At 60.2% G+C, this 52220-nt stretch carries 49 protein-coding genes (1 of these 49 running past the window's edge); 20 read left to right on the top strand and 29 right to left on the bottom strand.

The features are described 5' to 3' along the window. From RB2654_RS00325 to RB2654_RS00395, 15 genes are all read left to right on the top strand, one after another. A protein-coding gene (locus RB2654_RS00325; protein ID WP_008327370.1) for a lytic transglycosylase domain-containing protein crosses the window boundary here: on the top strand, window positions 1-44 show its 3' end. The gene continues 571 nt to the left of window position 1, outside the view; the window shows 44 of its 615 coding nt (coding positions 572-615); the start codon falls outside the window, past its left edge; the stop codon is at window positions 42-44. Beyond that, on the top strand, window positions 41-334 hold the full coding sequence (locus RB2654_RS00330) for a TrbC/VirB2 family protein (protein WP_008327371.1): 294 nt from the start codon (window positions 41-43) through the stop codon (window positions 332-334). Before RB2654_RS00325 ends, RB2654_RS00330 begins: the two co-directional genes overlap by 4 nt. Further along, window positions 327-605, top strand: coding sequence for a VirB3 family type IV secretion system protein (locus RB2654_RS00335; protein ID WP_008327373.1), 279 nt, complete (start codon window positions 327-329; stop codon window positions 603-605). Before RB2654_RS00330 ends, RB2654_RS00335 begins: the two co-directional genes overlap by 8 nt. Further along, window positions 595-2970 carry a VirB4 family type IV secretion/conjugal transfer ATPase gene (locus tag RB2654_RS00340; RefSeq protein WP_040884138.1) on the top strand — a complete coding sequence of 792 codons (2376 nt, stop codon included), beginning with the start codon at window positions 595-597 and terminating at the stop codon, window positions 2968-2970. The genes RB2654_RS00335 and RB2654_RS00340 overlap by 11 nt, the downstream gene beginning before the upstream one ends. Beyond that, entirely contained in the window at window positions 2967-3134 is a 168-nt protein-coding gene (locus RB2654_RS23630; RefSeq protein ID WP_008327378.1) for a hypothetical protein, read from the top strand. The genes RB2654_RS00340 and RB2654_RS23630 overlap by 4 nt, the downstream gene beginning before the upstream one ends. Continuing rightward, window positions 3124-4278, top strand: coding sequence for a lytic transglycosylase domain-containing protein (locus RB2654_RS00345; protein WP_187432410.1), 1155 nt, complete (start codon window positions 3124-3126; stop codon window positions 4276-4278). Before RB2654_RS23630 ends, RB2654_RS00345 begins: the two co-directional genes overlap by 11 nt. Further along, on the top strand, window positions 4278-5087 hold the full coding sequence (locus RB2654_RS00350; RefSeq protein WP_040884167.1) for a type IV secretion system protein: 810 nt from the start codon (window positions 4278-4280) through the stop codon (window positions 5085-5087). The genes RB2654_RS00345 and RB2654_RS00350 overlap by 1 nt, the downstream gene beginning before the upstream one ends. A gap of 15 nt (window positions 5088-5102) precedes the next feature. Then, window positions 5103-5756 (top strand): VirB8 family type IV secretion system protein, encoded by a 654-nt coding sequence (locus RB2654_RS00355; protein ID WP_008327383.1) that lies wholly within the window; start codon window positions 5103-5105, stop codon window positions 5754-5756. A 2-nt stretch (window positions 5757-5758) separates the two neighbouring features. Further along, a complete protein-coding gene (locus tag RB2654_RS00360; RefSeq protein WP_040884169.1) occupies window positions 5759-6454 on the top strand; it encodes a TrbG/VirB9 family P-type conjugative transfer protein in 696 nt (231 codons plus the stop codon). Next, window positions 6451-7830 (top strand): TraB/TrbI/VirB10 family type IV secretion system protein, encoded by a 1380-nt coding sequence (locus RB2654_RS00365; RefSeq protein WP_008327387.1) that lies wholly within the window; start codon window positions 6451-6453, stop codon window positions 7828-7830. Before RB2654_RS00360 ends, RB2654_RS00365 begins: the two co-directional genes overlap by 4 nt. A gap of 4 nt (window positions 7831-7834) precedes the next feature. Next, window positions 7835-8821: an ATPase, T2SS/T4P/T4SS family gene (locus RB2654_RS00370; protein WP_008327389.1), complete on the top strand. Its 987-nt coding sequence runs from the start codon at window positions 7835-7837 to the stop codon at window positions 8819-8821. Then, window positions 8818-9006, top strand: coding sequence for a hypothetical protein (locus RB2654_RS00375; RefSeq protein ID WP_008327391.1), 189 nt, complete (start codon window positions 8818-8820; stop codon window positions 9004-9006). The genes RB2654_RS00370 and RB2654_RS00375 overlap by 4 nt, the downstream gene beginning before the upstream one ends. Before the next feature lie 407 nt (window positions 9007-9413). Beyond that, window positions 9414-10493 carry a TrbL/VirB6 family protein gene (locus tag RB2654_RS00385; RefSeq protein WP_008327400.1) on the top strand — a complete coding sequence of 360 codons (1080 nt, stop codon included), beginning with the start codon at window positions 9414-9416 and terminating at the stop codon, window positions 10491-10493. 130 nt (window positions 10494-10623) lie between these two features. Continuing rightward, complete coding sequence (locus RB2654_RS00390) at window positions 10624-10980, top strand: hypothetical protein (protein WP_008327401.1); 357 nt, start codon at window positions 10624-10626, stop codon at window positions 10978-10980. Between the two features lie 29 nt (window positions 10981-11009). Continuing rightward, window positions 11010-12131 carry a DUF3800 domain-containing protein gene (locus RB2654_RS00395; RefSeq protein ID WP_040884141.1) on the top strand — a complete coding sequence of 374 codons (1122 nt, stop codon included), beginning with the start codon at window positions 11010-11012 and terminating at the stop codon, window positions 12129-12131. Between the two features lie 55 nt (window positions 12132-12186). On the opposite strand, the gene RB2654_RS22720 is transcribed toward RB2654_RS00395, so the two are convergent. The 28 genes from RB2654_RS22720 to RB2654_RS00525 form a co-directional block, all read right to left on the bottom strand. Next, window positions 12187-13695 (bottom strand): argonaute/piwi family protein, encoded by a 1509-nt coding sequence (locus RB2654_RS22720; RefSeq protein WP_202795867.1) that lies wholly within the window; start codon window positions 13693-13695, stop codon window positions 12187-12189. Further along, window positions 13679-16468, bottom strand: a complete 2790-nt coding sequence (locus RB2654_RS00400) for an SIR2 family protein (protein WP_050771919.1) — start codon at window positions 16466-16468, stop codon at window positions 13679-13681. The genes RB2654_RS22720 and RB2654_RS00400 overlap by 17 nt, the downstream gene beginning before the upstream one ends. A gap of 244 nt (window positions 16469-16712) precedes the next feature. Next, complete coding sequence (locus RB2654_RS00405; RefSeq protein WP_008327405.1) at window positions 16713-18713, bottom strand: type IV secretory system conjugative DNA transfer family protein; 2001 nt, start codon at window positions 18711-18713, stop codon at window positions 16713-16715. 8 nt (window positions 18714-18721) lie between these two features. Continuing rightward, window positions 18722-21055 carry a relaxase/mobilization nuclease domain-containing protein gene (locus RB2654_RS00410; RefSeq protein ID WP_008327407.1) on the bottom strand — a complete coding sequence of 778 codons (2334 nt, stop codon included), beginning with the start codon at window positions 21053-21055 and terminating at the stop codon, window positions 18722-18724. After that, window positions 21042-21623: a transposase gene (locus RB2654_RS00415; RefSeq protein ID WP_008327410.1), complete on the bottom strand. Its 582-nt coding sequence runs from the start codon at window positions 21621-21623 to the stop codon at window positions 21042-21044. Before RB2654_RS00415 ends, RB2654_RS00410 begins: the two co-directional genes overlap by 14 nt. Window positions 21624-22186: 563 nt before the next feature. Continuing rightward, window positions 22187-22393, bottom strand: coding sequence for a hypothetical protein (locus tag RB2654_RS00420; protein WP_008327411.1), 207 nt, complete (start codon window positions 22391-22393; stop codon window positions 22187-22189). Window positions 22394-22752: 359 nt separating this feature from the next. Then, entirely contained in the window at window positions 22753-23829 is a 1077-nt protein-coding gene (locus RB2654_RS24055; protein ID WP_085986913.1) for an SH3 domain-containing protein, read from the bottom strand. Window positions 23830-24061: 232 nt separating this feature from the next. Then, on the bottom strand, window positions 24062-24991 hold the full coding sequence (locus tag RB2654_RS00425) for a DUF2493 domain-containing protein (RefSeq protein WP_008327413.1): 930 nt from the start codon (window positions 24989-24991) through the stop codon (window positions 24062-24064). 529 nt (window positions 24992-25520) lie between these two features. Then, window positions 25521-26435 carry a NotI family restriction endonuclease gene (locus tag RB2654_RS00430; protein WP_008327415.1) on the bottom strand — a complete coding sequence of 305 codons (915 nt, stop codon included), beginning with the start codon at window positions 26433-26435 and terminating at the stop codon, window positions 25521-25523. Window positions 26436-26439: 4 nt separating this feature from the next. After that, window positions 26440-27651, bottom strand: a complete 1212-nt coding sequence (locus RB2654_RS22730; protein ID WP_083783316.1) for a DNA cytosine methyltransferase — start codon at window positions 27649-27651, stop codon at window positions 26440-26442. Window positions 27652-27962: 311 nt separating this feature from the next. Then, on the bottom strand, window positions 27963-28691 hold the full coding sequence (locus RB2654_RS00440) for a DUF736 family protein (RefSeq protein ID WP_040884147.1): 729 nt from the start codon (window positions 28689-28691) through the stop codon (window positions 27963-27965). A gap of 125 nt (window positions 28692-28816) precedes the next feature. Further along, window positions 28817-29119, bottom strand: coding sequence for a hypothetical protein (locus RB2654_RS00445; RefSeq protein WP_008327422.1), 303 nt, complete (start codon window positions 29117-29119; stop codon window positions 28817-28819). A gap of 99 nt (window positions 29120-29218) precedes the next feature. Beyond that, on the bottom strand, window positions 29219-29680 hold the full coding sequence (locus tag RB2654_RS00450) for a DUF6915 family protein (RefSeq protein ID WP_040884149.1): 462 nt from the start codon (window positions 29678-29680) through the stop codon (window positions 29219-29221). Window position 29681: 1 nt separating this feature from the next. Continuing rightward, window positions 29682-30068, bottom strand: a complete 387-nt coding sequence (locus tag RB2654_RS00455; RefSeq protein WP_008327427.1) for a DUF6878 family protein — start codon at window positions 30066-30068, stop codon at window positions 29682-29684. Window positions 30069-30188: 120 nt separating this feature from the next. Further along, a complete protein-coding gene (locus RB2654_RS00460; protein WP_008327435.1) occupies window positions 30189-34451 on the bottom strand; it encodes a strawberry notch-like NTP hydrolase domain-containing protein in 4263 nt (1420 codons plus the stop codon). 106 nt (window positions 34452-34557) lie between these two features. Beyond that, entirely contained in the window at window positions 34558-34833 is a 276-nt protein-coding gene (locus tag RB2654_RS00465) for a type II toxin-antitoxin system RelE/ParE family toxin (RefSeq protein WP_040884151.1), read from the bottom strand. Then, complete coding sequence (locus RB2654_RS00470; protein ID WP_008327444.1) at window positions 34820-35119, bottom strand: type II toxin-antitoxin system RelB/DinJ family antitoxin; 300 nt, start codon at window positions 35117-35119, stop codon at window positions 34820-34822. Before RB2654_RS00470 ends, RB2654_RS00465 begins: the two co-directional genes overlap by 14 nt. 104 nt (window positions 35120-35223) lie before the next feature. Continuing rightward, window positions 35224-35880 carry a DUF6927 domain-containing protein gene (locus RB2654_RS00475; protein ID WP_008327446.1) on the bottom strand — a complete coding sequence of 219 codons (657 nt, stop codon included), beginning with the start codon at window positions 35878-35880 and terminating at the stop codon, window positions 35224-35226. After that, window positions 35880-36473, bottom strand: a complete 594-nt coding sequence (locus RB2654_RS00480) for a hypothetical protein (protein ID WP_008327448.1) — start codon at window positions 36471-36473, stop codon at window positions 35880-35882. Before RB2654_RS00480 ends, RB2654_RS00475 begins: the two co-directional genes overlap by 1 nt. A gap of 75 nt (window positions 36474-36548) precedes the next feature. Continuing rightward, window positions 36549-38531, bottom strand: coding sequence for a ParB/RepB/Spo0J family partition protein (locus RB2654_RS00485; RefSeq protein WP_008327450.1), 1983 nt, complete (start codon window positions 38529-38531; stop codon window positions 36549-36551). 158 nt (window positions 38532-38689) lie between these two features. Beyond that, on the bottom strand, window positions 38690-39079 hold the full coding sequence (locus RB2654_RS00490; protein WP_008327451.1) for a DUF3768 domain-containing protein: 390 nt from the start codon (window positions 39077-39079) through the stop codon (window positions 38690-38692). An 88-nt stretch (window positions 39080-39167) separates the two neighbouring features. Next, on the bottom strand, window positions 39168-39377 hold the full coding sequence (locus RB2654_RS00495) for a DUF6330 family protein (protein ID WP_008327453.1): 210 nt from the start codon (window positions 39375-39377) through the stop codon (window positions 39168-39170). A gap of 23 nt (window positions 39378-39400) precedes the next feature. After that, window positions 39401-40339 (bottom strand): ArdC family protein, encoded by a 939-nt coding sequence (locus RB2654_RS00500; RefSeq protein ID WP_008327454.1) that lies wholly within the window; start codon window positions 40337-40339, stop codon window positions 39401-39403. Window positions 40340-40379: 40 nt separating this feature from the next. Beyond that, entirely contained in the window at window positions 40380-40865 is a 486-nt protein-coding gene (locus tag RB2654_RS00505) for a hypothetical protein (RefSeq protein ID WP_008327455.1), read from the bottom strand. A gap of 1205 nt (window positions 40866-42070) precedes the next feature. Next, window positions 42071-43282, bottom strand: a complete 1212-nt coding sequence (repC, locus tag RB2654_RS00510) for a plasmid replication protein RepC (protein ID WP_040884173.1) — start codon at window positions 43280-43282, stop codon at window positions 42071-42073. 213 nt (window positions 43283-43495) lie between these two features. After that, window positions 43496-44425 (bottom strand): plasmid partitioning protein RepB, encoded by a 930-nt coding sequence (repB, locus tag RB2654_RS22735; protein ID WP_083783317.1) that lies wholly within the window; start codon window positions 44423-44425, stop codon window positions 43496-43498. Next, complete coding sequence (repA, locus tag RB2654_RS00520; RefSeq protein WP_040884156.1) at window positions 44409-45602, bottom strand: plasmid partitioning protein RepA; 1194 nt, start codon at window positions 45600-45602, stop codon at window positions 44409-44411. The genes repB and repA overlap by 17 nt, the downstream gene beginning before the upstream one ends. A 134-nt stretch (window positions 45603-45736) precedes the next feature. Next, entirely contained in the window at window positions 45737-46618 is an 882-nt protein-coding gene (locus RB2654_RS00525; protein WP_040884175.1) for a recombinase family protein, read from the bottom strand. Window positions 46619-46844: 226 nt separating this feature from the next. On the opposite strand from RB2654_RS00525, the gene RB2654_RS00530 reads away from it, so the two are divergent. The 3 genes from RB2654_RS00530 (at window position 46845) to RB2654_RS00540 (ending at window position 49092) form a co-directional block, all read left to right on the top strand. Then, a complete protein-coding gene (locus tag RB2654_RS00530) occupies window positions 46845-47912 on the top strand; it encodes a helix-turn-helix domain-containing protein (RefSeq protein WP_007803223.1) in 1068 nt (355 codons plus the stop codon). 149 nt (window positions 47913-48061) lie between these two features. Then, the gene (locus RB2654_RS00535) at window positions 48062-48526 is read left to right on the top strand and encodes an excisionase family DNA-binding protein (RefSeq protein WP_007803221.1); all 465 of its coding nucleotides are present in this window, start codon (window positions 48062-48064) and stop codon (window positions 48524-48526) included. Then, window positions 48523-49092 (top strand): PIN domain-containing protein, encoded by a 570-nt coding sequence (locus tag RB2654_RS00540; RefSeq protein ID WP_007803220.1) that lies wholly within the window; start codon window positions 48523-48525, stop codon window positions 49090-49092. Before RB2654_RS00535 ends, RB2654_RS00540 begins: the two co-directional genes overlap by 4 nt. A gap of 58 nt (window positions 49093-49150) precedes the next feature. Here the strand turns inward: RB2654_RS00540 and RB2654_RS00545 are convergent, their stop codons facing one another. Next, the gene (locus tag RB2654_RS00545) at window positions 49151-49993 is read right to left on the bottom strand and encodes a hypothetical protein (RefSeq protein ID WP_007803218.1); all 843 of its coding nucleotides are present in this window, start codon (window positions 49991-49993) and stop codon (window positions 49151-49153) included. A gap of 251 nt (window positions 49994-50244) precedes the next feature. On the opposite strand from RB2654_RS00545, the gene RB2654_RS00550 reads away from it, so the two are divergent. Together RB2654_RS00550 and RB2654_RS00555 are read left to right on the top strand one after the other, a co-directional pair. Further along, a complete protein-coding gene (locus RB2654_RS00550; RefSeq protein WP_007803217.1) occupies window positions 50245-51177 on the top strand; it encodes an IS5-like element ISRhba5 family transposase in 933 nt (310 codons plus the stop codon). Window positions 51178-51267: 90 nt separating this feature from the next. Then, window positions 51268-52146 (top strand): TniB family NTP-binding protein, encoded by an 879-nt coding sequence (locus tag RB2654_RS00555; RefSeq protein ID WP_007803215.1) that lies wholly within the window; start codon window positions 51268-51270, stop codon window positions 52144-52146. Window positions 52147-52220: the final 74 nt, after the last annotated feature.

Below are 52220 nucleotides of genomic sequence, written 5' to 3' on the forward strand. Positions count from 1 at the left end.
GCGTCATGGCCGTCGTAGCCCGATTGGAAGGATCAAATTCATGAGACAGATTTCAAGCCTATTCGTCGCCTCGCTGGCGCTCTTCCTGGTCATTGCCGAACCCGCCCTTGCGCAAAGCATCGACCTCTCGCCGATCCAGAGCCTGTTGCAGGGGATCGTTGATGCGTTGACCGGCCCGCTTGGTGTTGTGATCGCGACGCTCGCCGTGCTGGGCGTCTTCCTCAGCTGGTTCTTCAACATTATCGATCTGCGCCAGGCACTCTGGGTTCTCGTCGGCATCGCAGGCGTCGCCGCTGCCCCCACCATCGTTGCCGCGGTTTTCGCCGGTGGCTGAGCGCTCGCCTCTCTTTCTCGGCCTCGTGCGCCCGCCGAAGCTTCTGGGCCTGCCGATCATGTACGCGATGGTCTGGCTCTTCGGCTCGGTTCTGCTCTTCGTATGGGTCCAGCACATCGCGGTGCTTGGCGTGGCCGCCCTGCTGTACCCGGTGCTTTGGAAGGCAGCGGATTGGGATCCACGCTTCATCGACGTGATGATGACGGCCCTGCAGGAGACACCGCCCACGCGCAACAGGTCCATCCATGGCGGGGACAGCTATGCCCCGTGATGACGCCCGTGGTGCTGCGCTCGATGCCCGCACAATGACGCCAGACTGGTATGCGCGCGAGACCCGCCTCGCGCATATGCTGCCCTATGTAAGCCTCGTCGACGACCAGACCGTGCGGACCCGGGTGAACGAACTCTTCCGCTGCATTCGGCTCGAGGGGATCAACAGCTACACGACCGACGATGCCTATCTCGACAAGGTGACGGCGCTTTTTGCCCGCATCGTCGCGCAGCTCGGGCCGGAATTCAGCTATTACGTCCACAAGGTCTCCAAGGCCATCAAACCTGATCTCGACCCGATCCGTGAGGACAGCTTCGCAGGCGAGGTGGACCGGCGCTGGCGCGCAAAACTCGAGACCAGCGGGCTGCGCGACAAGACGCTGACGCTCACCGTCATTCACCGTCCGCCCCCGAAAAGCCTCCTGCCGTTCCTGAGCCGCAGCGCGCCGGACCGACTGAAGGAGGAGACCCGCAAACGCCTGCAGCGCCTCGGTGAGGCCGTGAACGTCTTCCTCTCGGGGCTTACCGAGCTCAAGCCGCGCCTGCTGTCAGCAGGATCGGGAGAGTTGGTGGGATTTTTGGGCGCGCTGAACACGGGCACCGAGCTGCCGCTCTACCCGGCCAACACCTACGGCTTTCTGTCCTTCAACGTCGCCAATACCCGCGTGACGTTTCACGGCGACCATTTCGAGCTCTCCGAGGGCGTCGTGGGCCACCGCTACGGCAAGAGCTTCACCATCGGAGAATACTCGGAAGGCACCTCCTGCACCATGTTCGACATGCTGAACCTGCCAGTCGACATGATCGTGACGCACTCCTTCACGCCGATCAATTCGAACCTCATGGCGGGCCGCATCAAGCGGCAAAAGCGCCAGATGCAGGCGAGCCAGGACGCCGCCCTATCGCTTATGGAAGCGCTCGACATCGCCGCCGATGATCTGGAGGCCAAACGCCAGAGCTTCGGTGAGCACCACATGGTCGTGACGATCTTCTGCGAAACGCTCGAAGAGCTGCAGACGCTCAGCGCCGAGATCGTGAATGCCGCCGCGACCGAGGGCGTGAAAATGATCGGCGAGCGGGTCGCCGCAAAGGCCCATTACCTCAGCCAGCACCCCGGCAACCAGCCCAAGCGTGTCCGCGCGAGCGCCGTCACCAATCGCAACTTCGCGGATTTTGCGGCCTTCCACCGGACGCAGCTCGGCAAACCCGCAGCACTTACCCCTTGGGGCCGGGTCGTCACTTATTTGCCCACGCCGGAGCAGAGCGCCTACCGGTTTTACTACCACGAGCAGGGCAGCCCGGACAAAGAACCGACCAGCGGGCATACCCTGATCATGGGTCGGCCCGGGTCGGGCAAATCGGTGCTGTCCGCCTTTCTGATGACGCAAGCCCGTCGCGCAGGCGCGCGGATCTTCGTCTTCGATTACCGTCTTGGTATGGAGATGGCGGTCCGCGCCAATGGCGGGCGCTACGCGTCCCTGAACGCCGGTCAGCCCACGGGCCTCAACCCGCTCTGGACCGAGACCGATGCGCGCGGCACCGCCTGGCTCTCGGACTGGCTTGCCACCCTGCTCTACCGCGCCGACAAGCCGCTCACTCCTGCCCAGACCAATCGCATCCAGGAAGTCGTGCGCCAGAACGCGCAGGCCACAAACCCGGCCCTGCGGAACTGGCGGGATTTCGCATCGCTTTTTGTGTCCACCGACGATGGCGGCGATCTGCACCAGCGCCTGCTCGAATGGACCGAGGACGGCCGCTATGGCTGGATCTTCGGGCAGAGCCTCGAGGACACGTTCTCGCTCAAGGGCGATGTGGTGGGCTTCGATCTGACCGGCATTCTCGACAGCGAGGCCGACAAGGAACGGATGGCGGTCCTGTCCTATCTCTTCCGCCGGGTCGAGCGCGAAATCGAGGACCGCCGCCCCACCATCATCGTGATCGACGAGGCCTGGAAGGCCCTCGATAACGCGTATTTCGCCGAGCGGCTGTCGAACTGGCTGGTGACAGCGCGCAAACAGAACACGGTCGCGGTGATGATGACGCAATACGCAAGCCAGCTCGAGCGCACCCGGACCGGCAAGACCATCATCGAGGCGGTGCCGACGCAGATCCTGCTCCCCAATATCCGCGCGCAGCCAGCGGACTACGCCATGCTGAACCTCACGGAGAAGGAGCTCGATGTCCTTCTCAACACGGGCAGCAACAGCCGCTTGGCGCTGATCCGCGACGATCAGGGCTCGATCGTCGTCGATGCCGATCTGAGCGCGCTTGGACCCAATCTCACCATCCTTGGCGGCATGGAAAAGGGCGAAGCGCTTGTCGGCGCCGATTACCGCGACCGCCCTGATTTCTGGAGGCTTTCATGACCCGTATTTTGATGTTCGTTGCCGCGCTCGGTGCGTTGGCCTCCTGTGCCCAGTACCAGGAACCGCAGGCCAATTGCTTCACCTTCCTCGCCTCCACGACAGCCATCTCGCCTGATTGCACCTTCACGCCCCTTGGCGCACCGGAGGGCGACATTGAAGTCTAGCCTGCCTCATATCCTGGCCCTTTGCCTGCTGCCCGGTCTCGCTTTGTCTCAAGGCGTGCCGACCAATGACAGTGGGCTGACCGCGCGTGACATCGTCGAGACTGGCGATCGCGAGGCTGACTTGGCCGTTCAGGCCGACAAGCTTGCCGTGCGCGAACTCATTGCCGAGATCGAACGGGAGCAGCTGGAAACCCTGCAACGCATCCTCGATGCCCAGACCAGCTTCGGCGGTCAGGGCTTGCCGGCTATGGTCTCGGGGCTGGAAAGCGGCAGCGGGGATCCGGCCCGGTCAGTCGAGGCGGTCTATGGCAATGCCGACATCGACCCCAATCCCGGCGGTGCGCAGATGTTCGGGGATGCGGCGGAAAACATCGAGCAGCTCATTATCCGCGTGGCTCAGGAGACCAGCGGCTTTGCCGGCGTTGGCCGCGCGGGCCTCTCCCCGGTCCAATGGCGCGCACTCCTACAGGCGCTGATCTGGCAGGAAAGCCGTTTCACCATCGGTGCACGCTCTCCCGTCGGCGCCTTTGGCCTCACCCAGATCATGCCCGGTACCGCCAGCGATCTGGGCATCAATCCGGAATACTATGACAGCCCTTACCTGCAGGTGCATGGCGGTGCACGCTATCTCGCGACACAGCTCAACACCTTCGACGGCAATATCATCAATGCGCTCGCGGCCTATAACGCGGGACCCGGCCGGGTTTTCGAGTATGGCGGCGTGCCACCCTTTCGCGAGACCCAGCACTACGTCCAGGTGATCCCCGAACGCTATAACCTCTATTTGACCCGTATCGGCGGGATCGAAGCGCTTGGCACGATCGACCCCGCGCTTCTGGCCAATGCCAACCTCTCGCTCACTGGGCACGGCGCGACCTTTTATGGCAGCAACTCACCCGCCGCGATCAGGCAAGCCGCCCTACGTATTGCGGATATCGTCGAACGGATTTCCGAGACCGAGGATGTGCAGGAGAGCGTTGCGCTCAACACTTATGCCCGCGCCGAACTCGTGCGTCTCGTGGCCGCCCGCATCCGGCTTCAGGCCGCCCGCACCCGCGTGCTCTCCGCCGAAGAGCTGGCCCAGGCCAGCGCCCGCATGGCCGAAGGCGCGTTCATGGATTTTACGATCAGGGAGATTGAATGATGGGACATCTGCTCTTGAGGACAGCTTTGGCCACGACACTTGGGGTTGGTCTGCATCTTGGCGCCCTATCCCCCGTCCTCGCGCAAGGCGTGCCCGTCGTCGATACCCAGAACATCGCGCAAAACATCCAGCAGCTGCGGCAGATGATCGAGGACGAGATCTTGCAAAACGAGCAGCTGACGCAGCTCCGCGAACAGCTCGGCCTTCTCACGGACCAACTCGCGGAGCTGCAAAGAACCTACGAGGCCCTCACCCGCCTCGCCGAACTGCCGGAGATCATCCGGACGGAAATGGAAGACGAGTTGAATGGTCTGCTCGACCAGGAGTTCGGCGACATCCTCGCCACGATTGAGGCGATCAAGACTGGGGATTTCTCCGGCCTGTCCGGTTCTGGCGCAGGCGAGATCGAAACACAGATGGACCGGGTGCTGGCCGATCTCGGATTTGACGATGACACCCTCTCGGAAATGGCCACCAGCGGCAATCCCGGGGCCAACCGCGTGGCGACGCAGGCCACCACCGGTGCCCTTGTCTCGGCCGCCGCCCAGAACAGCTATGAGGATGCCGGCCAATCGCTCGAGCGGGTGGACCGCCTTGTCGGGCTCATCGACGACATGGATGAGCTGAAGGAAAGCGTCGATCTCAACACCCGCGTCACGGCGGAACTGGCCATCGCGCTGGTCGCCATGTGGCAGCTCGAAGCGGTGCAGACCGTGGGCGACGGCACAGGCGGCGTGATCGATGCCGCCACCATCGCCGAAGAGCAGCGCTTCATGGACTTTACGCTGCCGGACCTGCGCGCAGACTGATTTGAGGCATGACGCGTGGCGAGTGAACAGGAAATCATCGAAGAAGAGCTGGTCTATGGTGCTCTGCGCCGTGAACGCCTCTGGCAGCGCCTTGGGCTCTTCGGGCTCATCTTCGGCATTCTCGGATGCCTGAGCGCGGCGGCTGTCGCGATCCTCGATGTCGATCCGCCGCCTGTGGTCGTGCCCTATGATCCCGCCACCGGCTTTGCCCTGCCCGAGGCTTCGGTGGGCGCGACGTCTGTCACAGCCAACCAGGCTATCATCGAGGCAGAAGTCTTCCGCTATGTGACCGACCGGGAGGTCTACAACCAGCTCGACAACGACCTGCGCATACGCAGCGTTCTGCACCGCTCGGACGGGGCCGCCGAGAGCGGGCTGCGCCAAATCTGGAACAGCGCCAACGAGAATTACCCGCCGACCGTCTATGGCCCCAATGCCCGGCTCGACGTGGAAATCCTCAGCATCAACCGGATCGGCACCAACCGCGCCACGGTCCGCCTGCGCAAGCGCCTGACGTCTATCAATGGCGTTCAGACAGGCCTCTTCACTGCCACGCTTCTCTTCGAGTTCCGCCCCGAGACCCGCCGCTCCATCGATGAGGTCTGGACCAACCCCTTCGGCTTCACGGTCCTCGAATATTCCGTCCGCTCCGACAGATTGGAGAATTGAATTTGTTCCCTGCTCGACTTTTCATATTGCTGATTGCCCTGTTGCCCGGCCTTGCTTTCGCCGAAGCCATCCCGCGTGGCGGGCCCAATGACAATCGGGTGCGGCTGGCAACATATCAAGAAGGTCAGGTCTACCGCCTCAGCGTGTCGCTCACCCATGTGACCACGGTCGAGTTCGGGGAAGGCGAGAGCATCCGCTCGATCATCGCAGGCGACACGGAGGGCTTCGAGATCGACGGCGTGCCGGGCGGCCAAGCCTTCGCGATCAAGCCCGTCGCGCGCGGGGTGCATACCAATGTGACCGTCTATACCAACCGCCGCAGCTACTACTTCAACGTCCAGGAGACCCGCAGCCCGACCTTCTACGTGGTCCAGTTCCGCTACCCCGAAGACAATGCACGGCCCGCGCGGGCCATCGCGGCACAAGCGCCGAACTACAACTACGGGGCCAGCGCGCGGACCGAGTTCACCCCCACCCGTGTCTGGGATGACGGGACGTTTACGTATTTCGAATTCCCGCGGAACGCGCCGGTGCCCGCGATCTTCCGCTACGGCAATGGCCGAGAACGGACGGTCAACACGCAAGCCACCGAGGACGGCGTGATCCGGGTTTCCGGGGTGAACAGGCAATGGGTGCTGCGGATCGGAGACGAGGTGGTCTGTATCGAGGCCACACCACCTGCGGGAGTGGGATCATGAGCGATACCGAAAACGCGGACCTTGAGAAACGTCTCGCCGCCCTTGAGCAGGGCAAAGGCGCGAGCTCACCCCCTGCCCCGCGACGCTCGCCGCTGCTGGCTTTGGTCGTTGTCCTCGTGATCGGTGCCGGCGGTGCATTGCTCTATCTCCTGTCCCAACCCGAAGAAGAGGAGGCCCTGCCCACGGCCACGCCGGACGTATTTCAAAACGAAGGCGACGGGTTTGGCGCCATCGAAACCCTCCCCCCACCCGAGCCCGAGGTGGTGTTGGCAGCACCCGAACCGGTGGAACCCAACGCCGAGCTTCTGGCGCAGCTCGCCGCCCTTCAGGCCCAGATCGAGGAGTTGCGCAATGCGCCCGAACCCGTCGTCGAGGAAGATACCGCTGCCGCCGAAGCCATCGATGCGCTGACAACCCAAATCGCGGCGCTGCAAGCCGCGTCAGAGGCCGCGCAACAGCAATTTCGCGATGAGCTCACGGCGCGTGATCGCGAACTTGAGCAACTCCGCATGGACCTCGAACTTGCGCAGCTTGAGGCCAACCGGCCCCTTCCCGCGCCCATCGGCCCCACCGAGGACGAATTGCGCGCGCGGGAAGAAGAGCGGCTCCGCCGCGAGGAGGAAGCAAGACGGCTCGCGGAACTTGAACGCCGCGCGGCTGAAGAACGGGCGTTTCAAGAGCGCCGCATCACCTCGCCCACCATCGCCTTTGCCGGCACCTCCGGTGCAAATGAGACGCCTCTGACCGAACGCACCTTCGGCGAAGTGACAGATTTCGTACTGAACGGCGCGCTGCCCACTTCGGTGACGCAAGCTGAGGTCATCGCCAATCCGTCCAACACCATCAACCAGGGCACGATGATCCAGGCCGTCATGGAAACCGCTCTCGACAGTTCCCTGCCCGGCCAGACGCGTGCTGTTGTTTCCGAAGACGTGTTCAGTTTCGATGGCTCCCGCCTCCTGATCCCGCGCGGGTCCCGTCTCATCGGGCGGTATCGTTCTGGCGTCGATATCGCGCAGCGCCGGGTCACCATCGCCTGGGACCGGATCATCCTGCCTGACAATCAAACCATCCAGATCAGCTCCTTCGGGGGCGATGAACTGGGTCGTTCGGGTGTGACCGGCTTTGTCGACACGCGCTTTGATGAACGCTTTGGCTCGGCGGCGTTGATTTCTCTGATCTCCGCAGCGCCAAGCGCCGCTGCGGCAAATGTGCAGGACGAAACCGCCGCGGACGTGCTCGAAGACGTAGGCGATGATCTTGCCGATGCCACGGATAGTGTGATTGGCGACTACCTCTCAATCGGTCCCGTCATTTATGTCGACCAGGGGGCTCGCGTGACGGTGATGGTCGACCGCGATCTGGAGATATTCTGAGCCCATGTCGCTGAGCTATCTCCAAACCTCGCTTGATCGGATCGACGCTGCCGCCCGCGACGATGTCATCGAGATCTGCATCAATCCCGACGGCAGCTGCTGGGGCGAATTCCAGGGCGATCATTTCATGCGAAAGCTGGACCGGGCGTTGACCGCAACCGAAGTGAAAGACCTCGGCAACCAGATCGCCTCCTCCGCCAATACCACGATGAGCAAGGACCGCCCCATCGTCTCGGTCTCGATCACATACAAAGGGCGCCCGATCCGCGCACAGGTCATCACCCCGCCTGCCGTGATCTCGGCGATGTCGATAAGCTTGCGGTTCTTCTCAAGCCTGCCGCTCGACGGGATCGCGCTTGATTTCCTCTATGGCAAGGAGCGCAAGCTCGAAGAACTCCGCCTCGAGAAGACCCGGGAACTGCGTGAAGTGGTGGCCGCGGGCGTGATCGACGATGCGCTGGCCTTTTGCGTCGACAACAAGCTCAACATGATCGTCTCGGGCGGCACCTCCACCGGCAAGACCGTCGCCGCGCGGAAGATCCTCTCTCATGTGCCTGCAGAAGAACGTATCGTCACCATCGAAGAAGCCGCCGAACTTCTGCCGACCCAGCCCAATGCCGTGACCCTCATCGCCAATCGCGACGCGGAGTTCCAGACAGCCGACGTGCTGCTCACCGCAACGTTGCGCATGCGCCCGGATCGCATCATCCTCGGCGAGGTGCGCGGCAAGGAGGCTATGACCTTTCTGGAAGCCATCAACACCGGTCATGGCGGGTCCATGACCACGCTTCACGCAGAAACACCGCAGCTCGCCGTACAGCGTCTGGCCATCGCAGCGCTCAAGACCGAGATCCCGATGACCTATGCCGACATGATCCAATACATCGAAAATTCCATAGACGTGATCATTCAGGCCGGTCGACACGACGGCAGGCGCGGCATCACCGAATTCTACCTCCCCGGAACAACCGAGATCGGAGCTTACCCATGAGGACCTTTGAATATGACATCCTGTTTTTCCAGGTGAAGAAGCAAAAGGACTACGACGCGATGCGAAGCGCCTTGAATGAGCGCGGCGCGGAGGGGTGGGAAGTCATTACAGCTGAAGCCGGTGACTACGGCTATACCACGTTCTTGAAGCGCGAGACCGCTGATACGAAGGCAGCATCAGAATGATGCGAGCCGCTGCAATCGGAAGCCTGCTCGTCGCTCTCAGCGCAACCGCTGGCGTCGCTGAACGGAACCTGACCCCAACGCGCGATAACCCGCCAGATGTCTGTCCCGACCAGCCCCCAGAGCCACAGTGGATCCAGGACATCGATGTGCGCGGTTCCCACAAACGGCTCCTGATCCAACAGATTTATCGGGCACAGAGCATGCAACGCATCGTTGAAGCCCAAAGCTGCGAATGCCCCACGCGGTATCCGTCTTGGGAGGCTGCTGAAGGTGTCTTCGTCGAGCAATTCGCCGCATCTGAATACTGGGACATCGTGGAAGCGACGTCAGAATACCGACGGCAGGCTAATGAGCTTCGGCGCGAAGCCATCCCAATCTGCGAAGCTGCTGGAAACTGGTAGAGCTCCATGAGTGTCGTCACTTACTTCGTGGAAACGGCTGAAGGCTATCTCAATACCGCTGCTGAGACGCAATTTGGTGCGGTCGCCGCAACAGTCGGAACGATGCTGGTACTCGGCACCACGCTCGTTGTCATTCTGGTTTTCATCAACACGATCTACCAGTATCGCGCCATGGACGGGCGCACGGCCTTCTGGCTCGCCGTGAAAGTCGGGCTGATAGGCGCATTTGCAACCAACTGGGTGCAGTTCAACATCCTTGCTGCGGCGATCCTGAACGGGATCGACAGCATTGCCGGGTCGCTCGTGGCCTCAGTCGGCGGTGGTTCACCCGGCCCATCCGGCACCTTCGCAGAGGAGTTCGATGACCTGATTGCGGCGCTCGGGGACTATTTGAATGCCGCGGGGTCTGAACTGAACTGGATGGCCGGTGCCCTGTTGGACACCCTTGGGGTTTTGCTGCTCTCGATCCTCGGTGGCTTGGCGGCGTTCATCGTCGTAGCATCCAGGCTCATGATCGCTCTTCTGATCGGGATCGCGCCGGTCATGATATTCCTGACCCTGTTCGAAGTGACCAAGGATTATTTCGCGCGCTGGCTTTCGGCGCTGATTTCCTTTGCGATGTACCCGATCGTCGTCGCCGGCGTGTTCGCGACCATCACGGGTGTCTCGCGTGCGCTACTTGCTGAGTTGGGCGACCCGGAAGGCGCCTCCAACATCGGCGCGCTCATTCCGTTCTTCATGATGGTGCTGATGGCAAAGGGGTTCATCATCGCAACGCCCTTCCTGGTTCGGACGATCTCCGGCAACATCATGATGCCAGCACTATCGGCTGGGTTCGGGGGAAGCTATGCCTTCGCCAGAGGGCTTGCAGGTAGCCAACAGGTTTACAACCGATACGCCATCGGAGGTGCTACGGGGGCGGAGTATGCAGCGCTGCGTGCGCGCCAATTCTTCGGAGTGCAGGCCTTGCCAAGCCGACCCAATACTGCCGGAGGGCCAACCGCTGCTCCGCCCGGCGACGGGATCGGCACAGGAGCCCGAATGCTCGCGCAGCTTTCAAGGTTGGGTCGCCTCGGCAGGCGGTGACGGCCCAATCCGGTCTTTCGGCCCTACCAGTTTGGCTGCGTTGCCGCACACTCGAAGCCGATATCCACCGATGCCCCTTTCTTCATCTCGCTGGCATGCCTATCTCAAATTGAGACTATTGGAGGAATGAATGGCCTTAACAATGAATATGGACTCGGCAAAGGCCGAACTCTTACTCCGTGCAGCTCTATTAGATGATGCAAGTAACGTTGCCGAGCGACTTGCTGCTCTCAGCGCTGAAATCAGTGTCGACGATGATGGTGAAGCCTGGATATCCCTTGATATGGACCTTTGGCCGGAGGGCAAGGACTCACCCGAAGCTGAAGCCATTGGAAAAATGCTGTGGTTAGAAATCGAGTGGTCGTCGACATCCGGAACATTTCCTTTCGCTTGGCCTGGCCTTGGCGAACACGTCGACAAGACCAAAGACTACTTCAGAATGGTGCTTGATGCCTACGGTGGTCAAAAACCCACCGATAACGCTTAGGTGGGCTAAAATAGAAGGACGCCGATCAATTGTACTGCTATGTCGACGAAAGTGGAAATACTGGCAACAACCTGTTCGATACGGCCCAGCCAGTACTCTACTATGGGCTGCTCACCTCGAAAACAAACCTCGACGTTACTGCTGAGCCACTTCTCAAGGCACTGCGTGCTAGATTGGGTGTGGACCGATTGCATGCAAACGAACTGGGCGTTGCTCGACTGTCCGAAATAGCCACCGATCTTGGGCGTTTCGCATTGAAGCGTGACATCCGCTTCTCCCTATACAAGGTTGCAAAGCCAGACCATGCAATCATCACATTTTTTGACCAGGTTTTCGACGCGGGGCTAAACGAAGCTGTTCCATGGCCTCACTACTGGACCCCTCTACGATACATCCTCACATTCAAGGTGGCCCATCTCTTCGATGAGGAGACCGCAAAAGCTGCGTGGGCTGCTAGGCAAGAAACAAACCCAGCGAGGGCGGCAGAAGCGCTTCAAAAAATCTGCTCGAAGCTGCTTGAACGTATCCCAAGTTTGCCAGACACGCGTTCTCAAGAACTGGTCTCGGGAGCCCTGAAGTGGGCGGCCGCCAACCCGTATGAGATCAGCTATGGATCAGGCAACAAGGACAGCGCTCTACAGATTTCACCGAACCTAGTCGGTTTCCAACAAGTCCTGCAATACATCGCGATCCAAGCACGCAAGCAATCGAGGACCGTCCGAAGCATTGTGGTAGATCGTCAGACGCAATTTAACAAGGCACAGGCGGAGCTTTCAGATATCTATCGAAGACTTAGGGGTCACAAGCAAAGCATGGGCCCTGGCATGCCAGAAATGGACATGACGAATATGCCAGACATCCCTCCGAGGTTTTCTCCTGGCGATGAAAGTTCAGGCCTTGAATTGGTCGACGTAGTCCTCTGGGTTGCTAAACGCAACGAAGACGGTAAGCCAGTTTCTCCGGAACTTGCACAAATGTTCAATGCCTTCGCGAAGAGAGGAAGCACTGACGAGGTATCTCTTGCAGGCCTGGATCGACGATGGAGATTTCTCGTCGATCTTCCTGAGCCTGAAGGCCCGATGCCGGACGAATTGGCTGCCAAATTTGAGGAGTGGGAAAATGATCGAAAGAAAGCTGTGAGTGATTGTTGACACAGTTTTCATGGCGAAGGGTGAGGCGCGTTCAAGCTATGTAAGGTTCCGCGCGCTAAACAAAGTAGCGAAAAGATGTCTCTTCTGGATCCTCGTCACCAAACTCCGTCAAAATTCCTCCGACCCGTCTGGCAAACGACAACGTTATGGGATGCCTACCCTTCAAATCTGCCGTATTCCAATTCATACGCGTGAGGTTCAACGCGTCTCGTGCAGCAATTTCTAGGTTCTCCGATGTCACACCGCGTATCTCAACCGGCTGCGGAATATGCGGTCCGGGATAGGTCCCAACCTCCGGAATCAGCCCCGTTGTGTACAGAAACGTGCGAGTGTCATTGACTGAAAAAACAGTCCCAACTTTTGGCGGATAAGTTCCAAATCTGAATAGCCGCAAGGGACTGGGTGTCAGCGTAATCAGGCTAACGATTGGTATGTCGGCAAGAGCTTGTTGGAAGCCTTCACGCTCGTCGTCGTCGAAATCGCTTGTCTTGTGGACGACAACCCGTAGTGGCGCCGCACCCGTTCGAAGACGATACTCGGAAATAATCCGTTCTCCTAAGTCGAAAGCTTGTTCATAGGACAAGTGTACATTCAGCGCTTGTCCAGGTTCGACCGGAACTCCGCCTCCCCTAATCGCGAAACCTTCGCCGTCGCTTGAGAAGGCATGCGCGAGACTTGAGCGCACGATGTGAGATTTTGCCCTTTCAACGTGATGGAATGTAACCCCCACAAAACACGTTTGCGGACCTTCCGGCCTGAGTCGCCATGGCACCCCCCCAGACTTGTAGTACAAGCCCACGCTGAAGTTCCAAGCCCGGGTCGCAGGATCTTCGCTCTCGTTCGTTTCGTGAAGTAGTTTTCGTGTAACGATTTGAATCGGTAAGCGATACTTAAGAGCTTTGGCTTTAAGTGCGTTGTGTAGATCCCTTTTGATGAGATCGTCAGGCCCTTCTTCAACAGTTTCAAGTAAATCCAACAAGTCGAGTTGGCGAGACTTTTGCCTCTTTGCAAAACTCTTTGCGACGGCTTTGGCTTCGTCAGAGAGCTCCTTAGTCACGTTTCCTGCCCTTTCTCGCACGTCGGGAGGAATGCAGACCAAAACTATATCGGGGCGATTGATTTCGCGCGATGCAAGCTGTTTCAAGGCATCATCATATAGCCCCAAGACCTTAGTGAACCGTACCAGCGGCTCATCCGATCTTATCGCGTCAGCTATTAGATCCCGGCCTTCGGTACCGATCCTTATGGTCATCAAATCAGAAGTAACGATTTTCTTCCGAAAGACTGAGGAGAACCCGTCGAATGAGCGGCGAAGCTTGCTACCTTCGCGCAGGGCACCGATGCCATCTTCGCACCGGTCCAGCCATGCAACGGCACTATCAATTAGCTCGCCAGGTCCGACCAACCCAACCGATATTTTGTCCGGTCTTGCGCTTCCAAAACGCATATCGAAAGGCCCAGCTGATAGCAGTCCTTCCTTAAGATCAGACCCGCTAGCTGCACCGCCAAACTCCAATACGGGGGAAGGTAACTCTGATACAGACAAATCAATCGTCATCTTCATTACCCTCCGAAGATTCGGTTTGGTCTGCCAGTTCGTCATCTATCAGCGATGATAACTGATCAAGTTCCTCTGCCAGCTCTTGGAAATCATCAAACTCACCAACATCGTCTTCACCGAATGCGAACGCACTCTCCTGGTAAGAAGCCGTAGGAAGCCGCGCATGCATGCTGATCGTCGGCGCAAAGTCTTCTACCGTTGCGCCACCTGAGGGCCTTAGTGCAAACAGCTCGCTATTGCCTTCAGCAATCATAGACATCCAAAATGTTGCATCATTGTGAGCGTTGGCATTGAAGTCTTTCGCAGCTCGCTTGGTCGAAAGAGTGTTTGTCTTCTCGCGATTTATGAATTGTCCGTAGCCGTTCCTTGTGAAGGCATAACCGGATGTTAGAGCCAACGCCCAATCGGTGCCAAAGTCCATGAGCCTGAATTCCAGCGCTTTATGCTCGTACCAAAGGATGCTCTGATCTTCGCTCTTTCGCCTCGGACGAACTACGGTTCGCGTCGCCTTTTTAAGCCGTGCACGGTAAGTGATTTTTCGTTCTTCTTCGTCGTCCGTGCGAGTGTAGTAAGCCCGCTTATGTCGATGGTCGTAATAGAGTCCAATATTGCAAATGTGACCGACCACGAAGTCGTTAAGAAGTTTCACAAAGACGTTTCGACCGCCCTCATCGGCAACGAGTTCATCTAGCGAGATCGCCTCAATGTCGCCTGGATCAAAGGGGGTAAGATTTTTCTCAGAGAGGGACGCCAAATCGTAGAGTGTATAGAAGCGGCCATCAAAGACGTGCCCGGGTGGGCACGGCATATCGGCCTTTTTCGCGCTTTCGATGACACGCCAGGCGGCAGACTGAGTACAGCCCGCGTGCCAGATCATCTCTGGCAGATGTGAAAACGGAAGCAAGTTGGAGGCAAATCGAACGACGTCGCTCGATGCCGGAACCGCTGTTTTTGTAATATTGTCTATGGCTTCAGGGCGCGCTTCAATAACGACTTGGAAAGCCCCATTATCGGCAATTGTATCAAAGCTTGCAGTTCCGTTGTTGGCAACGGTTTCGCGCCAAAGATCAGAGAGACCTGATCCCGTATGATCCATCGCGCCACCACCATAGAAAAGGTCAGCGATGACTGGGTTACGGTAACCCTTTAGGTTGCGTCCGCCGTTCTTAATGAAGCTGTCGATCGATTGTTCACCAAGTTTTGTTGCTACTTCTGGGACCAACCCCCCAGGGCTTGTTGCGACAATTCTGTTGGGCGTGACAGAGACTTTTACTGTCTCAGGTTTGCTGTAGTCACGGTGAGCAAGCGAATTTACCACCATCTCTTTGATCGCCAATGGCGAGTATGATCGGACCTGCCTTGAGGTCTCTTCCTTCAATCGAAAATCGTTGTTCACCTTAGACAGAACGTCCAATAGAGCGTCCAGCTGCGCCCAAAGCGACCCTGAAACGGAAGACGTCATTGTTGCCGTGTCTTCACCTTCGCTCGTAAAGTCGACGTCATCACCAAAGCAATCTATCAGCCATTCTCGCGGCCCGCTGGCTTCAAATTCAATGGTGGCAGAAGGAACGTGCCGTTCAACCGATTTACCAAAAAGCAGAACACCGGCCAAAGTCGGTTCTCCGCCATCCGGTGTTGATCTAATGAGATTGAAGGCTTCGGCAGTTTCCAAAGTCCACCCTTCTTCATAGGAATCGGGCGTCCACTGCTTCAGGAACTCACTGTATGCCTTTAGTCTCGTGAACATGAAGACCATGTCCAAATCATCCAAGCTCGCACCGTTACATGGAGACATGTCATTTAAGGGTACGAGCGTACTAGAGGAGGATGTAGGAACTGCTGGGCGAACACCTTCCTCCCTCAAATGGCCCCAAAGCTCTTTCGAGAAGAGCTGATCAAAACCTTGAATTGGAACGGTGGTGAAGTTGCCTCCGAGGCTGCTAGCCAACTCTTTGACTTTCGGAGCCAAAGCATCAGCACCGTCCGCTGAGCGAGTACACCAGTAGATCCCATGCGGAAAAGAGTGCGCCGAGGAAATTTGGCTCAGAAACAGGTTATCCATTACAGACTGTTCATTGCCACGATATCCAACCACAATGATCGGATGATCCATGAGCATCGGCTGAATTCGATCGACAATCTGAGGGTCGAGCGTTCGAACTTCTTCGTCAAGGTTCTTGTCAGTATAGTGGTCAACCGACCCGTGAAGGTATATTAGTTGAGGGTCCCTCGGCGAAGACGAGAACATAACCAGGTCTGAAGCCGTCTTAATGGACGTAATCTGGTGTGGTCGGCCGACCATGTTCTTTGCCTTTTGTAGGCACTCATCAAAGTTGGTCGTAAGGATCGTCGTTACCCATCGTTGGTGGAGTATTTCGGCTAGGCCTAGATAGCCTTCACGAGGGTCAACAGCTGGATTAATCAACGCCTTGAAGAACTGACGGCGATCTTCTGAGACGTTCAGCAGGTGCTTGACAGCAGATGGGTAAAGGTCCGCCAGGTTCTTGTCCTGATCGAACCAGTGTTGCTTAAGCAACCATGGCCAGTAACTTGCCCGTGTCACCGTTGGGTCATCTATCGACCGATCATTTTCAAGACACCATTTGAATTTGACCATAAGCTCAACTGCAGTACCCGCCGCTGGAACACCGGACGTCACAGAGGCACCAGCACCGATCAATATGATTGGCTCTGGTTTTGAGCGGAGCAGCGTTCGGAGCCTGCCTGCTGTAGTAATGGGTATCGATCCTTTGGGATCGTTTCCAACAATGGACATCTAGAAGAATCTTTCGACCTTGTCTCGACGACCTCCATTATATAGCGAATGCGGTTGGAAATCACACCAGATGTGGGAAAATTTGTTCGGAGAAAATAATTGTCGGGAATTTAGCAAGATTCGTTTTTCTCCGAAGTAACGAATGCGCAATCAATGTCCGCTTTGCCGAATTCCGTGAGATTTGCTGACCCCGCAGCGAACTTCCGGTTTCCGCCCGCTCGACCGACATACGATCCTCGCTACCCTATCCGGCAACCAGCTTTTGACCAACATCCTCTCGCAACATCGCTTCCATGTCGTCCAAGCCATCGACGGCGGAGCGCATTTGCGCCTCACCCACGGCACTCGCTGCCTCGGCATCCGTGACTTGGCCCCCAAAATCCATCTCCATCTGTCGTTGTTCCTCGGCGATAACGGCTTGAACGACCGGCGCGGTCTTCTTTGGAACAATGTCAGATTGCCCTGACGATTGACCATCAGCAGCCTGGCGTGCGGCCTCAACGTCGGCCTCGGATCCGCCCGACCCGTCCGGTGGCGGTGTCATCGGCATGGCGCGCATGCTCAGCGGCAGCGTGCCCTGCGACCCACCTCCCCCCGGTTCCGGGAACGGCAACTCGCCCGTCTGCGCCGCGTGGATCGCCTTGAACAGGCGGTCGTCAAAATATTGGATCCGTTTTGCGCGGACCGGCATTTGCGCGTCGATGACCATGACAATCTCGTCGAGAGGCAGGCGGCGCGCTTCATCTTCGGGAAGCAGGGAGCTTTCTTCGGTCCGGGTAGATTGGCTGCGCCCTTCAAAGGGGTTCTTGCCGATGGACTGGGATCGCGTGATGACGGTCTTCGTGGTCTTGCCAACCGCCTTGCTCAGTTCCTCGACGGTCTTCTCATCGGACGGCGTCAGGTAGAGCTTCACGCCGGCATTGCCCTGCAGCGCGCGGCGGGTGTTCTCGCCGTAGATTTCATCAAGGGCGGGGATGGTTTGGGTGACCACAGCCAGGTGACCACGATAGGTGCGCAAGGTCTCGATGCTCTCGACTACGATGGGCATCTTGCCGAGGCGATTGAACTCATCGAGCATGATCATCACCGGCCAGGGCTCGTCCGGTCCGGGATCCTTTTCCTGCATGGCAGAAAGGAGATCGGAAAAGAACAGCCGAATCAATGGCGCGAGGGGTTTCACCATAAGAGGCTGGACGACGAGATAGACCGAAAAGGGTTTCTTGCGGATCGTTCGGAAATCAAAGTCCGACACCGCCGTCGCCTCATCGATGGCCGGGTTTTGCCATTGATCGAGCCCCGAGGTCATCAGAAGCGAGACGTAAGAGGTCAGCGTATCGTTGTTGGTCGAGGCCAGCCGCGTGAAGATCAGCTTGGCGGCCCTGTTGTCGACCTCGTGGCCCCGCGCGAAATACTCGTTCTGCTTGTTCCCGCCCGACGCAGCGATGCGGTAGATTTCGCCCAAGGTCGGGCGCTTGCGCTGGAAGGCCAACAAGCCTGCCGCCACGAAGAGATCGATCCCGCCCTTGAGGAGGCCCTGCACCCGGTCATTGTCGGTCTGCAGGAACAGCGTCGCCAGGAGCTGCAGTTCCATCTGCTGGCGCGCGGGATCTTTCAGCTCAAAGATGCGCAAGAGCGGGTTGTAGCGATGCGTGCGCTTGCCCTCCCAATCGGTGGGGGCAAAGCGATAGACCTTGTCGCCCTGGGCCGCGCGGTGCCGGGCCGTGGCCTCGAAACACTCACCCTTCACATCGAGCGTCACGGCGGAGCCCTGCCAGGTCAGCAGGTTCGGAATGACAAATCCCGTGGTCTTGCCGCGACCCGTGGGCGCAACGATCAGCGCGTGCGGGAAGACCTTCGAGCAGATGTATTTCGCGCGGGATTTTGGTTTGCCGAGTTTGCCGAGGATGAACCCGGTCCCGGGTGCGCCAAAAAACCCGTTGGCCTTCATCTCGCGCGCGGTCTGCCAATGGGTCTGGCCAAACCGTGTGAGGGCTGACCCTGAGAGGGCGAGGCTCAGCATCATGCCAGCGGCGGCAAAGCTGCCGACGATCAGGTGAATAAGTTGCGCGTCCTCAGGGCGGCGATCGAGGATCGCCATGTAGTTCTGCGCGATATAAGCAAAGTCGATTTCTGCCCCGAAGCCGAGATCCTGGTAGGTCAGCACCGCCGAGGCGATGGCATAGCCCATGGCCCCGGTCACCAGCGTGACGAGAAGCACACCGGTCGCGATCCGCGCTTTTCCCATGGAGGCGCTCAATGGACCTGTCCCCGCTCGGTCTCGCCATCCACGTCCGCAGCGCGGTGCTTTTCGTATTCGGCGTCGGCAAGTTCATCGACCACCTGGCGCAAGGCCTCGGTGTTGGCCGTCGCGGCATCAGATTGCAGATAGACCTTGGCGACATAGAGCCGGTCGAGACGGTCCTCGAGAACCTTGTCCAACAAATTTGCATCGCCGGATGTGAGCCGCACGAGTTGGCGGTCATCCAGCACCCGCGCAATCTCCTCGCGGAAGGCGTCCCGCTCCGCCTCGGTCTCGAAGGGCGCGGACAGCTCCCCTGCCCGTTCATGGTCGAGGACACGCGCAATCTCGTCTGCGAGGCGGTCGGCACGGTCAGACCGCATCGGCGTTCCATCGCGGGTGGCTAGACGTTCGTCACGCGTGCCAACCCCAAGCCCCTCGCGCAACTCGTTGTCGCGGCGAACCTGATTGATGGCCTCCGTGTCGCGTATCTCGACGACGGCCGCATAGGTCGCGCCGAGCCCGCGGGCGAGGTGGGACGGCATGTCCGGATAGCGCGCGCGCAAGTCATCCGTGACGGCATCTGCAACGGGCGTACGGAGGTCGCGTCCCTCCATGATGCGGTCGACTTCGCGGGTGATCGCACTGGCGCGGGCGGCATCGGTAATGGTCTCCTTGTAAGGCTCAGACCGGTCGATCACATCGCCCGGACGTGCGAGCAACTCCGGATGTGCCTCGAGATACGCGCGCTGCTCCGCTTCGATCCGGCGCTCCGCCCGCGAGACAACCTCCCAATCCCGCTCTTCGATCTGCTGCGATGTCAGACCCTCGGCGCGCATCTCCTGACGGATTGTCCCTTCCATCGCCCGGACCGCGTCCTCCTGATAGTGGAACCGCTCGTTGACCGGTTCGGCTTCAACGACACCATCCCGGCGCAGCACGTTTTCCCGTTCCAGAAGCGTGCCGAGTTCGACATGCACGTCATTCAGGATGTCACGCGCCTGTTCCAGATCGGCGCGGCGTTCGAGGTTCAGATCGCGCGCCTCCGCCACCTTGGAGAGATCATTGGCGATCCATTGATGCTCGAGCGCTGCATTTGAGGCGCCCGTCTCGATCCGGGCTACGACTTCCGATGTGCTGATCCCCGTGCCCCGCAGCGCGGTATCAATGCGCGATCTCAGGTCGGGCGTGGCCAAACGCTCGCGCTGGCTGGCGTCGATATTGGCTTCGGAATAGATCCCGCCCTCCGAGGGGGTCTCTGACAGCGCGGATGATCGCAAACCGAGCGGCTGCATGTGCTGGACCTGCGTCTGGATCTCGATGAGGCGTTTTTCCAGCACCGGACGTTCCGCGTCAGACTTCTCTGCGATCATGCCCTGCACCCGCGCGAGCTTCTCCGCATAGAGGCTTCTCAGATCCTCGAAACTCTGATCCTCGGCCATATACACATCTCCTGTTCGGTCCACCTGCCCGCCCCGCGCCAGCACCTCGCCCGCGCGGAACAGCGCCGCGGCAATATCCTCGCGGGCCTCCCTCGAGGCTTCGGCGGCCAGGGAATGGTAGACGGTTCTGGTGTTGGCGATCTCCGCCAGCGTCCGCGTCAGGTCCTGCCCAACGCGTTCGCGCTCGCGGGGCGCGCGCCCCTCTTCTTTCGCCGCATAGACCTCGCTGGTCCGGGCGGGGTAATGCACGACACCGCGATCCACCCGGCGCGTGGCTTCCAGGCGCACGCCGTACTTCTCCGCCTCCTCGACCATGGCGAGGCGGAAGTCGTCATAGTTGAAGCGATGATTGCGCCCCAGAAAAAAGAACTCGCCTTCCTGCGAGCGGCGGTTCAGCACCAGATGCGCATGCGGGTGATCGCGGTCCTCATGCACCGCGATGATGTAGTCGAAATGCCCCTCGTCGGTCTGGAAGAACCGCTCGGCCACATCCGTCGCGATGTCGCGCACATCCTCGCCCCGCGTGCCGATGGGGAAGGACATGAGCATATGGGTCGTCTGGCCCAGCTTGGGCTTGAAACCCGCATCCCACCGCTTGGCAAAGCGCTCGGTCAGGTCCTTGATGTCACCCGCCTCGAGCTTCGCTTTGCCATCCAGGAACCCGCTACTGTCCACGATATGTGTGGACTTGGTGGTAAGGTAATCGAGCTGGTTTGCGAGCTGCGATTTGGTATGCGTGCCCCCGCCCCGGATCGCCTTGAAGACCGCTGGCCGATGTCCTGCTGCCGCGCGCATGAGCTGGGTCTGCTTGGCCACATGCAGCCCTTGCATCGAGCCCCGGACGCGGCTCCAGCCATCCCGGAAGACCTCGCCCGTGACAGCATGGACAGCATCATTCTGCCGCATGGGCAAACTCCCTCAGCGCGGCCGTGGCCTCGAGCTGCATCGCGTCCCGACGGCGCCGAAGGAGCAGGTCGATCTCATCAGCGGAATCCAGGATGAACCGCGCCAGCCCGCGCATCTGGGCAAGGCGCAATTCCGTGAACTCCGGGCCAGCGCCCTGTCCCTGCCGGTTGGCCCGCGTCATCTGCTTGGCGATCTGCCCGACCCCATTCCCGACCTCGTGCAGCGAAGCGCGGTAGCGCGCCATCTCTGCTGCCATCTGCGCGTCCGGAACGAACACCCCGCCCGCCGCCTGAATGAGCCGCCGCAGCCCCTCGGCCCGGCTCTCGATCCCCGCCTTCGCCAACACCTCATCGAGCGCCTCAAGCTCCGCAGCTGTGACCTTCACACTGACCGCTGAGACCGGGATCGCGGCATCCGTCTGGCGCTCTGCATCGGCTTTCAGGACGTAGCGCACGGCCCGCGATGTGACCTCGAAACGCTCAGCCAGCTCAGACGTCGACACACCCTCCGCAGCCTCGCGGACGATCTGCATTTTCTCGATCTCTGTCAGGCGTTTTGTTCGGGACATGCGGAAGAAAGACCCCCTATTTCCTGCCACCTTCCACCAAGGCTGCCCCTACCTTACGATATTATACTAATCTGTCAATTATATACTTACGTTGCATTCAGTCTCAGGCAGCCTTGGTGTCCGCTTCACGCCGCGGCCCGCAGGGACGCGGCTCTGCCGCCCTCACCACCGGGCGACCCACCTGTCCTAGGGGTCCCGTCCGCCAGCCCCGCCCGAGGGTCTGGCCGAACACCACGTGTTCGGACGGAACCGCGGGCGGGCGCAAACCCCACCGACAGGGCGGACAGGCAGGGTCAAGGAGGGCCAGATTTGGGCCCCCAAATCTCTGCCGCAAAAACCGGGCGGCCCTGGCCGATAGGTTTTTGTGGATGGCCCCCTTGAGGCTGACTGGCCGGTCTGTCGCGGCCTGATCCTTCCGGTCAGCGATCTTCCTTTGATTGCGCCGCGACCGGCAGCAAGGCGAGGTCGCTGGCGGCAATCACCGCAGCCAGAGGCGGCATCCCTGGAACAGGGATCGGGCCGCCCCAAGATCGTCCTGGGGCGGCCCATCCTCGTGAGAGGATTTAGTCCTGGGGATCTTTCGCGCTCGGCGGGAACATCACCAGTTCCGTGACCGCGACCGGGAAGTCGAGCTTGAGGCTGAAGAACTCCGAGCCGTCCCCGTTGCGGGTGTTGCGGAACATGGCACCCACGCGCTGAAAACGGGTGCGCTCCTGGCCATCGGGGTCGGTGAACTTGACGGGGACGGTGGCGACGTAGTGGTTGGTCATTTGGGTTACTCCTTGTTGCGATGAGGATCACCCGGCACGGGGGCAAGAGGCCCGGTCGCAAGCGCAAATGCGGAGGGTCCGCGGCCCCGCCGTGGAAGCCGTATTTGTGCTTGCCGAAGCGTGAGCTGAGGGCACGAACGGGCCGACCCCGTGCGATCCACATCAATGAGCAAAAAGGAGTGAGCCGAATTTGTGCCACCACTTTGAAGCTGCCATCGAACCCGTCGATCGTGACCGAAGATGGCCGGGCTCGTTCTGATCCAATGCATCTGGATAACGATCCGTCACGCTCGCGATGCGGCGGGTCAGCGTTCCGCCGCGCGCCAAGGTCCGTCGTCTGGGTCGGTTGGGTGTGTCTGCTATCGGCACCAGGGTTGAGGGCGTGGGGGACAGCTGGTGCGCCCACATCGGTACGGCACGGCCAGACCTTCAGCAATGAGCGTGCTGCCGACGTCCCGACCGTCAACGAACAACGAGCCGCAGAACCGCCCAAAGTTGCACTGATCCGTACCCTCTGTCCCGGGCCGGCAGGAACAGGCCACGCGCTCAAATTCAATTGATGTCGCAGCCCGGACTAATTGACCTAGACGCGCAGTTGCGCGCTCCCCGACCTCACGCTCGGCAGTGCAGGCGGGCCTCCATGTCTCAGGCGCGTTAAATCCAACGAGACGCACGTTCGCTGTCAGGCCTCGAACATCAATCGTATCACCGTCAATGATCCGCACATCGCTGGCGCGAAGCGACCGGTCCTGTGAGGCGGGTCGCTCTGTTGGCGGCACGACCAGTGACAGGAAATTGCTCGCCATCCAGCCCGTACCAAAGTTGGATCGAATTTGTGTCCACTGCCCTTCTTCGCGAAGCTTTTCGACGCGGGTCCCCTCGCTCAAGACCCCCATCACGGCATTCGAAGTAGACGGCCCAGCACGTTGATTGACACGTGTCCCAGTCACATAGACGTAAGCGGCGTCGGCAGTTTGCGATGAGGGAACGGCTAACGGACTGTAGGGTGTGGATCGCGTGTTCGATGATTCAAACAGTGATCCAACCAATGCGAAGAATCCGACAGCGATCACCAACGGCACCATTATTTGGCGTTGAGTCTTGCGCACGGCACGCCGAGGTGCAGTGATCGCGCGGGTCACGGAGACCGGACGGGGTCTTGCCTTACCGGTTCTAGTACTTCGCTTCGGTGCTGGTTGAGAAGTTCCGTGGTCGGTCGCTGCCCTTTTCTGTGCCGGATTTTCCCGTTCCAGTTTCAGGACTTTGTGCAGGCTCGCATACTGCGCTTTGCTCAGGCGCGTCTGAGTCCCATACCGATGAAACCGTTCAGCCATGTTTGTTAGAAAAGACATCTCCCAATCGTTTGCCTGCCCGGATCGCAAGCGCGCATCAATGCGTGTTTGAATCTCTTTGGTGCGTTCCGGAGAAAAAGGCATCTAGGAAAAACCTGGGCGGGTATTGATTTACGCAACAAATGTCTTCTGCCGCACGGCCACAATAAGCTGTAATTGCATAGAAATACCATCCAGCCATTCCCGAAACCAGATTGGCCGGATTGCGATCACCAAGCCTGTCGATGCACCGAGCTGGAGTTCACTGCGACACCGCCTATGTTCACACACTTCTGGGAAAACGATGAAAGGGCCGCCCGAAGGTGACCCTCTCAACTTACATCTCCGCAGTCTTCTTCGCCGGGTCCGCAACCCGCATGACCGTCAGGCCTTTCGCTTCCGCCTTCTGCCCGAGGTTCAGCGCGACTCCGTTGCCTCCAAAGAGCACAACCCCCGTCGCCGCGAACTTGTCGTCCAGCATCTCATCGTTACACTTGAACGGTGCCGCCCGCCCGTGTGCGGACCAGCGCGGATCGAAGCGCGCTTGTGCGACCCCGCGTGCCCGGGCCCACCGAGCCGCAATCATCTCCGCCCCATGCTTGCCACCCTTGTGGCAGAGGAAGATCTCCTGGTTGCGGTTCTGCCGGATCCGTTCGCGAACCTTGTCGAGCGTGTTGAAGATCACATCGACATCGGTCCAGTCGGTGGCGCCTGAGACGATCAGGGGCACGCCCTCGACTTTCGACTTCTCAGCAGTCTCGCGGTCGTGCTGCTCCAGGAGCTGCCTTGCCTCGAAGACAGCACCTGTCTCTTGCGCCCGGACGCTTGCGCGCGACCCGGCTGCCGGGATGAAAGCGTGGCCCGTCTCGATCTCGTAGCATTCCGCCGCCGCCTCGCTCATCACCTCGATGGCGCTGACGATCTCGCGCAGCTGCAGGAAGCGCGCCTGCGCCTCTTCGAGCGCGGTCTCGGCGATCTCCGATCCGTCGTGGGATTTTGCCAGCGCGCCGATCTTGTCGGCGGTGCGGTCGATCTCCTTGCCAAGTGCCACCTTGCGCCGCTGCAGTATCGACGCCAACCCATGGGCCAGCGGTTCGATTTCTGCTTCGAGCCCGGTCCCGCGCAACTGACCAAGCAGAGCCTCGAAGCTCTCGCGGATGACGCGGTCGGTCAGGATGTGATCTTCCGGGATCGGCAGCTGCGCGTCCTTCTCGGTCAGCCCGAAAAGCTCGATGGTCTCGTAGGTGTTTGCGGTGTCGTAAGCCATGTCTGGTCTCCAGTAGTCGGTTGTGGAGCCACCACGTGAGTGTGGGGGCATGGCCGAATGTCTGGTTTCCGAATCTGCCCGGGTCAGGGACGGCGCAGCCGCCGGCTTGCCGGGCGCAAGAGTTTTCCGTGTGCAACACCGGACACATGCGCGCCCTCACGCACAGGACCGCCCCACGCCATAGCCCCGGCCCTCGCCGAAAAGTTTTGCGATCCTTGACGCGGACTGATTTGGGGGCCATCCGGAGGATATGCTTCCGCGCTCATGTGTGTGTGTGTTTTGACGGTAGGTTTGCCCGCCCCGAGCAGGCAAACGGCTCGACCGGACGCGGAAGACGGATGGAGCGGCGGGATCGTTTTGCCCCGCAAAACAGACCAGAGCGCAATCCGGCGGAGCGGCCGGGGAGGGACGTGCTCGCGAGGCGGGCAAACCGGGGGCCTGGGTGCGACGCCGCGGTGAGGCCGCATGGCCGAATGCGCGACGGACCGAAGGGCCGTTCATGATCCGCAAACGTCCAAGCGGAGGTCCGCTATTCAGATTCGATACCTAGCGCACGTCGGATTGCATCCCGATAAACGTTCTCAATTGGCAAGGTCACATTGTTGAATGCTTCCTGCACTTTATAGACGGTGGTCGAGTGGTTGAGCGTGTTCTTCAGAGGAACCAACGTCTCGTCAGAAGGCTCAGACGAAAAATCATAGTCATAAACGGCAAAGGTGATTGACGCGGGTTGCAAGGCATATCGAACTAACCCTTCCTGTCCGCCCAAGCGCTCCATGATGCGCCTAAAGACAGGTTCAGGACAAACAAAGAACAATCCATTCTTGCACAACTCTTCGCGTTGTAGAATCTGGCCTTTGTATATGAGTTGTGGAAGGATGCGCTTGGCGACATTCTCCCAATTTAACCCGGCGGTTGTTTTTTCAACCAAGCCATCTTGCTTCAGCGCATCGTAGCCTGGGCGATAGGTCCCCGTCGTATCAATCGTTTGCACCTCAACGGCCACGAACTCGACCAAATCTCCCTCTTCGCTGATTTTCGCAAGAACCCAATCGACGAAGTAGCCGCCCTTTTTCGATTTTTGTGGCAGGCGAAGTTCGCCCCCCCATCCTTTACCAAAAACGGCGACGCAAGCTTCTCGATTATCGATTGAGTAATTTACGGCATCCCGCCCCGCGACCAATTTCAAATTTGGTCCAAAGACTCGATCGGCTATGTCCGATAGTATTCGGTAGTCATCCGCGTAAAGCCGGATCGGGCAACAGATAACGGGTTCGCTGGTAATGGGCTTAATGGCGCAAACGCCCGACACAACTCCGTCATTGAAACTCTTCTGACAGGTTTCTCCACTGATCGGGCAAACTTCAGTATCAGCGGCATGCTTCGCTATGTCGGACCTATCATCCGCACGATACCCAAAGAACTCAAATATTGTCGCCGCCATGCTTCTAAGAGACCTTCTTGGCGTGCTTGCGCAGTTCCTCCAAGACGCCTCTAATCGATCGCCCTATTGCTGCAGCCAATAGCGATGGGACGGCATTACCGACCTGTTCGTACTGTTCTACTCGAGAACCGACGAAACGGTAGCTATCTGGAAAAGTCTGAATTCGAGCCGCTTCTCTGACGGTAAAGCACCGATCCTGTTCGTAGTGAAAGTACGCTCCCCAATGTGGATCGCACTTCGTCAGAATTGTAGATGCAAGGCCATCTGGTGCAACTCGACCGTAACGCTTGGTGTGATCAGAACGACGCGCGCGCCGCATGCCTCTCGGCAATAGATCTTCCGGGATGTCCGTCCAATTGCCGCCCGGAGGGATGAAGGACATTCGCTTGATATTTATCTCGCCCAGCCGGGGCGCCTCATGATTAAGCACACCGTCGCTGCCATTGCGCATCGCCACCTGAAAATCGTTTTGAGGTCCGCTACGATAGTTCTTGCGCTCTTTGCCGATTTCTCCATTTGCGAGCGCAGGCAGGTCATCAATCGCATCACGAACGCTAACAAAAGAAGGGAGCTCCAAGTTCGTAGGAAGAGCGACGATGTTTTTACCCTCGAAATTAGAGGTGAAGTTTACCCGGAGAGGTGCGTTACGAACAGGTTCTGGGAAGGCTCGTAAGGGATCGGCTTGATCACCTCGAATCCCGATGATGACCGTCCGCCAACGCGTTTGCGGCACACCAAAATGAGGCGCATAGAGAATCTTTACATCGGCGCTGTATCCATGGTGACCCAACGCCAAAAGGATCGCCTGCAAGGTGCCTCCTCCCTCGAAGGAAACAAGCCCAGGGACATTCTCAATCAAAACCGCCTTCGGCTCAAACTCATCGACAAAACGCAAAAACTCTAGAAAGAGGCTGTTCCGATCATCGTCCGCTGAACGCTTCGGCGCATTGATTGAGAAACCCTGACAAGGCGGACCACCTGCTACAAGATCCAATTCACCCTTCTTGAGGCCCAAGCGACGACGAACATCGGAAGCGTCAACTAGTCGGATGTCTCGCGACTCAACGATGGCTTCCGGATGGTTCAAGGCATACGTTTCAGCGTGGCGCGCAACGATTTCATTGGCATACAATGACTTAAAGCCAGAAACCCGAAGTCCCTCAGACAGCCCACCGGCGCCCGAAAATAAATCGATTGATGTGTACTGCTCGCCCAAAAGACCGCTCCTCGTTTTTTTCGAAGCTCTAACACTTCCTTGGATATCATGAAAGAATCTAGAATGTCTTCACTGTTTGTTCTGTTTCTGATGGCATCGGCATCGCTCAAACTGACGACATCAGCGAAATCTACGAGACTGCCGGAAATCGGCGGCAGGCAATCACCTGGAACCTCATTTCGTGCACCCATAGCTTCGTGAAGCACTGCTTGGTTCGTCGGCGCAGCCTCTGAGCACAACCAAACAAATGAAGGGGAACCGCGTTACCACGGTTCCCCTGCCAATTCAGCTTGTTCCGTCTCAGACGCTGATCACGCAACCAGTGACAGTCCCGCGCCTGCGTCCTGAGGCTGCTCACCGCTGTCGATGAACGAGATGATCGAGAAGGTCTGGCCACCGCGCTGCTCCTCGTTTTGAACGGCGTTGACGCGCAGGTCGCCATCAGGCGTGTTGATCAGCAGCGACAGGTAGTCATTGCCAGTGCGGCTGCTTCTCGCCATCCAGGCCGAGCCGACCCGGATCGGCTTGCCGCGGGGCGAGCTGACCTCGATGCGGTAATCGGGGTGGGTCTCCTCGGATTTGTAACTGTTCTCGATCAGCATGAACTCCAGATCGAACATCATGTTGGCGATGTAGCCGGTGAAGGCGTTGTCGGCGTCCATGGCGGTCAACTCGCCCGAGATCGAACCGGATTTCATCAGGCCGTTCGAGACCAGTGGGATGATCTCGAACGCGCCGCTCTGGGCCGCGCGCGCCTCTTTCGTCTGCACCGCGTTGACCCGGAACGGACCGAGGCCGACATCGATCTGCATCGAGATGTAGGGGTTGCCGCTGGTATTGCCGGTCTCGTTCCAGGCCGTGCCGATGCGCACCTTGCGGCCTGACTTGTTGACTGCTGTCACGTCATAATCCGGGCTGCGTTCGGACATCTTAGCCCGCGTCTCCAACTGGATGGCGATGTCAAAGCGCGTCGAGTGGATCATGCCGGTGTACTGAGCGGCTGCAGTCTCGACATTGCGGGTGAGGGTTCCTGCGAACATGGGATAGTTCCTTCTTGGATTGGCCGGTGCCTGACGTTCTTGCCAGCGCATCCGGGATTGCTTTCACGACCCCTCCTGGGATCACAAACCAGAAAGCTTGCTTTCCTTTCAGCCCCGCCCACGGGTCAGAGCTGCCGTCCGACTGGGAATGCTCCCGCGCCTCCGGGCGCTACACCCCTCCCCTGCCCGTCTGGTCTTGATTGGCTGCCCGGATTTTCCGCGCAGTCCGCCGATCGCGCGATGAAGAACTCCGCCTCTTTTCCGTTCAACCGGTGCCCTTCCCGGTCGGTCAGACCGATGCAGCTGCCGTTCGGCACATAGATGATCAGGTACTGACCCAGCCGGTCCTTGTGCACAACGTAGCCGGTATTGGCCCAATGCACGGTCTGGCCGGCATCGACGGCGGCCTTGATGTCTTCGAGAGTCATGCGATCCTCCTCAAGAAGAATGGTGGGGAAACTACGCAGGAAGCCCGGTCGTCAAACCGGGCTTCCCTGCAGCATTTGTTTGGCAAACGGCCGAGGCTGTCAGGCACATTGCGTGGCTTGTGTCGCGCGCGCCGCCATCCAATCCTTCAAACCAAGAACCGTTCTGCCAGCGGCGACTTCAGATGCCCAGGCGGCCCTTGGGTCGCCGCAGGGCTCATCGCCGGAATGCCGGTCGATGTGGCCATTGGCCATCCATGGCTCAGGCTGTATCCGTCGCAGCCAGTCCGCCATGCTCGGGATGCGGCCCTGGCAGTCTTCACGGATATGCTGCTCGCCGATCCAGCGCACGGGGATGTCGCGGCCCGCACTATTGGTCAGTGTCAGGCCAAAAACCCGTTCGGCCTCAAACAGGCCTTGCGCATGGTGACGCATGGCGCGGTGCGTGAAGAGCGCGAGGTGCTCTTTCGAGGCGTCAAACCAATCGTGCACAGACTGATAGTCAGACGGCACCCCGCCGAATTTCCGGGCAGAGCTTTCAGCATGATGAAGCGGATGGGCCATCTCAAAGCCCCTCGTCATAGCTGTGCGAGCATTCGACATAGCGGTCCGCGTGATCGAGGATGATGCTGTCTAGTGCTATGTCCCAGGTCAGCGTGCCGTAGCCGCCCTCGTTGTTTTCGAACCCCGGGTGATGGTGATAGGCGAGCGACCAGGCGAAGTCGCCAACCTCTGTGGCAAGCGCCTCCGGCAGTTGGACCTCTGCAGGCTGCACCGTCACATCCTCGACATTGCCGGAGTCGCCATAGCCTTCGTATTCGGCAGTGACCTCGCTGATGCCAAGCGCGCGCAACTGCGCGATCAGCTCCGCTCGGGTCGCCTTCAGGTTCGCTTCGCGCTCTGCGCGCCACTGAGCCGCCATCGCGGCGTAGTCGATCTGGGGATTGGTCATGAGTCTGTCCTCTTGTCAGAAGTTGGGGGCTGGGCAGCGCATGGGCCTGCCCGCACCCGGGAAGCGCAGACCGGCCAAACCACGATCCGCGACGCCCGACCCAAAGCCCGCTTTGGCTTTTCAGGCGGCTTGGTCTGCCGCCTTGCTGGTTCCCTGCCCCACGATCCGTGCCAGAATGCCCAATGTATCGACCCCGTCCCCATGCGGCAGGAACACCCGCAGCTGGAAGGCGATGATCTCGGTGAAACACCCCATGGCCTTGAGGCCGTCGATCATGCCCTTGTCCGCGCCGCTAAGCTCGAGGCGCATCTCGCCTGCGACCCGGCGACGGGTCAGGGTCAGACCCCGGCCCAGATCGACCGGCGCGGTGGTACCCAATGCGGCGGTCAACATCTCCTGCGGCGTTTGCGGATTGGAGACGAGGAAGCGGGCGCGCAACGCTGCCGCCCCTTCCTCGCTCAGCGTGCGCCCGATCATGGCGGTCGCCCCGTCGGGCGTGACCCGGTAGATGCGCTCATTGGTGGCCGGAATGTCCTTCCAGATCGGCAACAGCAGCCCGGTCAGAAGATAGAGCTTGGTCGTGGTGGTTTTTGGCAGGGACGCAGCCTCGGCATCCCAAAGCCCTGCAAACTCGGGCCTGCCGATCTCTTCCCAGGCCGAGGACGCGAACCGCGTTTCCTCCAGATAGCTCGACCCGTTGGGCCGCACTGTCTTGCGCATGAGCGTGACGATGTCCTCGTCATACATCTGCATGGGGCGCGCCGAGATGAGCGCCGCGCGCCCCGAGGCGCGATTGACCATCGGCAGCTTGTCAGGATTACGCGACATGGCCTCTTTGGCGCCCAGCACATGGACCGGGTCCGTCACCTCAAGTCCGATGATCCGCGTCACCGCCCCGGATTTCGGGCAGGTCCAGAGATCCTCTGTGGAGACCTGTTCGATCTTTTCGCCACGCAGGGTTTCCACACCGAGATCGAGCGTGCCCGCCGCGCGCGCCCGTTCAGTCTGATCGGCAATCCGGCGCATGAACTCGGCAAAGAGCGCGTTCTGCATGTGGATGGGAAGGGCAAGCACCCGATTGAGAAACCGCTGGATCGGGGGAAGCTCCTCAAGGAGCACCCCATCCTTGTCGATCAGCCGCAAGGCCGTCCAGTCGGTGAAGCTCTCGTAGCTCATCGCCTCGGCCCGCCCGGCGGCAAGATCGGCGAAATACCCACGCAGCGCTGCTCGCGCGATCGGGCTTTCGAGATTGTCCTCCTCGCGGAACATGCCTTGCGAGCCGGTTTCGCGCTGGCCCTTGGTCAGGGCTCCCAGCTGGTCGAGGCGTTTGGCGATCGTCGAGGTGAAGCGTTTTTCGCCATGCACATCCGAGGTGCAGACCCGGAAGAAGGGCGCGCTGACCTGAGCCGAGCGATGCGTGCGGCCCAGCCCCTGGATGGCCGCATCTGCGCGCCAGCCGGGCTCCAGTAGATAGTGCCGCCGCCGTTTCTGGTTCTTTGCTGTCTGCGCCGCATGGTAGGACCGGCCCGTGCCGCCTGCATCGGAGAAGATCAGAATATCCTTCTCGCCGTCCATGAAGGCTTGGGTCTCGGACGAATTGCTGCTGGCGCTGCGCTTTTCGATGAAGAGTTGACCATCCTCGGCCTTGAGGGGCCGGATGGACCGCCCCGTGACTTCAGCCACGGCCTCGTTGCCAAAGGCCCAGAGGATCTGGTCCAGCGCCGAGGGGATTGGCGCCAGTGTCATCAACTCCATCATGGCCGCGTCACGCAAAGCGAGCGCCTCGCGCGAGACGACCAGCGCGCCGGTCTCGTCCCGCAAAGGTTCCACCACCATATTGCCGTCGATCTCGACCAGCTTTTGCGCGTGGATCGGGAAGGCTTGTTCGAGATAGCCCAGGACGTAGTCGCGCGGCGTTAGCGCGCCCTCGACCAGCTCGTCCTCCGGGTCCATCGTCTCAAGCCGACGTTTCAGCAGGCTCTCGCCAGTCGAGACCACCTGGATGACGCAAGCCTTGCCCGCCGCCAGATCGTCCTCAATCGCGCGGATGATGGTCGGCGCCTTCATGCCCATCAGGAGATGGTTGAAGAAGCGCTGCTTCGTGCTTTCGAAGCGGGACTTGGCCGAGGCGCGTGCGGCCGAGGCATTGGTCTCGCCCGAGGCGTCGTTGACGCCAGTCGCCGTCAGTGCCGCTTCGAGATTGTGGTGAATCGTCCGAAATGCGCCCGCATAGGCATCGTAGATCTCGATCTGGGCCGGGGTGAGCGCATGTTCCAGCACATCGTATTCCACGCCATCGAAGCTGAGGGCGCGGGCCGTGTAGAGCCTGAGCGTCTTGAGATCGCGCGCAACCACCTCCATGGCGGCGACACCGCCAGCTTCCATCGCCGACACAAAGCTCTCGCGGCTTGGGAAGGGGTATTCGGGGCCCTGCCCCCAGAGCCCAAGCCGCGCGGCATAGGCGAGGTTGTGCACGCACGTGGCACCCGTGGCCGAGATGTAGAAGACGCGGGCGCGGGGTGCTGCCAGTTGCAACCGCAGGCCAGCAAGGCCCTGCTGGGAGGGTTTGACCCCCCTGCCCTGCTCGGACCCCGCCGCATTCTGCATGGCATGGGCCTCATCAAAAGCCAGCACGCCGTCGAACCCCTCGCCCATCCAGTCGAGGATCTGGCTCAGCCGCGTGGTGCCGCATTTGCCCGCGGACCGCAGCGTGGCGTAGGTGACAAAGAGGATGCCGTCGCCCATCGGGACGGGCTGGTCCGGTTTCCATTTGGAGAGCGGCTGGATGTCGGCTGGCGAGCCGCCGAGATCGGTCCAGTCGCGGATGGCGTCCTCGATGAGCGTGGCGGATTTGGAGACCCAGATCGCCTTCCTGCGCCCGGAAAGCCAGTTCACGAGAATGAGCCCTGCGCATTCGCGGCCCTTGCCGCAACCGGTGCCGTCGCCGAGGAAATAGCCAAGGCGATAGGCACGTGCATCCGGGTCATCATCGGCGCGCGTCAGCTTGGTCTGGTCGTCATCGATGGTAAACCGACCGGGCAGATCACGCCCATGGGCATCATGCGCCATGATGATGGTCTCGAGCTGCGCCTCGGAGAGATGTCCCTCCTCGATCAACCCTGCGGGCAAGCGCAAGTCATCACTGCCCGTGTTTGAGGGCATGGGCGGGGCAACCGAGGCCATGGCGATGCTCTCGACCAGCGGCGTGGGATGTTCCTGCGCACCCGCGATCTCGATCCGCTGTGGGCGATAGCGCGCATAGATGTCCGAGATCGGCGTGTTGTCGCGCGGGGTCTGAAGGCTCGTGCAGCTGAGCGGACGGACGGCATTGGGCCGTGGATTAGAGGCGGCGAGAGGCGCAGCGGCGGTCTTGCGCGGGGCAGAAGATTGAACGATCGGCCGCGCGTGCGGTATCGACGCCACCCTTTGGGCGGGGCGTGCCTCGGGACGGCTCGCGGCCACGGCGTCGACAAAAGGAAGGGCTTCATTCAAGTCCCTGACACTGGCGCGGATCATCTCGCCGTTCTCCCGCACCTTGTCGAAGACAATGAGCTGGGTTTCGACAGAGGTGCCGAGCTTGCGGTAGACCTGCCCCGGCATCGTCAACGCCAAGCGCGGCGTCAGGAGACCGCAGGCGCGGGACCAATGCGCGGCATCGCGTTCGGGCGTGAACCCCTGCGGCATGATCGCCACAAGCCGCCCGCCGGGCGCGAGACGCTTTGCAGCCGCGATGAGATGCTTGGCGGCGATGTGCTTGTCCCGGGAACGATCGACCGATGAGGCGAAGGGCGGATTCATCACCACGACGTCGGGTAGAATCGGGGTCTGCAGCAGATCGTCGATATGCTCGCCGTCGTGGCCCGTCACCTCGCCGCCGAAAACCGCGCGCAGGAGGTGCTGGCGAAAGGGATCGATCTCGTTGAGCAGAAGCGTGGCACCGGCCCGGGTGGCGAAAGCGGCCAGTGCACCAGTGCCAGCCGAGGGCTCCAGCACTGTCTCGCCCTTGCGAATGGCTGCCGCCCGCACGACCATTGCCGCGAAAGGCAACGGCGTGGAAAACTGCTGCAGCCGGATTTGCTGCTCCGAGCGGCGGGTTTCCGTCAGGAGCCGCGAGGCAAGCAGCCTTGCAGCGGCGATGTCACCTGAAGCACTTTCCCCACGCAGCAGCACCTGAACAGCCGCGGCCTGCATCAGGTCATATGCCATGCGCCAGTCCCAGGCACCGCCGGCATCGCTGCCATGGAACGTCTCGCGCATGATACGCGCGAGCGCTGAACTGCGCAGGGGCTGGTTGTCGACCTCCGCGCCGATCTGCGCGAGGGCAGAGGCGAGGTTAGCGTCGGATTCAACAGGATTGGGGAGCGTTGAGCGGGGCTTGGACATGGGAGTTTCCTTTGGATCAGGGTCTGAGTTCCAAAGGACAAAAAGCCCGCTCTACACTTTGAAGGCGTAGAGCGGGCAATTTCTTAGCGGGGGGCCTGCACCCCGATCATGGCCACTGCTGCGCAGCATGAAGAACGCGCAAAATGGTCACCATCTCAGGGCCTTCAACATAAACCACGATGTAGTTTGGCCGAACAACCATCTCCCGGGTCCCATCGACACGGCCCGCACGATACATTTGAGGGCGTTCTGGAAGAAGGGACGTCTTGTGTTCAATCTCATCTTTGAGAACTTGGGCGGCATCCGGGTTGTCGTCGGAAATGTAGTCAATGATTGCCAGCAAGTCGGCGATGGCCGTGGCTTTCCATTCAAGATTTGGCAAGGCGCTTCCCGTCAATCAACGCCTGGGCGTCTTGCATCGCCTTGGCATGGGGCGTTGTGGGCCTAGGATCGTCCAGCGCTTCCTGTACCTTCGCCCGGAACCAGGCGTCATAGGCATCCGGATCAGAAGTCAATCCGGCAGGCAAGCCGCCTTCTGCGGCCACGCGGGTCAGAAGAATACGCACCGCGTCGGAGAGCGTCAGACCGACGCCCGCAAGTGCGTCCGAAGCCTGTGCTTTCAGCTGATCGTCAACACGGACATGAAGCATGGATGTTTGGGCAGGCATGGATGGTCCTCCAGTTGATGGGAGTGATGTATCTCATTTGAGATACGAATTCAAGTCGGCAGTATGCGCGCGCGTGGTCCCGTGGTGTTGTCTCAGCGGGAAACTCAGCCACCCTGCCCCGCCAGGAACTCCGCCAGCACAGGACTGGCCTCGCCTTTTGCGGAGCTGAGCAGCTCCGAGCCCGCAAGCGAGGCCTTCGACAGGCGTACGAGCCCGCCGGTTTCCTCGATGCGGTAGCAGCGGCGTTTCTGCCGGCCCCGCCTGTAGTGCGTCGCGGTGACGATCTGGCAGGTGCTGCCATCGGTGAGCGTCACGGGCGCGGCGAGCCTGATCTTGTCGCCTTCCTGGTAGTCCGGGATCGCAGCCCAATCCCGGCAGCGCTGGCGCCAGTCATGGGCGTAGCTGTCGGGATCTTTCAGGTCGGAGAGGAGCTCGATCAGCCCAAGGGGAGCACGCGACTCGTTCGGGCCAGCGCTTTCCTCCATGTCCTTGTAGCCCCAGCAGCCGTCATCGTATCGGGTGAGGAAGACAGCTCCGAAAGTGATGGAGCCATCCGCATCGGTGACATAGGTCGCGTCCTCGACAGGGGTGCCGTCGCGATTGGTGACCCTAGCCGCTGCATACCAGGTGGAGCCGACCTTACAGGCCTTGACCAGTTCGGTTTTGCGCGTGTCGCCCTCAAAGGTGCAGAGCCGGGCAATCTCCGCTTTCTCGTCCGCGTAGGTCTGGACGCGGCGATCGGTGTAGAAGAGCCATCCCATTATGCCGCCCTCCGGTCATCGATTTCCATCAATGCATCGAGCGGCACGCGGTAGGGCTGCATGGCGTCGAAATCCTCGCAATTGCCGCAGTTCTGCACGATCGCGAAGGTGTCGCAGGCATCCTTGAGGATGACCCGGAAGGTGCCGCCGAGGCCCGAGGGCACCTCGTAGGTCCCGCCGACGAGATAGTCCGAGGCCCGGCGCACGAAGACGCGGATACTGTGGCCATCGGTGGCGAGCCGGATCGCCCCCCGCCCCCGGTCGATGAGCACTTGCACATCGTCGAGGATGTCAGTGTAGAATTGCCCGGTCAGATCGCGAAACGCCATGCGGCGCTGCGCCATCCAGTCGGTATCCCGAAATGGGTTCATGCCGTCGGCGAAGGCAAAGGAGGGATCGGCCTGTTCGGTGGTGACGATACGGGTGGTCGTGCCATCGATGCCGTTCGAACGCAGATGCACACCATTGCCGACGATGAGGATCAGGGCCGGCCTGTCCACGGGCCCGTTCCAGTTGGGCAGGAAGGTTTTGCAGGCGCGCGCATGTGCGATTTGCGCCGCGACAGCGGACGCAGAGAACTTGAGAATAGCCATGGGGATGTCTTTCCGTTGGGTGTGGAAGGGTCGACCCGCGCGGGTGCAAGATCCACGCGCGGGTCGTGTGATGGCTCAGGCCGCTTGCGCGACGTCGCTGTCAGGCTCGGCGGTTTCCGCAGTGGGCGCCGTCTCGTCACAGGCGACACCGGCGGTCTGCATCATCGGCGGGCACCAGGCGGCCACGGCAGCGCGCTGCGCGTCCGTGAGCGTGGCGAAGGGCTCGGCGAAGAGCTTGTCACAAAAGGCGACGATTTCTTTCTTGCTCGACGAGGCCAGCGTCACCGCCTCCTGAGCCAGACCCAGTTCTTCGCCGAGGATTTTCAAGAGCCAGGCCTTCTTGAAGCGATTGAAGAGCGCCGCATTCGGCGTCCAATGAGCGCGGATATCGGGCATGATCTCGATCTCGAAGTCATGCATCAGGCTGTCGCGCTGCCGATCCCGCGCAAAGCAGGACTGCGTGGTGCTGGCGGTCGCATAAGCCACGAGCTTGGCCTTTTCCCCTGCCTCCAGCGCGCGAAACGCCGCGAACTGATCGGCGGGCGCGCGGGTGTCATCGAGCCACGACAGGTCCAGCGCATCATGCGCCGCCGCCACCTGCTCGAGCGAGGTCTCGTCGATCTCGTCCATCTTGGCATGGCTGCGGTATTCCTTGCGGGCATCGATCTTGATCGCCTGCGTGACACTCATGCCGCTGGCCAGAACGTCACTGACCAGCTTGAAGAGCGTCAGATCCAGCGTGGCCTCGGGATGCAGCGCCATCGCGGCGCCAAGGGCCATAGCCCGCTCGGTCTTGAGGTCCTCTGCCAGCGAGGCCGGATAGGTGATTTCTCCAGCGTCGGGGGCTTCCTCCCCGGTGGTGTTGGTCGAGGAACTGCGCGCGCCCTCCTCTTTCACGGTGTCCTCGGGGCGCACGAGGCCGATATGGAGCGTCACCTGCCCGTTCGACCAGGACGCAATCACACCGGCGCGGGCGAGGTCCTCGGCGCTATAGGCCTCCTGCAGATCGCGGGCTTCGTCTTCCAGAGCGTCCACGCGCTCGTAAAGGGCATTGTAGGCATCGTCTTCGAGCCCCTCATCCTCCATCTCGAGTTGCAGTTTCTCAAGTTCAGCGGTGATCTCATCCACGCGCTTCTGGGCGGTCTCATCCGGCTCGACGGGTCCTGGGTAGACGCGGCCATATTCGGCCATGGTCGCGTAATCATAGCGCACCATTGCATCGGCCCAGGCAAAGCCCAGCTTTATGCGAGCCTCTTCGGCGGCGGCCCCGAGCTTCTCGAGTAGGATGGTTTCGACCAGCGCCGCATCCTCGAGCACCGAATGCTCTTCCAGCAGATCGGCCGCGATCGCTCCGCCGCGGGCCTCATAGTCCTCGCGCACGAAGGCCCCGATATCGTCGCTGACCTGGACGCCGCGGGACTTGAGCGCCTGGCGGACTGTATAGGCCTGCAGGTAGCTATCTTCCTTGGTGAGCGCCTCGAAGACCTCGCGCTGCACCTCCTGGCTCGGATGCTCCGCAAAGGCCTTCATCGTGTCGAGCGTGATGGTCTTGGCCCGGGCCGCGGCGCGGATCTCGGGGTGGATCAGACCGTAGCGCAACCGGCCTTTCACGGCTGCCACCGTGGTGCCGAAGGTCTTGGCGATCGTCTCGGGCGTCTGGCCGTCGACTTCCATCATCCGGGCGAAAGCCTCGAACTCGTCGATGGCGTTCATCGGCGCCTGGGTGATGTTCTCGGCGAGCGACAGGGCAGTGGTGACGTCGCAGTCGTCGGGGACAAGCCGACAGTCGACCTTGGTTTTCGCCGTGAACCCCTTGCTGGCATTGTCGGCGATCAGCTCCTTCAGGGCTGCATGGCGCCGGCCGCCGGCGAGCACGGCGTACTTGCCGTCGAGCTTCTGGACAAGAAGCGGCTGGAGCAGGCCCAGCACAGCGATGCTCGCCTTCAGATGCGTGATGTTCTCGGACTCATAGGTTTCCGGGGAGTTGCTGCGCACATTGGCAGGATGCGGGACCAGATCGCCGATGGCGACGGTGAGAGGGGCAAAGCTTGTGGTCATGGGATATCCTTCCAGGTGGGTGAGGTGTGGCCCGCGCGCGCTTGCGCGTGACCAATCCCCGGCTTCAGGGATCACCACGACAAAAGGCCCACTCTCCCTTTGAGGGGCCAGTGGGCCTTCATTGCTTGACGTGTAAGGTTTGGGGGGTGTCCCCTCGCCTACCAGTCGCGCGCCAGCATGATGGTCAGCACGCGCATGGTCGTGGCAGGATTGTCCGGGGTCTCGGCCCCGTAGCGGAAATCCGAGTCTGCTTCATAGAGATCGATCTTCCAGAACACGGTCTCTCCCCGGATCTCGACCGCCCCGAAATCGTGCCAGCCCTCGGGATCATTCTCAAGCTCGAACGTGGCAAACTCACCGGTTGCCTTGACCGCCTCGGCCATGAAGCCATCGCCGGCCTCCATAAGCGCGCGGGTGACATGCATGCGGCCTTGGATGGGCTGCGCGGGCGGCACTCCAAGGCACGCGAGCTTGCGAAACGCGTCGTTCTGCACCGCGATCACGGTCGGATCCGGACGGTCTGGCTGGGGTTGAACATTCATGGACATGAGGATCTCCTTTGAGAGGTTTGAAACACCCTTCTCAAAGCCCGCTTTTTCTTTTCCGCTTGGCGGATGAATCGAGGCCGAAGGCGCCCTACCCGAACAGCCCTTTGGGTCTGTAATTCGGGTTGGGGATGGTTTCGATCCAGCCGCCTTGTTCTTTGATGCTCTCGAGCGCTGCCGAGGGCGGATAAGCGCCCTCGGCAGCGCTCCACCAATAGGCACCGCGCTTGAATGTGATGATCTTGCGGCGGCCGTCGTTGAAGCAGGCCACCCGCAGCGTTTTGGGTTCCTTACGTGACATGGGTCTCTCCGTTCTCCGTGCGGTCAGGCGGCCTCGGCACTGCGACCTGCCCTGCCCACCTCCGATCTGGCGATCAGATAGTCGCAGGCGCGCTGCGCGTCCGCGGCGTGCTTGAAGATCGCGCCCTTGTCTGAGCGCAGGACACGCAACCAGTTGTGCAGGTAGGCGGCGTTCATCTCGAGCGTATGGGCCGTGAAGCCGAGCGTCTGACCCAGAAACACCGAGGTCAGTTCGGCGACGATCTCCTCGCGGGCATAGGCCGTATTGCCGAACTTCGAGAGCCCGAAATCGCGGTTCAACCGATGCGGGGCTTTCGTGGCATGGGCCAGCTCATGCGCCCAGACCCCATAGAAACTGCGCGGGTCCTGGAACCGCGTGATGGACGGCATGTAGACCTTGTCCACGGGTGGCAGATAATAGGCTTCCGTTCCCGTGAAGACGGTCGTGATGTCGATGGCATCGAAAAACGCCTGCATGTGCGGGATGGGCTCGGAGGGTGGATGCTCGGGCATGGGCTCCGGATCGGGGAAGAAGCTGTCGGGCAGGCCCTCGATCTGGCAGGCGTTGAAGACGCGGTAGGATTTCTGAAAACGGAAGATCCGGGCCTCCTCGGAGCGGTCACCCCCATCGCTGCGACCGTCCTCATCAGCGGCGTTCGCCTGGCTTTGTCCGTAGTAGACGACGACAGACGATTTCTCTCCCTTGCGCACCTTTGCGTCCAAGGCATTGGCCTGTGGCAGCGTCATCCAAAAGGGTGAGCTGTGGCCCGCCATCACGGTCCGCATCGTCAGCAGGAAGTTGTTCACGCCTTGGTAGGGTTCACCGCCCACGCGCAGGGGGCGTGAGCTGCCGCCTGCGGTCCAGTGCTTGCGCCACGGCAGGACGCCGCGCTCGATGATGCGGATGATTTCGTTTGTGATGACCTCGGAGGCATCGAATTTGGGCGTGCGGGATCGGACCATGGCTGGCGTCCTTTCGAGTTTTGGTGAGAGGGAATGGAGATCAGATTGACCGACGGGGTCGCGGATCGTTGGTGATGCTGGCACCGAGCTTTTCGACCATGTCGATGTAGGTGGTCAGCGAGACGGATCTGCCGGCACCCGAATGGTCCGGGTCGAGCGATCCGTCCCGCGTCACCCGCGGCAGGGTCGCGAAAGCGATGACCTCGGTGACGGGTCGGATATCGATGAACGGGGTTCTTCGTGCGACCGCGAGGGCGGCCAAGGGAAAGCGCTCGATCGGCGCGAGGGTCGACACGGTGGTCCAACCGAGATGAATGGATGTCCCGCCCTCGCCGCAGATCACATGCGCATTCGGCAATATCGCCACCTGCCTGAGAAGGACGAGATCGCGCAACACAGTCTCGCGTTCGAGCCGCCGTGCCAATTCTAGCTGGCCAGTTCGGCGCAGTTCCTTGTGTCGCCACCATGAGGCAGCGGTCGCGCGCAGCACGCGCAAGACACCTGTTTGCATGGGAATGCCCTTCATCAGGAAAGACAGACCGGAACCCGGCCCGGACCCATCTGAGGGACCCCAAAGGCCCTCATCCGTCAGTCACAAAACCCGAAGTCCACTTTCACTTTTCGTGGACCAAACCCATGAAACACCCAACCGCCACCGAACTGTACTGGTACGACGGGATCAGAACTTCCACAGGGCCCATCGGCTAGACCTGTGGCGGTTCCTTCTTCACGAGATAGCCCAGACCGCTCAATCGGCCCGCAACTGCCAACTTCTTCGTAAAGCGTGCTGATGCTTTGGCTTCCCGTCGATGTAGCGGATCGGCACCCTGGAAAGGGAAATCATGTCGATGAAGGCTGTTATGGGCATGATTTCCCATCGCGAATACCAAAAAACGCAATAACCTATTGTTATTACTTCATTTTCCCCCATCTGACGGATCAGATCATTCCGCAGCCAACATCAATGCACTCTTTTGAAGAGTTCGGGTGTCATGAAATCAAGAGATTGAGTTGCAACCGCTGTTCTGCGATGTCCTCGTCGTCCACTACGACCAAATCAGCGGAACGCGGGACCGCTGGCAACCAGCTGCTGCGCTTGAGGAACCGATTGCCTCGTTGGCCATGTCGCCATTATCGAAGTGACTGAGAAGTTACCGGCTCCCCCTTCCCCGCGCGCGGGAATTCGAGGATCGAGCCCTTGGTCAAACGGTTTTGGCAACCATCGATCGTCTGCTCCTTGTGCGCTACGGCCCGTAGCCACGATATCATGCAACAGACATCCACAACCTACCTCTCAGGCATTAGCACCGATGAAGGCCAAGCGAATATCCGAGGCCAGGACCCAAATCGCCGTCAGCAGGCGCCGGATAGCGTAGAGCCAATTGTTGAGGGTATTCATCATCAGATCTCAGACATCGAAAAGGGCAGGGGCCGCGGAGGCGCGCAACTGCTAGGTTGGCTGCAGCGCAACGCTCTGTATGTTCTTCGCTAGCCGCCTTTGCGCTACTAGCAGCGATGGTCACCAGCTGAGGTTTTACCATGATGATCGGGATGCCCTCGTCATCAGAGCTTCGCCGGGACGAAGGCGAAAGCCACTTTCACGATCTCAAATACCGCCACACCTCAACCCCCTAACTTTCCTCTCTCGAACACCGTTTGTGTGCCGAGAACCTACTTAACAGCTGTTAAGTTATGCCATGCCAGCCGCACGAGATCTGAGTTTAACAGCTGTTAAGCCGCGTTCCGCCGGCCAATCAATGCCATGACCATTGGGCCACAGGAAAACTCGCCTGCCGCAGCTTTGGCAGTCAGAGCTCGCAAGTATCCACCAGGCGATCTTATGTCGGCGAAGCGTTCCAGCATGGCAGCAACGACGATCGACGCTTGCTCCGGACCCATGAACCGCTGTGCTTCTTCCCATGCAGACGCACTGATTCCCATGGCTGGCCGCACATGGCACGCCGCATCGAAGAGCTGATGCCAATGCCGGATCTCACCTTGGTAAAAGGTCTTAAGCGAGGGACATGCCGCGATCACTAGGTGCAGCGGGATCTTTGGCAGGTGTCTTGTGTCCTGTTCATCGACGTCAGCCACAGGCTCATCCGTGTCCACATCTGGCACACCCGCCGCCGCCCCGCTTTTTTCTAAAGCAGGTTCAAGATCTATAGATTCTTTATTTGAATTATGATGGTGACGCTCAGAATGGGCATCATTGGTGTTCATTTCTTCTGTTTCAGGGCCATCAATGATGTTGCGTGCCTGGTCAAGGAGAGCTTCAAGGTCGGCTCGATAGGCCGCGAGGTCCTCAATTGAAAGCTTGCGGCGAAGCGCGCGGGCTGTGAGTGCAGCCTTGTCGCGAAGCTGATCCCAGAAGCCTAGGCCGGGCTGTATCTCGTCTCCGAACTCGGCGAGGGCCGCGAGGTCGCGTCGCATGAGGCTTACGACCTCTCTCAGGCGCCTGACGCGCTCCTCAGCCTCACGTACGGCCTCTGCGGCCCGTGCTATCTCCTCGGACTGACAGTAGAGCGGGGAAAGATCGAAGCCAAAGGCAACGCGATCTTCGCCGTGCTTGCGGACGTAACGCTTCCCATTGGGGCTATCGCGCCGCTGGAGCAAGCCAGCCTCGACAAGACGCGCGAGGTGACGACGCATCGTGGAGCAGGGCATACCATTCAGGCGCTCACAGATCGCCTTGTTCGAGGGGAAGACGACCATCTCGGCGTTCCCGCCAAGCGCATCGTCCGGAAAGAAGCTGAGGAGCCCCTGCAAAACCGTCAGATCACGTTCCGAGACCCCAAAGGCCGCTTGCGCCTTGGAGAGCTCGCGCAGGAGTTCCCACTTGTTAACGGGTCTGGCTGGAACAGATGCCTCGGGTCGCTCAATGACGCGCAAATGGGCGTGCGAAATCGGCCGCATAAACGGCGAGATTGGTGTGTACTCCATGAAAATGTCCACGAAGACAAAAATTCTAGGGCCCGCGAATCGCTTTGCGCTTGCGGGGTAGGGGCCAGAACGCTACATTCAGAAGTGCGAAAACTGAGATTTTGTAGCGGGCTGATCCCGGTGCGAAACCTTACAAAGGTCTCGTGAAGCTAGCTTCTCGGGGCCTTTTTCTTTTTGCCTGTATCGTGCCTCCTTCTTGTTGGTTGCTCTTCCTCAGTCTCCTGAACGCTTCCAGCGCTCATGAAGCTCGGTAATCAGCTTTGGGGCGTTGCCCTCCAACCAGCTGATAAAATCAGGTTCATCCGTAGTTAGATCAAGTTTGAGCTGCTTGCCTTGGCGGCCGGTCTTGACCGTCGCAGCTCCAACACCGGGGATCGCCAAAGCAGGCACACCCTTTCTAGACGGGCTTGCTTTCTTCTCTGCTCTCTTCGCAGCTGCCAGAACTGCGAGAAACGCACGCTCAGAAACCTCATCGACCGAGCCGGAACTTTCGGACTTGGCTGCATGAGCTACGGCTTGCAGTTGGTCTCGATCACCGTCGTAGGCACCCAAAGCCTTTTTGAGCTCTTCCCATCTTGGGCGACCAATCCCGGGAGCCGCACCAATTGCCTGGATGAGTTCCTCGCCGACCGTCCGAACGACACTCAAGAGTTGTGAAACCCCAGCTTCGTGGAGGTTAAGGACATCGGCGACACCTCGATTGGTGCGCTCAGCCCCTTCCAAATGATCACCGTCCAGAAGTGCCGTCGCAACGAGCGCACGCTCAATAAAGCTCAGATCACGACGCTCTTGGTTCTCGAGAAGCTGATCTCGAAGCGCTTGATCACCTTCAACCTCTGTGACGATGGCTCGAACTTTGATACCGAGTTCGCGACATGCTTCCAAGCGTCTGCGGCCATAGATCAGGTTGTAGCGATCGCCTTCCAGTGGGCGGACCAAGACAGGCACACGCTGACCGTTCTTGGAAATAGAGTTCTTCAGGCCCTCAACGTCAATCTGAAGCCTGTCATCCAACCGTCCTTCGGTAACAATCTGCGCCGGATCGATCTCAAAAACACCGCCACGCAGTCGGCGCCCTTCAAGAGCGTCAGGAGCGTTGCGAAGGGTCTGCAGCGGCAGGCCAAGTTTAGGCTTTCTTGCCATTCCGCCCCCATGTGTTCTGGATGATTTCAGCGATCTCATCGTTCACTGCGTTCATAGATTCGATCGCACGATCAAACGTCTGACGCGTGAAGTCCTTCTTGTCAGCTTCGTAGAGCGTTTGCTTGGTCAAGCCGGCATCAGAAATTGCGGTCGACTCAACCATGTGATTGGTCAGGACCGACCTCCCAAAGAGCCCGCGAATGAAGGCGATGACTTCGGTCTGTGGCGCGTCGCCGACTTTGTATCGCGTTGGCAAGAAGCGAAGCCAATCGAAGCGCAGATTTGCGCCTGCATCCCTGATTACTCCAAGGAGATCCGCAGTCATTCGCAGGAATTGGGACATCGACATAAGGTCAAGCATCTGCGGGTGAACCGTCACGAGCACACCCGAGGACGCGGAAAGTGCTGACATCGTCAAGAAACCAAGTTGCGGCGGACAGTCGATCACAACAACGTCGTAGTTCGCTTCAACACTATCGAGTGCGTCATGAACTCTCGCGAAGAACGCCTTCGCTCCGCCTCGCTGGATCGCAGCAGGCGTCTCGTGCTCGAACTCCATGAGTTCAAGGTTGCCCGGGATAAGATCAAGGCCGCGGATGTAGGTTTTGCGGATCACTTCGGCGATCGGAACCGGATCGTCATAGCGAACGGCATCATAGAGGGTTCCGCCCTCCATGAGGTCGAGTTCTGGCTGGATTCCGTGAAGAGCCGAAAGAGATGCTTGGGGGTCGAGATCGATCGCAAGAACCCTGTACCCCTTGAGCGCCAAGCGCTGAGCGAGGTGAGCAGACGTCGTCGTTTTGCCCGATCCGCCCTTGAAGTTCACCACTGAAACGACTTGAAGCTCGTCACCGTCGCGACGTCCAGGCACGTAAGTTCCAGACTTCTTTGCATTTCCTTCAAGCGTCTGACGGATTTCCCAGATATCGTCGAGCGTATAGCGACGATGACTTCCAGCCGTCGTCTCGACGTCAACGATCTTTCCTTCTCGATGAAGCTTCCGAAGATAGGTATGGTCGACACCAAGGAGTTCAGCAGCTTCGCCGCTGGTCAAAGTGCGCATCACCTTCTTTGCATCCGGTGGGAAGTGTGCAGCGCGCTGAGCATGCAGGTTCGACGCGAGAAGTTCCGCGTAGTGCCCGATGGCGATATCTAGATCCTGTTCTGCTTCGCTCATGTCTGCCCCGATCCGTGGGCGCGTTTTTTATGTGACCGCGCGTTATTTTTCGAGACTATTGCCCGACCACCCAGATTCGTGCAAGCACTTTCTAGATTTAGTGGCAATCCGTCAGGCCAACACAAGTGTCGTGTTCAGAGGAGCCCCAACTTTTCCGCACGCTCAAGCAGCATTTTGACCGAAGACGGCTGCCAGCTGGCACGACCTCGAGGGGTCCGTTCGCGCATCGATTCCAGCCGGTCGCAGATCGCCTGCAGCGTGATTTCGGGGTCCGCGCCTTTGATCGCCGCCACGATGGCAGGCAGGCGGTCATCGGTTTCGCGCCGTCCGGCGCGGCCAAGCACCTCGGCAGGAAGGAACCCGTCACGCACATATGCCTTCACAGCGCGGAGCAGGCGGCTTTGTGTCCAATGGCGATCTGGGGGCAGGGGGCCATTGATGATCCGCAGCAGGTCTTCCCAGGCCATATCCGGCCGCAAGCGGCGCACATGGGGCACCCAATCCTGCGCGGTCTCGTTGAGGCGCTCCATGTAGCCGTCCTGTCGCGCCAGCCGCACCTTGCGCAGCGCAGCGGGATCCTTGGCGCGTAGCCCAGGATTGCCACCAACGCGCCCTTTGGCGCGCGCAGAGGCAAGCCCGGCCTTTGTGCGCTCTCGTATCAGCGCGCGCTCGAACTCGGCCGCAGCGCCCAGAACTTGCAATGTGAACTTGCCCTGCGGGGAAGCGGTGTCGATGGGGTCCTGCAGGGAGCGGAAGAACGCTCCCTTGGCCTCCAGACGTTCGATCACCTCCAGCAAGTGCGACAGAGATCGCGCAAGCCGGTCGATCCGCACAACGACCAGCGTGTCGCCGCTCTGGACGCGTTCGAGCACGCGTGCTAGCACCGGTCGCGCGCGATTGCCGCCCGAGGCGTGCTCTTCAAAGATCTCGACGCAACCCGCAGTTTGCAGGGCCTCAGACTGGGGCAGGGGGGTCTGATCCTCTGTGGAAACACGGGCGTAGCCTATCAGCGGCATGAAAACGGGCTGTTTGCAATTTAAGATACCGCTATTAAACGACCGTTTGTAAATGAATGCAAGGGCGCGCTCTGTGGCGCTGTTCATCAGAAAGCCCTTGGTTTCCATACGCAGAGCGCGATCAGGGAGGTCTCGCGGACCATCGCGCGCGCGTGCTATGTAAGGTGTACAAACGCACTCTGATAAAACCCTTGGGTAAAGCTCAAAATAGCTGTATTTTGCGCATATGAGGCCTGGAACCCCCGCATTGTATGATGAATCCGACGCGCTCGGCATTTATGCTGAGGAGGTCGAACAGGCGTCTGAGGACGACCTGTGGTTTCTGCCCGGTCCGATGGACGACGAGCCGGACTATTTGCCGCCGGGACCACGGGCCGAACCGCGTGAAACCGAGGTCCTCGACGAATGGCGGAAGGCAGAGGGCGGGCAGGCCGCGCGTCTTGCCCGTGTGGCCGGTCGCGTCGGCGCGCTGGACGACCGGTTGAAGCGCGGACCGGAAGGATGGCGGCATCGGCTTGCGCTGATGGAGGCCGCAGATTTGAGCTGGCACACCGGTGACCGCATCAGCCAAGACCGGCTGGCGCTCTGGATCTCGCTGCGCCTGTCCGGTGTCCAGGACGACACGGCGGCGCTGGCGCGAGTCGGATGGGCGATTCGGCGACTGACGGGTGGACCGGGACCGGAGCAGGACCTTTCCGCCTTCCTCGACCGTCGCGACCCCGAGAACATCAGTGATGAGACCGAGCCGTTCGTGGATCGCGCGAGCGGTTGGCTGGATCTGATGGGGCAGGCCACGGACCTGCACCCGATCACTCGCGCTTGCGCGGGCTTTCACCTCTGGCGCCTCGCGGGGCTCGGGCAGCACGACGACCGTATGGAAGCGGCTGTCGCAGCTGCGCGGATCGCGGCCAGCGATGGAAGAGGCGCAGTCTTCACGCCTCTGGCCATGGGCGGGGCAGGGGGACTACGAGCCGGTGGTTCACCGTTCGAACGTCTGGAACGCTGGCTATACGGGATGGAAGCCGCGTGCCTGACCGCGGTGCGGCACCTTGACGATATCGAGGCATGGTCGGCGCGGGCGGAAGCCGAAATGACATTGCTCTCGGGCAGGACGCCGCCGGCCTTGCGCGCAGTGCTGACCGAATGGCCGCTCGTCTCTGCGCCAATGGCCCAGGCCCTGACGAGTGCCAGTCGCGCCGCTGTTCAGCGCAACCTTGCATGGATGCAAGAGCGGGGTCTGATCCGCGAGGTGACAGGACAGGGGCGGTTCAGGATGTGGAAGGCGACAAACTGAAGGTTAGCGTGGGTCTCACCCGCTCACTCGACAGCAGCGATAACCGCGAGCACGCGGCAGGGCGCGCAGAAACTCACCAACACTTAATGCATTTGTTGCACTTATTTCATATATGGTGGTAGAGAACAGAAACCGGAGAGGAGACCACCATGAACATGCTGGCACACCGACATCTTCCGCCCACGCCGCAGGACGCAGCGATTGCGCGCGTCTCTGGCCAGGCATTGTCACGCTTCGCCCAGGCGCGCGCGCCGTTGAAACTTCGTGTGACGGACTCCGAGCAGATGGAGCCGATCGAGCTTCCTGCGGGCGCCGTATCGCTGCTCATGGAGATCCTCGAGGCGATGGCAGCGGGGCGGGGGGTCACCATCATCCCCGAGAACGCCGAACTCTCGACCGTACAGGCCGCTGAGGTTCTGAACGTCTCGCGTCCGTTCCTGATCAAGCTGCTCGAGGATGGTGCCATACCGCATCGGAAGGTCGGCAAGCATCGCCGCGTCCGCATGGAAGACGTGATGTCCTACAAGGCCGCGATCGATACCGAGCGTGAAGCTGCGCTCGATCAACTGGCCGCCGACGCTCAAGAGCAGGACATGGGCTACCGCTCGAAATGAGCCAGTACACGGTCCTGTTCGATGCGAACGTCCTTTATCCCGCGCCGATGCGCGATGCACTGATGCAGTTGGCGGTCACAGACCTTTTCAAGGCCAAGTGGACGGCCGATATCCATCGGGAGTGGATTGATGCGCTTCTGCGCAATGAACCTCATCGGGAGCGCGCCGCGCTGGAACGAACTCGCGACTTGATGGACAGGGCCACACGCGACTGTCTGGTCACCGGCTACGAGGCATTGGTGCCGGCCCTAACACTGCCGGACCCTGACGATCGGCACGTTCTGGCGGCGGCAATCGTTGGGCGCTGTGACGCGATCGTCACGCAGAACCTGAAGGACTTCCCACCAGCGGCACTTGCGCCCTTTGGCATCGAGACCCAACACCCTGACGACTTTTTCCGGAACCAACTGTCTCTCGCGCCCGGTCTGGTCTGTTCCGCGCTGCGGAAAGTTCGCGCGCGCCTCAAGAATCCGCTCAAAAGCGTCGACGAGTATCTCGCGATCCTGACACAGCAGGGGTTGGTCGCCACGGTTGCCGACCTGGAGCAATTCGCCGACCTGCTTTGATCCCAGAACTGCCCTGACTGAATACGTTCTGGCCAGAGTTGTGGCACCCGATCCATCATCACCGCGAGATTTCGCCCGCCAGGACTGCACGCCCGTGGACTGCAAGCGTAGCAGTGAACCTCGGGCAACCGAACTGCCGGATCACGGCGACAATGCGCGCATCGTACGCCGCTTGCCCTATGACGCGACACAGGTCTGACGCGTGAAACTGGCGGTTCGAGCTTGGCGCAGCCTTGATCTGTTCGTGCAGCTCGCGCTCTCGTGGCTCTTGAACCGGCTGTGGTGCGGGGAGAGCCGGTGGGCGCGTCGCTTCTCCAAGCGAGGTGCGCCACCGGCGCATGAAGCCGAGCAGGAAACCGGCCGGAACCTTGCTGTTCCCACGGGCCCGGTTGAAGGCAAGGAAGCGTTCCCAGATCACTTGCGTATCGACGTTCCAGCAGGGTAGGGCGCTCTTCGCGGCCTTGATCAGCTCGGCCCAGCATGTTCGGAACACGTTCGAGCAACCGTCAATGTTGATCTGTCCTGTGAATATAGTTTTGTTAGATTCTTCTCTAGATAGTGATGTGTCGTCTCCGTCTGACACGAGATCGTGGGTCTGTTCGCCGTCGTCAAAGGCCGCGAAGCGGAAGAGCCAGGGGGCGAACTTGCCGTTCGACTTCTCGCGCTCAAGCTTCAGTTCAGAAGTTTCAAGCTCACTCAGCAGAACGCTCAGGTACTGGCGCGAGACGCCCATCTTCGCTGCCAGAGAGGACAGGGTGAAGGCAGCCGTGCCGCGGGGCAGGCCGTTATACCCGTCCTTCCACGCAATTCCGTCGAGGATGAGCGTGGCCAGTTTGTGCGCCGAAACAGAGAGGTCTGTCTGCGTGATCCGCCTTAGGATCAGGCCAGTCGTTGGTTCCATGGTCGTATCTCCTGAGAGAGACGATGCCATGTCGAGAGCAAACAACATTCTTGCCAGCAAAAACACTTTGCTGGTTGCAGGGGTTCGGACACTGCGCTAGAAGAACCGTGTTCAGGGGTTTTTTTCTAGCGCGGCGTCAGGCTTCTCGGTCTGGCGTCGTTTCCCTTTTTTTGGGTGATGCACTGGGCGTTGTTGCAGAACTCAGTCGGTGAAGGATTCACATCGGGAATCCATGCGGTTAGACGATCTGCATGAGCAAGCCCAAGCCCGCCCGCTACCGCACGACGAACTGGTCCAGCTACAACGATGCGCTCAGGAAGCGCGGATCGCTGCTGATCTGGCTGGACAAGGAGATGACCTGGCACGCGCCGCATGAGGGACGCCCAGGGCGCCCGCCGGTCTTTTCGAATGCCGCGATCCAGTTTTGCCTGTCGCTCAAGGTTCTGTTCAAGCTACCGCTCAGGCAGACAGCCGGAATGGTCGCGAGCCTCCTGCGCCTGGCAGGGCTAGACTGGCCCGTTCCGGACTACTCGACGCTGTGCCGCAGACAGAAGACCCTCAAGGTGCAGATCCCCTATCGCCGTGCCGAAGGGCCGCTGAATCTTCTGGTGGACAGCACCGGCATCAAGTTTCTTGGCGACGGCGAATGGCAGGCCCGCAAGCATGGCGTTCAGGGCCGCCGCCAATGGCGCAAGGTGCATCTGGCGATGGATATCGCCACCTCGGATATCCGGGCCGTCGAGTTCACCCCTAGCCGGGAAGGCGACAGCCCAGTCCTGCCGGACCTGTTGGGCCAGATCCCCGAGGACGAGGACATCGGCACCGTGACCGCGGATGGTGCCTACGATACCCGCCGCTGCCACGGCGCCGTCATCGCACGCGGTGGCACGGCAATCATACCGACCCGAAGGAACGGTCGAGCTTGGAAAGAGGACTGCCCGGCTGCCAAGGCGCGCAACGAAACCCTGCGCGCCACGCGTCACTACGGTCGGGCATTCTGGAAGCGGTGGACCGGATACCACGCCCGTAGCCGAGTGGAGGCCAAGATGCGATGCCTGAAGGCCTTCGGTGAGCGCATCGCCGCGCGGGATCCAGATCGCCAAACCGCCGAAATCCACATCCGGGTCGCCCTTGTCAATCGCTTCAACGCGCTCGGCACCGCCCACGTCGTCCGCGTGGCATGAAACTGAATGGGAAAGGGGCACTCACAACTCAGGCCGACTTTCTGCAACAACGCCCATCGCGCCCCATGTTCAAGGTGGAGCGCTGGTGAATTGAGGGCAGAAACTGAAGACGACGGCCGCATCGCCCTCATTCAATCGGACATCTGGATCGGCTTTCCCCGAGCGGAGCAAGTGCTGGACCGGCTGCATGGTCTGATTGAGATGTCGCGGCAGACCCGCATGCCTGGCCTTCTGGTGCATGGGGCGTCCGGCATCGGCAAAACAATGATCGCCCGCAACCTGTCGCGACGCTATGCGCCGGAGTATGATCCGGAGTCGGGCGTCACCCACACCCCGTTACTTCTGTTGCAGGCGCCACCCGCTCCTGATGAGCGGCGGTTCTATATGCACATCCTCGCAGCCGTCGGAGCCCCGTCGTCGACGCTGAGCCTGAAGGCGCAGAGTGTTGCCTCGCTGGAAGTTCGGGTCGTGGGCCTTTTGCGCGACCTCGGGCTGCGGATGATCATGATCGACGAAGTCCACAACCTTCTTGCGGGCACGCATAGGGAACAGCGCCGGTTCCTCAATGTCTTGAGGTATCTCAGCAACGAGCTGGAGGCATCTTTGGTCTGCTACGGTGTCAGCGAAGCCGTCGATGCCATTCGCGGCGATGTCCAACTGGCCCGTCGGCTTGATGAACACCACCTGCCGAATTGGCGCGATGATGCCGAGTTTTCGGATATGATCCAGACATTGATCGCGGCCATGCCGCTGGAGAAGAAATCCAATCTGCAAGTGCGGTCGCTCAAGCAGATCCTCGCATTAACTGGCGGGGTGACGTCCCGCATCTTTGCCTTGGTCAAGGATCTGTCCATCGACGCGATCATCAGCGGTGACGAGTGCGTCACTGATGATGCCATCGCAAAATGGACACCGGTCTGGTCGCGCCATGCAAACGCTCAGCGACGGCTCGAGAAATCTGGGGCGTGACGTGTATCCCGCTGCCGATATCGGTGACGCCAGTGCCGGACGAGTTGCTTTCTGGTTGGTTATCGCGACTGGCC

The sequence above is a fragment of the Maritimibacter alkaliphilus HTCC2654 genome, from assembly GCF_000152805.1.
Lineage (GTDB): Bacteria > Pseudomonadota > Alphaproteobacteria > Rhodobacterales > Rhodobacteraceae > Maritimibacter > Maritimibacter alkaliphilus.

Coding starts and splice junctions, on each gene's coding strand:
- RB2654_RS00330 (WP_008327371.1), top strand. CDS start 41: ATGAGACAGATTTCAAGCCTATTCGTCGCCTCGCTGGCGCTCTTCCTG.
- RB2654_RS00340 (WP_040884138.1), top strand. CDS start 595: ATGCCCCGTGATGACGCCCGTGGTGCTGCGCTCGATGCCCGCACAATG.
- RB2654_RS23630 (WP_008327378.1), top strand. CDS start 2,967: ATGACCCGTATTTTGATGTTCGTTGCCGCGCTCGGTGCGTTGGCCTCC.
- RB2654_RS00350 (WP_040884167.1), top strand. CDS start 4,278: ATGGGACATCTGCTCTTGAGGACAGCTTTGGCCACGACACTTGGGGTT.
- RB2654_RS00365 (WP_008327387.1), top strand. CDS start 6,451: ATGAGCGATACCGAAAACGCGGACCTTGAGAAACGTCTCGCCGCCCTT.
- RB2654_RS00370 (WP_008327389.1), top strand. CDS start 7,835: ATGTCGCTGAGCTATCTCCAAACCTCGCTTGATCGGATCGACGCTGCC.
- RB2654_RS00375 (WP_008327391.1), top strand. CDS start 8,818: ATGAGGACCTTTGAATATGACATCCTGTTTTTCCAGGTGAAGAAGCAA.
- RB2654_RS00385 (WP_008327400.1), top strand. CDS start 9,414: ATGAGTGTCGTCACTTACTTCGTGGAAACGGCTGAAGGCTATCTCAAT.
- RB2654_RS00390 (WP_008327401.1), top strand. CDS start 10,624: ATGGCCTTAACAATGAATATGGACTCGGCAAAGGCCGAACTCTTACTC.
- RB2654_RS22720 (WP_202795867.1), bottom strand. CDS start 13,695: ATGAAGATGACGATTGATTTGTCTGTATCAGAGTTACCTTCCCCCGTA.
- RB2654_RS00400 (WP_050771919.1), bottom strand. CDS start 16,468: ATGTCCATTGTTGGAAACGATCCCAAAGGATCGATACCCATTACTACA.
- RB2654_RS00405 (WP_008327405.1), bottom strand. CDS start 18,713: ATGGGAAAAGCGCGGATCGCGACCGGTGTGCTTCTCGTCACGCTGGTG.
- RB2654_RS00410 (WP_008327407.1), bottom strand. CDS start 21,055: ATGCGGCAGAATGATGCTGTCCATGCTGTCACGGGCGAGGTCTTCCGG.
- RB2654_RS00415 (WP_008327410.1), bottom strand. CDS start 21,623: ATGTCCCGAACAAAACGCCTGACAGAGATCGAGAAAATGCAGATCGTC.
- RB2654_RS00420 (WP_008327411.1), bottom strand. CDS start 22,393: ATGACCAACCACTACGTCGCCACCGTCCCCGTCAAGTTCACCGACCCC.
- RB2654_RS24055 (WP_085986913.1), bottom strand. CDS start 23,829: ATGCCTTTTTCTCCGGAACGCACCAAAGAGATTCAAACACGCATTGAT.
- RB2654_RS00425 (WP_008327413.1), bottom strand. CDS start 24,991: ATGGCTTACGACACCGCAAACACCTACGAGACCATCGAGCTTTTCGGG.
- RB2654_RS00430 (WP_008327415.1), bottom strand. CDS start 26,435: ATGGCGGCGACAATATTTGAGTTCTTTGGGTATCGTGCGGATGATAGG.
- RB2654_RS00440 (WP_040884147.1), bottom strand. CDS start 28,691: ATGTTCGCAGGAACCCTCACCCGCAATGTCGAGACTGCAGCCGCTCAG.
- RB2654_RS00445 (WP_008327422.1), bottom strand. CDS start 29,119: ATGACTCTCGAAGACATCAAGGCCGCCGTCGATGCCGGCCAGACCGTG.
- RB2654_RS00450 (WP_040884149.1), bottom strand. CDS start 29,680: ATGGCCCATCCGCTTCATCATGCTGAAAGCTCTGCCCGGAAATTCGGC.
- RB2654_RS00455 (WP_008327427.1), bottom strand. CDS start 30,068: ATGACCAATCCCCAGATCGACTACGCCGCGATGGCGGCTCAGTGGCGC.
- RB2654_RS00460 (WP_008327435.1), bottom strand. CDS start 34,451: ATGTCCAAGCCCCGCTCAACGCTCCCCAATCCTGTTGAATCCGACGCT.
- RB2654_RS00470 (WP_008327444.1), bottom strand. CDS start 35,119: ATGCCTGCCCAAACATCCATGCTTCATGTCCGTGTTGACGATCAGCTG.
- RB2654_RS00475 (WP_008327446.1), bottom strand. CDS start 35,880: ATGGGATGGCTCTTCTACACCGATCGCCGCGTCCAGACCTACGCGGAC.
- RB2654_RS00480 (WP_008327448.1), bottom strand. CDS start 36,473: ATGGCTATTCTCAAGTTCTCTGCGTCCGCTGTCGCGGCGCAAATCGCA.
- RB2654_RS00485 (WP_008327450.1), bottom strand. CDS start 38,531: ATGACCACAAGCTTTGCCCCTCTCACCGTCGCCATCGGCGATCTGGTC.
- RB2654_RS00490 (WP_008327451.1), bottom strand. CDS start 39,079: ATGTCCATGAATGTTCAACCCCAGCCAGACCGTCCGGATCCGACCGTG.
- RB2654_RS00495 (WP_008327453.1), bottom strand. CDS start 39,377: ATGTCACGTAAGGAACCCAAAACGCTGCGGGTGGCCTGCTTCAACGAC.
- RB2654_RS00500 (WP_008327454.1), bottom strand. CDS start 40,339: ATGGTCCGATCCCGCACGCCCAAATTCGATGCCTCCGAGGTCATCACA.
- RB2654_RS00505 (WP_008327455.1), bottom strand. CDS start 40,865: ATGAAGGGCATTCCCATGCAAACAGGTGTCTTGCGCGTGCTGCGCGCG.
- repC (WP_040884173.1), bottom strand. CDS start 43,282: ATGGAGTACACACCAATCTCGCCGTTTATGCGGCCGATTTCGCACGCC.
- repB (WP_083783317.1), bottom strand. CDS start 44,425: ATGGCAAGAAAGCCTAAACTTGGCCTGCCGCTGCAGACCCTTCGCAAC.
- repA (WP_040884156.1), bottom strand. CDS start 45,602: ATGAGCGAAGCAGAACAGGATCTAGATATCGCCATCGGGCACTACGCG.
- RB2654_RS00525 (WP_040884175.1), bottom strand. CDS start 46,618: ATGCCGCTGATAGGCTACGCCCGTGTTTCCACAGAGGATCAGACCCCC.
- RB2654_RS00530 (WP_007803223.1), top strand. CDS start 46,845: ATGAGGCCTGGAACCCCCGCATTGTATGATGAATCCGACGCGCTCGGC.
- RB2654_RS00535 (WP_007803221.1), top strand. CDS start 48,062: ATGAACATGCTGGCACACCGACATCTTCCGCCCACGCCGCAGGACGCA.
- RB2654_RS00540 (WP_007803220.1), top strand. CDS start 48,523: ATGAGCCAGTACACGGTCCTGTTCGATGCGAACGTCCTTTATCCCGCG.
- RB2654_RS00545 (WP_007803218.1), bottom strand. CDS start 49,993: ATGGAACCAACGACTGGCCTGATCCTAAGGCGGATCACGCAGACAGAC.
- RB2654_RS00550 (WP_007803217.1), top strand. CDS start 50,245: ATGAGCAAGCCCAAGCCCGCCCGCTACCGCACGACGAACTGGTCCAGC.